General features: G+C 37.5%; 46 protein-coding genes and 1 pseudogene (2 of these 47 cut by a window edge). 7 read left to right on the top strand and 40 right to left on the bottom strand.

Annotated features, from left to right (window positions below; all coding sequences use genetic code 11):
- The 20 genes from AC2TFD_RS02020 to AC2TFD_RS01925 all read right to left on the bottom strand — a co-directional run.
- Positions 1-188, bottom strand: partial view of an ABC transporter substrate-binding protein gene (locus AC2TFD_RS02020; RefSeq protein WP_484674853.1) — the 5' end (the start) only. Its footprint begins 877 nt before the window's first position; the window shows 188 of its 1,065 coding nt (coding positions 1-188); its start codon is at positions 186-188; its stop codon lies off the left edge, out of view.
- Positions 189-216: 28 nt separating this feature from the next.
- A complete protein-coding gene (locus AC2TFD_RS02015; RefSeq protein WP_484674852.1) occupies positions 217-1,257 on the bottom strand; it encodes an ABC transporter ATP-binding protein in 1,041 nt (346 codons plus the stop codon).
- A 42-nt stretch (positions 1,258-1,299) separates the two neighbouring features.
- Positions 1,300-2,079, bottom strand: a complete 780-nt coding sequence (locus AC2TFD_RS02010; protein ID WP_335510008.1) for an ABC transporter permease — start codon at positions 2,077-2,079, stop codon at positions 1,300-1,302.
- Positions 2,072-2,908, bottom strand: coding sequence for an ABC transporter permease (locus tag AC2TFD_RS02005; RefSeq protein ID WP_484674851.1), 837 nt, complete (start codon positions 2,906-2,908; stop codon positions 2,072-2,074). Before AC2TFD_RS02005 ends, AC2TFD_RS02010 begins: the two co-directional genes overlap by 8 nt.
- A 307-nt stretch (positions 2,909-3,215) precedes the next feature.
- Positions 3,216-8,093, bottom strand: a complete 4,878-nt coding sequence (locus tag AC2TFD_RS02000; protein ID WP_484674850.1) for an Ig-like domain-containing protein — start codon at positions 8,091-8,093, stop codon at positions 3,216-3,218.
- 15 nt (positions 8,094-8,108) lie between these two features.
- The gene (locus AC2TFD_RS01995) at positions 8,109-8,552 is read right to left on the bottom strand and encodes a hypothetical protein (protein ID WP_335510014.1); all 444 of its coding nucleotides are present in this window, start codon (positions 8,550-8,552) and stop codon (positions 8,109-8,111) included.
- Positions 8,553-8,567: 15 nt separating this feature from the next.
- Positions 8,568-10,511 (bottom strand): protein kinase domain-containing protein, encoded by a 1,944-nt coding sequence (locus AC2TFD_RS01990; protein WP_335569686.1) that lies wholly within the window; start codon positions 10,509-10,511, stop codon positions 8,568-8,570.
- Positions 10,512-10,529: 18 nt separating this feature from the next.
- On the bottom strand, positions 10,530-11,297 hold the full coding sequence (locus AC2TFD_RS01985) for a PP2C family protein-serine/threonine phosphatase (protein WP_335510017.1): 768 nt from the start codon (positions 11,295-11,297) through the stop codon (positions 10,530-10,532).
- Positions 11,298-11,505: 208 nt separating this feature from the next.
- Entirely contained in the window at positions 11,506-12,348 is an 843-nt protein-coding gene (locus AC2TFD_RS01980) for a DUF6382 and FHA domain-containing protein (protein ID WP_335510018.1), read from the bottom strand.
- Positions 12,349-12,462: 114 nt separating this feature from the next.
- Positions 12,463-12,765, bottom strand: a complete 303-nt coding sequence (locus AC2TFD_RS01975; protein ID WP_335510019.1) for a pore-forming ESAT-6 family protein — start codon at positions 12,763-12,765, stop codon at positions 12,463-12,465.
- Between the two features lie 34 nt (positions 12,766-12,799).
- Entirely contained in the window at positions 12,800-13,102 is a 303-nt protein-coding gene (locus AC2TFD_RS01970) for a WXG100 family type VII secretion target (RefSeq protein WP_335510021.1), read from the bottom strand.
- 47 nt (positions 13,103-13,149) lie between these two features.
- Entirely contained in the window at positions 13,150-13,401 is a 252-nt protein-coding gene (locus tag AC2TFD_RS01965) for a ubiquitin family protein (protein WP_335510023.1), read from the bottom strand.
- Positions 13,394-18,013 (bottom strand): type VII secretion protein EssC, encoded by a 4,620-nt coding sequence (gene essC / locus AC2TFD_RS01960; protein WP_484674849.1) that lies wholly within the window; start codon positions 18,011-18,013, stop codon positions 13,394-13,396. Before essC ends, AC2TFD_RS01965 begins: the two co-directional genes overlap by 8 nt.
- A gap of 265 nt (positions 18,014-18,278) precedes the next feature.
- Positions 18,279-19,082: a hypothetical protein gene (locus AC2TFD_RS01955; protein ID WP_484674848.1), complete on the bottom strand. Its 804-nt coding sequence runs from the start codon at positions 19,080-19,082 to the stop codon at positions 18,279-18,281.
- Positions 19,083-19,135: 53 nt separating this feature from the next.
- Entirely contained in the window at positions 19,136-19,471 is a 336-nt protein-coding gene (locus AC2TFD_RS01950) for a hypothetical protein (protein ID WP_335510028.1), read from the bottom strand.
- Positions 19,472-19,540: 69 nt separating this feature from the next.
- Positions 19,541-20,707 carry a hypothetical protein gene (locus AC2TFD_RS01945; protein WP_335510030.1) on the bottom strand — a complete coding sequence of 389 codons (1,167 nt, stop codon included), beginning with the start codon at positions 20,705-20,707 and terminating at the stop codon, positions 19,541-19,543.
- 32 nt (positions 20,708-20,739) lie between these two features.
- Positions 20,740-21,093, bottom strand: coding sequence for a hypothetical protein (locus AC2TFD_RS01940; protein ID WP_335510032.1), 354 nt, complete (start codon positions 21,091-21,093; stop codon positions 20,740-20,742).
- A gap of 363 nt (positions 21,094-21,456) precedes the next feature.
- Positions 21,457-22,794, bottom strand: coding sequence for a gluconate:H+ symporter (locus AC2TFD_RS01935; RefSeq protein WP_335510034.1), 1,338 nt, complete (start codon positions 22,792-22,794; stop codon positions 21,457-21,459).
- Between the two features lie 715 nt (positions 22,795-23,509).
- Positions 23,510-24,007 (bottom strand): prolyl-tRNA synthetase associated domain-containing protein, encoded by a 498-nt coding sequence (locus AC2TFD_RS01930; protein ID WP_484674847.1) that lies wholly within the window; start codon positions 24,005-24,007, stop codon positions 23,510-23,512.
- The gene (locus AC2TFD_RS01925; RefSeq protein ID WP_484674846.1) at positions 24,004-24,939 is read right to left on the bottom strand and encodes a DMT family transporter; all 936 of its coding nucleotides are present in this window, start codon (positions 24,937-24,939) and stop codon (positions 24,004-24,006) included. The genes AC2TFD_RS01930 and AC2TFD_RS01925 overlap by 4 nt, the downstream gene beginning before the upstream one ends.
- A 505-nt stretch (positions 24,940-25,444) precedes the next feature.
- On the opposite strand from AC2TFD_RS01925, the gene AC2TFD_RS01920 reads away from it, so the two are divergent.
- The gene (locus tag AC2TFD_RS01920) at positions 25,445-26,389 is read left to right on the top strand and encodes an L-lactate dehydrogenase (protein ID WP_335510042.1); all 945 of its coding nucleotides are present in this window, start codon (positions 25,445-25,447) and stop codon (positions 26,387-26,389) included.
- 176 nt (positions 26,390-26,565) lie between these two features.
- On the opposite strand, the gene AC2TFD_RS01915 is transcribed toward AC2TFD_RS01920, so the two are convergent.
- From AC2TFD_RS01915 to AC2TFD_RS01860, 12 genes and pseudogenes are all read right to left on the bottom strand, one after another.
- Entirely contained in the window at positions 26,566-26,922 is a 357-nt protein-coding gene (locus AC2TFD_RS01915) for a cupin domain-containing protein (RefSeq protein ID WP_335510044.1), read from the bottom strand.
- Positions 26,923-26,992: 70 nt separating this feature from the next.
- Positions 26,993-28,651: an L-lactate permease gene (locus tag AC2TFD_RS01910; protein WP_335510046.1), complete on the bottom strand. Its 1,659-nt coding sequence runs from the start codon at positions 28,649-28,651 to the stop codon at positions 26,993-26,995.
- Between the two features lie 134 nt (positions 28,652-28,785).
- Positions 28,786-29,778 (bottom strand): 2-hydroxyacid dehydrogenase family protein, encoded by a 993-nt coding sequence (locus AC2TFD_RS01905; protein ID WP_335510063.1) that lies wholly within the window; start codon positions 29,776-29,778, stop codon positions 28,786-28,788.
- Between the two features lie 189 nt (positions 29,779-29,967).
- Positions 29,968-30,115: pseudogene (locus AC2TFD_RS01900) on the bottom strand (IS110 family transposase); the annotation flags it as partial.
- Between the two features lie 665 nt (positions 30,116-30,780).
- Positions 30,781-32,043, bottom strand: a complete 1,263-nt coding sequence (locus AC2TFD_RS01895; RefSeq protein ID WP_335510047.1) for a glycoside hydrolase family 18 protein — start codon at positions 32,041-32,043, stop codon at positions 30,781-30,783.
- Between the two features lie 322 nt (positions 32,044-32,365).
- Positions 32,366-32,500, bottom strand: coding sequence for a hypothetical protein (locus AC2TFD_RS01890; RefSeq protein ID WP_335510049.1), 135 nt, complete (start codon positions 32,498-32,500; stop codon positions 32,366-32,368).
- 25 nt (positions 32,501-32,525) lie between these two features.
- Positions 32,526-33,977: an SLC13 family permease gene (locus AC2TFD_RS01885; protein ID WP_484674845.1), complete on the bottom strand. Its 1,452-nt coding sequence runs from the start codon at positions 33,975-33,977 to the stop codon at positions 32,526-32,528.
- Positions 33,974-35,161, bottom strand: a complete 1,188-nt coding sequence (locus tag AC2TFD_RS01880) for a glycerate kinase (RefSeq protein WP_335510053.1) — start codon at positions 35,159-35,161, stop codon at positions 33,974-33,976. The genes AC2TFD_RS01885 and AC2TFD_RS01880 overlap by 4 nt, the downstream gene beginning before the upstream one ends.
- 815 nt (positions 35,162-35,976) lie before the next feature.
- On the bottom strand, positions 35,977-37,365 hold the full coding sequence (locus AC2TFD_RS01875; RefSeq protein WP_335510055.1) for a GntP family permease: 1,389 nt from the start codon (positions 37,363-37,365) through the stop codon (positions 35,977-35,979).
- Positions 37,366-37,450: 85 nt separating this feature from the next.
- The gene (locus tag AC2TFD_RS01870; protein WP_335510057.1) at positions 37,451-38,491 is read right to left on the bottom strand and encodes a ketopantoate reductase family protein; all 1,041 of its coding nucleotides are present in this window, start codon (positions 38,489-38,491) and stop codon (positions 37,451-37,453) included.
- A gap of 41 nt (positions 38,492-38,532) precedes the next feature.
- A complete protein-coding gene (locus tag AC2TFD_RS01865) occupies positions 38,533-39,372 on the bottom strand; it encodes a 3-hydroxyacyl-CoA dehydrogenase family protein (RefSeq protein ID WP_335510059.1) in 840 nt (279 codons plus the stop codon).
- Between the two features lie 113 nt (positions 39,373-39,485).
- Positions 39,486-40,343 carry a beta-keto acid cleavage family enzyme gene (locus AC2TFD_RS01860; RefSeq protein ID WP_335510061.1) on the bottom strand — a complete coding sequence of 286 codons (858 nt, stop codon included), beginning with the start codon at positions 40,341-40,343 and terminating at the stop codon, positions 39,486-39,488.
- Between the two features lie 241 nt (positions 40,344-40,584).
- On the opposite strand from AC2TFD_RS01860, the gene AC2TFD_RS01855 reads away from it, so the two are divergent.
- On the top strand, positions 40,585-42,000 hold the full coding sequence (locus AC2TFD_RS01855; RefSeq protein ID WP_484674844.1) for a sigma-54 interaction domain-containing protein: 1,416 nt from the start codon (positions 40,585-40,587) through the stop codon (positions 41,998-42,000).
- Between the two features lie 178 nt (positions 42,001-42,178).
- Here AC2TFD_RS01855 and AC2TFD_RS01850 read toward each other — a convergent pair whose 3' ends face one another.
- The 4 genes from AC2TFD_RS01850 to AC2TFD_RS01835 form a co-directional block, all read right to left on the bottom strand.
- Entirely contained in the window at positions 42,179-42,772 is a 594-nt protein-coding gene (locus tag AC2TFD_RS01850) for a YdeI/OmpD-associated family protein (protein WP_335516984.1), read from the bottom strand.
- Positions 42,773-42,974: 202 nt separating this feature from the next.
- Positions 42,975-43,742, bottom strand: a complete 768-nt coding sequence (locus tag AC2TFD_RS01845; protein WP_335569671.1) for an ABC transporter ATP-binding protein — start codon at positions 43,740-43,742, stop codon at positions 42,975-42,977.
- Between the two features lie 153 nt (positions 43,743-43,895).
- Complete coding sequence (locus AC2TFD_RS01840) at positions 43,896-46,250, bottom strand: ABC transporter permease (protein ID WP_484674843.1); 2,355 nt, start codon at positions 46,248-46,250, stop codon at positions 43,896-43,898.
- 647 nt (positions 46,251-46,897) lie between these two features.
- Positions 46,898-48,130 carry a glycosyltransferase family 2 protein gene (locus AC2TFD_RS01835; RefSeq protein ID WP_335516993.1) on the bottom strand — a complete coding sequence of 411 codons (1,233 nt, stop codon included), beginning with the start codon at positions 48,128-48,130 and terminating at the stop codon, positions 46,898-46,900.
- A 312-nt stretch (positions 48,131-48,442) separates the two neighbouring features.
- Here AC2TFD_RS01835 and AC2TFD_RS01830 point away from each other — a divergent pair, with 312 nt between their 5' ends.
- The 3 genes from AC2TFD_RS01830 (at position 48,443) to AC2TFD_RS01820 (ending at position 51,542) form a co-directional block, all read left to right on the top strand.
- Entirely contained in the window at positions 48,443-49,099 is a 657-nt protein-coding gene (locus AC2TFD_RS01830; protein WP_335516996.1) for a PIG-L deacetylase family protein, read from the top strand.
- Between the two features lie 214 nt (positions 49,100-49,313).
- Positions 49,314-50,225, top strand: a complete 912-nt coding sequence (locus tag AC2TFD_RS01825) for an NAD-dependent epimerase/dehydratase family protein (RefSeq protein ID WP_335516999.1) — start codon at positions 49,314-49,316, stop codon at positions 50,223-50,225.
- Positions 50,226-50,324: 99 nt separating this feature from the next.
- Complete coding sequence (locus AC2TFD_RS01820) at positions 50,325-51,542, top strand: carboxylate--amine ligase (RefSeq protein WP_335517002.1); 1,218 nt, start codon at positions 50,325-50,327, stop codon at positions 51,540-51,542.
- Between the two features lie 255 nt (positions 51,543-51,797).
- Here AC2TFD_RS01820 and AC2TFD_RS01815 read toward each other — a convergent pair whose 3' ends face one another.
- Both AC2TFD_RS01815 and AC2TFD_RS01810 read right to left on the bottom strand, forming a co-directional pair.
- On the bottom strand, positions 51,798-52,421 hold the full coding sequence (locus AC2TFD_RS01815) for a substrate-binding domain-containing protein (protein ID WP_335517005.1): 624 nt from the start codon (positions 52,419-52,421) through the stop codon (positions 51,798-51,800).
- Positions 52,330-52,701 (bottom strand): LysR family transcriptional regulator, encoded by a 372-nt coding sequence (locus AC2TFD_RS01810; RefSeq protein ID WP_484674842.1) that lies wholly within the window; start codon positions 52,699-52,701, stop codon positions 52,330-52,332. The genes AC2TFD_RS01815 and AC2TFD_RS01810 overlap by 92 nt, the downstream gene beginning before the upstream one ends.
- A 211-nt stretch (positions 52,702-52,912) precedes the next feature.
- Here AC2TFD_RS01810 and AC2TFD_RS01805 point away from each other — a divergent pair, with 211 nt between their 5' ends.
- A complete protein-coding gene (locus AC2TFD_RS01805) occupies positions 52,913-54,187 on the top strand; it encodes an MFS transporter (RefSeq protein ID WP_335517011.1) in 1,275 nt (424 codons plus the stop codon).
- 129 nt (positions 54,188-54,316) lie between these two features.
- Here AC2TFD_RS01805 and AC2TFD_RS01800 read toward each other — a convergent pair whose 3' ends face one another.
- Entirely contained in the window at positions 54,317-55,252 is a 936-nt protein-coding gene (locus AC2TFD_RS01800) for a 3-hydroxyacyl-CoA dehydrogenase family protein (protein WP_335517014.1), read from the bottom strand.
- Between the two features lie 786 nt (positions 55,253-56,038).
- The gene (locus AC2TFD_RS01795; protein WP_335517018.1) at positions 56,039-57,076 is read right to left on the bottom strand and encodes a DUF3231 family protein; all 1,038 of its coding nucleotides are present in this window, start codon (positions 57,074-57,076) and stop codon (positions 56,039-56,041) included.
- A 357-nt stretch (positions 57,077-57,433) separates the two neighbouring features.
- Here AC2TFD_RS01795 and AC2TFD_RS01790 point away from each other — a divergent pair, with 357 nt between their 5' ends.
- On the top strand, positions 57,434-57,671 hold the beginning of the coding sequence (locus tag AC2TFD_RS01790) for a hypothetical protein (RefSeq protein ID WP_335517020.1). It continues 602 nt past the right edge of the window; only the first 238 of its 840 coding nucleotides appear in the window; the start codon lies at positions 57,434-57,436; the stop codon falls past the right edge of the window.

Here is a 57,671-nt window from a genome sequence, read left to right as displayed (position 1 = left end):
TTGTATTTTTCTTCAAATGGTTTGAAAACATCTTCTTGCATTTTATCTTCTTCCAAGCCAAATGTTGAAATGACCAATGTCTGAGGTTCCTTATTTGCAGATTTGTCATCTCCGCCGCCACCACCGCATGCAGCAAGGATACTAGCTGTTACGAAAGTTAAACTTACTAATCCTAATTTCTTCTTCATTTGTGTAATCCCCTTTTCTTAGATATCTTTAAACGATGATTAGCTTGTGAACTGGAATAGTTAATGATACTGCGTCACCGACTTGATAAACCACATCATCAGCTCTATTTGCGATTAAGGTACCAATGGAAGTTTCAACTTCATATTGATAAGACTTACCTAGGAAGGTACGAACTTTTATAATCCCTGACACCGAATTTTCAGTAAGATTGGCTGCCTTTGCTGTTATTTCGATATCATCTGGACGAATGGTTCCAGTTCCTTTTCCTGGTTCCCATTCACGATTACTTGTGAAAACTGTTCCATCAATAGCTTTATATTTCCAATCTTCTGTCGGTGTTAAATCAAAGAAGTTCTCAAACCCGATAAAACGAGCAACGAATTCCGTTTTTGGATTATTATAAATTTCTTCGGGTGTATCAAACTGTTCGATTACACCTTTATTCATAACAGCCACCTTGTCTGAAATCGAGAAACATTCCTCTTGATCATGTGTTACAAATACTGATGTAATCCCTAATTGGCTTTGAATTCGTTTAATTTCAATACGCATCGATAAACGCAATTTCGCATCCAGGTTACTTAAAGGTTCATCTAATAATAATAATTTCGGCTCGATCACTAAAGCGCGAGCTAAAGCCACTCGTTGTCTTTGTCCGCCTGAAAGCTGTTTGGGATAGCGGTCACTGAGCGCTTCTAAACCTGTAATCTCAAGAATATTTTTTACCTTTTTATCAATGCTATTCTTTTTTTCCTTGCGTAATTTTAATCCGAAAGCGACATTTTCCTTAATCGTAAGGTGAGGAAACAAAGCATAGCTTTGAAACACCATCCCAAATTCGCGTTTATGAACGGGAACCTTTGTTAAGTTTTGATTATCAACAAGAAACTCACCATCATTCGGCTCGATCAAGCCAGCAATGACCCGTAAAGTGGTTGTTTTCCCACAGCCAGATGGCCCTAATAAGGAAACCAATTCTCCCTTTTCAATCGATAAATTTAAATCTTTTAAGATATTGTTTTTGTTATCATAACTCACTCGAATATCTTTTAATTCAACATAGGACATAATGCTGTGTTACCCCCTTCGCTGTTAACCTCTTAGATGTTCCTATGAAATACTTGCTAATCCTAGTGTCTTCTCAATCACATACATTAGTACAATCGTACCAAGCATTAAAACAACGGATAATGCAGAAACAGATGGATCGTAGTTGTATTCGATATAATTCATTAAGCTAGTTGGCAGCATGGTTACACCTGGGCCGGATAAAAACTGCGAAACAGGTATATTATTGAAGGAATTAATGAATGCCAACATGAAAGAAGCAAAAATTCCTGAAGTAATGTTCGGTAATACTACTTTGATAAACGTTTGTAACTTTGTACAGCCTAACGTCCACGAAACCTCTTCAATTGAAAAATCTAACTGCTCAATGGTTGAACCAACCACTCGAATGACGTATGGTACAGAAATCAAGAAATGACCTAATAACAATCCTTGAATGATAGGAAATTGAAACTGAATTACAATAAATTGATACATAGAATATCCGACTACTAAACCCGGTACAATCGTTGGGGAAAGGAAAAAGCTCTTAATCCAATTTCGTCCAAACACCCTGTGACGTGCCAAAGAATAAGCAGCTGGAACTCCAATAACTAGCGCCAAGAGCGTTGCAATAAATGCTACTTGTAAACTTAGAAAAAAGCTGTCCATAAAGGATTCATTGTTAAATACCTTACTGTACCAGTCAAGAGTAAAACCTTGAATAGGAAATTGAATGGTTGAATTTGTTCCAAATGATGTCACGATGATAATGAACAATGGAACCAAAAGAAATGCAAAAACAAGGCCTGCAAAGATTTTTAAACTGATATTTTTACGCATTTGCCTCACCTCTTTTATCCATGCGACTTGCAATCCAGCTGAATAATTTCATCACAATTAAAGTGGCCACAATCATAATCAAGGCAATGACACTTGCACCTTGCCAGTTCCCTAATGCCGTTGCATTTTGATATAAGAAGGTAGCTAACATAATGTTTCGGTTTCCGCCTAATAATTGCGGGGTTGTATAGGCTGTCATACTTCCTGTGAAAACTAAAATACTGCCAACAATAATCCCCGGTATACTTAATGGCAATATCACCTTCACAAAAGCAATCAAGCGATTGGCGCCTAAAGTTTCTGCCGCCTCCATTATTTCAGAATCTATGTTCTCTAATATTCCCACTAACGTAATGACCATTAATGGTAAGAAGAGATATACAGAGCCAATGATGACGGCGAATTCTGTATAAAGTAAAGTAAGTGGTTTAGAAAGTAAACCAATATTCATTAAAGCATTGTTTAGTATTCCGTCTTGTCCCAATATCGTAATCCAAGCAAAACTCCGCACAACTGAATTTGTTAACAATGGGAACAATGTGATCGACATCAATAAGCCGCGCCATTTTTTTGGACTTTGGGAAATGTAGTAGGCTGTTGGAACTCCCAGCACTACACAAATCAGCGTGGCAATTAGTGAAACCTTAATCGTCCGCCAAAAGATACCAAAATTATACTCATCCAAGAAGAAGGAAGTATAATTTGACAAGGTGAAACCTCCATTAAAGAACGTCGGAAAAATCGTGGAAATCAGAGGTAACACCAAGAATAAAATCAAGAGAATCATTCCTGGAGCTAAGATGAGATAAGGGATTCTTCGCTGTGTCATTTCTGGCCTCACTTTCCAATTCAAAAAAGTAATATTTTTATGATTCCGGTTTAATCTATCTCTTACACTTTTAAGATTATAAAGAATAAAATGCTAGTTGGCAACCACAAATACGAATAATAATATCATATTTTATATTATTGTTCGCGAATTAACAGGTATTGCCACAAAAGAAACATAGTGACCATGAACAAGAAACACGTTTTTACGAAGGTTGGAAGATAGGCATAAAAAGTTCATTTTCCTAGAAACATAATAAAAAAAGGCTGTAAATGATATTCTTATCATTCACAGCCTTCCACTGACTTTATTCTTCAACTTCCACTATTTTCTTTCGTCTAACCAAAACAGTAATTCCGATGCCCATTATTCCGAATAGCCCAATTAACGAGCCTGCAAATAATGGTTTATTTTCATAAAACTTCACTAAAGCTGTCTTCTCGGCAATTTCAAACGGAATGACTGTAGTCATTTCATTTCCTGCTTCATCAAACGCCGTAACTTCAACTTGATATGAATTGATTTCTGAGAAGGTTGCCGTAAAGACGGAGACTCCATTCTCATCTGCAGTTTCATCAAAATTATACAGCTTGCCATTAACCATAATGGATTTGATCGTATCGCTTGGATTATCAAGGGTAATTGCTGCTTTAACAGAATCGTAGTATATCTCATTGCGCTTAATTCCATCGTAGATTACCTTTGGAGCCGTTTTATCAATCATAAACTCGACACTTAATTGCTGAATATTACCTGCTTTATCCTTAACTTCGAAGAACAACACATGTTTCCCCTCAGAAGTAATCGGATCGCCAAGATTATATTCTTTGCCGTCCAAGGTTAGAGCAATGATGTCATATTCGCTAAAATCCTCAATCAATAATTCAGGTATTAAATCTTTGTTAAAATACTCATTGGAAACAGGTTCTTTAAACTTGATGACCGGTGACGTTTTATCAATCGTAAAGACAATGGTTCTCGTACTGACATTGTTCGCTAAATCTGTCACGATCGCTTTGAAAACATAGTCTCTTTCCAACTCAAGTTTCGTCCCGTTTTTGTAAGGAGCACCGTTCAACGTTACAGATGTTCTGCTTGGATCTAAATGAATATCAGAATAGGTAACATTGGGTGACAAGTTCTCATTGAAGAATCCATCAAGTATGCCCGTAATCGCCAAAATTGGCTTTGTCGTATCCAAGGTAAACTTAATTTCCAATGTTGTTTCATTTCCTGCTTTATCCCGAGCCAAAACGTTAAAGTGATAAAGCATTTCCTTTGATGCAGTCGGAGCCGTTCTGCCGGCATCGGCACCGTTTAATGTTATAGAGACGATCGAATCATCTTTCTGATCTAGAGCAAATTCGGGTGTAAATATTTCGTTTATAAATTCACCGTCTTTAATAACCCTGCTTTGCCCTTTAAATTTAGGGGTGATGACTGGCTTCGTCTTATCAATCGTAAAACTCACTTGATGCGAAAAGCTATTTCCGGCTTTATCGGTTGCTTCTACCAGGACATGATAGTTTCCCTCTTCACTAAAATTGTGACTAAGCGTTGCGGTGTTGCCGCTGACTCCGAAGCTGCCGGTTTGATAACGGGCACCATCTCTTGTTACCGTTATTTTGTTCATGTCTAAGTTTACGTCACGAATGGTGACATTCACCCGCTTATCCTCATTATAATAAGCGTCTTGATTCACACCCGTAATTTCAATGGCAGGTTTTGTTTTATCAATCGTGAATGTACGGTTTACAGTCACAGGGCCATTGCCAGCCTTATCGGTTGACTTAACAAAGATGGAGTACAACCCATCTTCAGCAAAATTATGGCCAATGACAGAAAGCTGTTTTTGATTCGTGATAAATGCACCCAAATCATATGGCTTATTATCTTTTGTTACTGCCAGTTCAACTGTATTTGTTGAAAAATTCTTCTCATTAACAGATATTGTTACGTTTTTGTTCGCTGGGTTAAAGGAGTGATCTTCCACACCCTCGACGTTTACAACAGGCTTTGTTGAATCAACAATAAAACTTATCGGTCCATGGATGGTTTTTCGCTTTGCTTTATCACTGGATTCCAAAGTCACTGTATAGTTTCCTTCTTCTTTAAACGTATAGCTTAGTGCCCCTTCTGTAGGATAGCTTAATGCAATATCACCAATGCTATAAGGCTCCCCATCTTTTAACACGTTCAAGTTTGTATTAGAAATGTCGATGTTGGTATCTTTTACCCAAAATGATGCTGTTGTACTTTGGTAATTCCTATCACTCTCAATACCATCACTTGCTACTATCGGATTGATCGTATCGATGGTAAAGGTTACGGATTTTTCATCTGCAATGTTTCCGGCAGCGTCTTCCGCGATCACTGTGATGAAATACTCATAGTCATCCGTAAAATGGTAGGTAAGACTGGATATTTCAGCAAAGTTTCTCCACTCACCAATCCATATCGATTTACTTTCATTCGTAACTGTATTTTTTTCTATTACCTCGTATTGGACCTTGTTGTTTGCAAAATTATGTTCATTCACTACGATTGAAACTTTTTTGCTCTCAGCGTCGTATGAATGGTTTTTCACCACTTCGTTGGTTGTCACTTCGATAATATCAATCACAGGTTTAATCGTATCGACCGTGAACGATAACTTCATATCAGAGGCTTTGTTTCCAGCCTTGTCCTCTGCTGTTACTGTAATCTGATAATCTCCGTCTTCCGTAAAATTTAAAGCAAGTTCAGATTGTTCACCTGAATTCACAAACGTTTCTTCTTTTATACTTTCATCTTTCTGAACTGTAACGGTCACGTTGTTTGTTTCATGGTAGGTTTCGTTAACCCCGATGACAACCTCACCGTTTTTTACAAAATCACCTTCGTTCATCCCAGTGAACTCAATCTTTGGTGCAGTTCTATCGATGGTAAACTCTACTGTTTTCGAGCTCACTTTTCCAAATCTGTCTTCTGCGGTAACTTTAAGCTGATAAACACCTTCATCTGCAAAAGTCAGCTTCATTTCTCCTTTATACAGCCACTTGAAGTAATCATAGATGTCCCAGTCATTTGGCTTAATTTCAGTGACCTGATCACCATTTGTTCTTGTCATTTCAAGGGTTGTTTTCTTTTTATCAAACGTGAAGTCGTTGACGATGACCGTTACATCCACAGCTTCACTGTTGTAATGTTTCTGATGTTCAACCCCTTTAAAATGAATATCTGGGTTACCGGTATCAATCGTAATGGTTTTCGTTAGAACACTTTCATTGCCAGCTTTATCCTTAGAATCTACTGTAATTTCATAGACTCCATCTTCCTTCAATAAATGCTGTGCTGCAACGGTATTACCGTCTCGAACAAAAGGAGCGAACTCATACACTTCTCCATTTTTCTTTACACTAACGTTGTAAAACTCATGGTGCTTATCGGTTAGTGTTAGTTTTACTGTTTTCTCGCCATCTACTACTATTTCATCTTCTGCCAACACTGTACCATCCAGGGTAACAACTGCCATCGGATTGGTATTATCAATGGTAAAAGAAATGGATTTTGCTGGTGCAGCTTGTCCTAGTTTATCGGTTGAAGTGAGGGTAATCGTATATTTTCCCTCTGCCGTAAAGGTATGGTTTGCCACAGCCTTTGTGCCTGATACACCATTCAACTGAATACTTTCTGAATATGTCGCACCATCTTTCTCGACTATTAACGTTGTTTGCGTTAAATCAAGGGTTAAATCTTCAACCGATACCGTTACTTCTTTTCTACCTTTATCCGAGTTGTAAAATTCCCCTGCACTTACTCCAGTGATTTCCAATGTCGGCGCAGACTTATCAATAATAAACTTCAAATTTTTAACGGATGTATTCCCCGCTTTATCAGTGGCGCTTAATTCAAGTACATAGACACCTTCATTGGTGAAAGAATGTTTTTTATAGGCCTCTTCACCCTTATAGGTGATCACTTGGTTGCCAGTCGTTACCTTTAGTTCCGTATTACTTTGCTCAATATTCGTATCGGTCACGACAATCCCAGCTTCTTTGGATTCACTGTATTTGCCTTGATCGGTAACACCATTTATCTCCAGGGCCGGCGCTGTTTGATCAATCGTAAAACTGGTGACCCCTAAGTGATGTCCAGGATCAATATTTTGTCGGTCCTTTACGGTAACACTTACCTTATACTCCGCATCCTCTGTTAGGGTGAGGACTGCTGTTTTCCCTTTTCTTTCGAAACTTTTTACTTCCGTCGTCGTTATGCCATTTATCGTTTTCTCAATGGCTGCACTTGCTTCATAAATCAGAATGTCACTTTCAACTTTCAGTTCAACCTGTTTATAAAAACCACTATCGTTTTTATCTGTAATCGTTAATCTTGGGCCTTGTTTCACAATACCAAAGGTTACTTTTACCGGATCACTTTTATTTCCTGCTTTATCAGCGGCAACAATACTTACTTCATAAAACCCAGTATTATCAAAGGTTAGGAATGTTTCATTCTCATTCCAGAGAGGTGCTTGTGCTGGTTCATAGGGGATCCCATCTTTTAAAATTGAAATCGTATCCTTTCCAGGAGTAAAACTGCTTTCAGTTACTTTAATATTCATCGAGACTGGCTTGTTCGTAAAATCTCCGTCTCTAAATTTGCCTTTTTCGAACCAAGGAGTAACATTCACGATAGGTTTAACGGCATCTCGATTTATCGTAAAGGTGTTGATTGAAGCAGGGATATTCCATGAATTTTCTTCAGCAAATTCCACGTTTACATGTAAGCTTCCCTCGGGATGATCTGGTTGTAATGGGATGGTAATCAAATATTCACCAAAAAAACCTGACTCAGAATCCTTTATTTCCTCAATTTGGGCATTTTTGATTTCACTGCCCTGGTAATCAGCTTTAACAGTAAACGGTGCTTCTGCCGCTGTAACCATTTCACCTTGACTGTTATTTGCAAAGTCCTCCTTTAAATCTACCTTAAAGGTAATACTATCTTTATTCGTCACCCAGTCTGGCTGACCCATCGTTCCCATTTCCCACTTTTCTTCATTAAATACGATAAATCGCTTTGCTCCATCCAGCGAAAAAGCATTTGTGCTAAATACAAACACTGAAATGAGCAAAAGGCTAAGTGATAATATCCAGATGACCTTCCTTTTACTTTTGTACTTTCTAGCTATACTTTCTGCCATTCTACTAAACTCCCTTTAGATGATCGTGGTGGAATGAACAACGATCACATCTACCTCTTTTTTAAAATAATTTTCTTCCTCTAGTAATATTGAGGTTTCCTCCATATCGGCGCACAATGAGGTTGTTTCGTCCAAATCCACAGTTAACAAGGTGGTTTCTTCCATATATCCATCACCAAGTAAGGCCGTTTCTTCGATCTCACTGTTCATAAGCTCCGTCTCTTGACTAGCTGCCGCCTCGTTGGCATACTGCTTTTTTAACATGATTTCTTTTGTCAGCTTCTTTTCCTTTAATTCATCCTGGGCTTTTCGCTTTTTATGTAATCTTTTTCGAAGGCTTATACCCGTTAAGTCCTCGACCACTTGCGCAATGCCTATTTTGACGTAGAGAATGATGGAGATGATCAGGGTAATCACCGCCCCGGCCATTCCCCCATAAAGCATAATTTGGTACTCCATTTCTCCTTCCCCTTTCTAGTTAATACTAAGGTTATCAAACCTCCTTTTAAGCTTTTTAAAAGCTTCATCCTCTCCTGCTCCATCCAAGGTATTTGCTTGTTCATAAACCAGCTTCGCGGCTTGATAATTTCGACTGCCCTCAGCTTTACCTTGTTCAACATCTAGCAATAAATTTCCAAGTTTCACATAGGCATCGATACTTTTTGGGTAGTCCTTTATCGCCTTTTGGAATTGCTCCACAGCGCGGGCTGACTCACCCATTTCTTGATAAATCACACCGATTTTGACTAAAATTTCTTCTTCATTACCCGCATTTAAATCCGAAAGGTTCTGATAATGCTGTATTGCCTGCTCGAAATCTTTTTGAGCCGTCACTTTGTCTTTTGAATTAACACCTCTGCTATAGAAGGCTTGCGCTAATTTTTGTTCAAAATCCAATTCATATTTGACTAATAAGTTCTCATTTTCGATTAACCGGAGAACATCGTAGGCTTTTTCAACAATTTCAATGGCTTTTGTATTGGCGTCGGCAATTTGCCCTTTATACGAAATGTAAATATTCGCTAAAGAATTATAGTTATCGATTTTTTTTCGTTCATTTGGCAGCTGATCATTAAATTTTTCAAACTCTCGCAGATTTTCGGAGAACTTTTTATAGTCAATATTCATTGAAATCATCGTTGTCGCTAATGCTTCATAATACTGTACGTCTGGAATTTCTTCGGGATCAACTTGATGAAAATGCTTTAGGGCTTCCGAGTAGTTGCGTTTGATATCAAAATATGTCATCCCCATCTTAAAGCGGACCTCATTATTCTCATGGATATTTCCGTACTCATCCTCGATATAGGCTTCGACCTTTGCTAATCCCGTATCACTTTCATTACGGTTGTTATATAGATCTAGTAAATGGATGTAGGCCTCCGCTCGGCTTTTGTCGATTGTTGTGATTGCTTTTTCTAACATTTCAATTGCCTTCTTATCGTCGCCATCCATTAAATAAACCGAACTATCGTTGACAAAGCTCATATAATCCTGGAACTGCGTATTTTTCACGCCTTTATAGCCAAACACGGATGTTGTCGTAAAGGCGAGACACAAGACAACCGGAACCAGAAAGATCGAAAGTTTCTTACGCAGCTTATTTTTATATCCTGCTGTCAGCTTGTTAATATTTTCAAGGTCATACGATAGTTCACTGCAGCTTTGATAGCGGTTCGCAGGTTCCGATTGGGTCGCTTTGATAATAATGTGTTCAAGTCCTTCAGGAAGGGACGGATCCCAATGGCGGATTGGTTTAAGCTCAAATGGCGGTTCATTTAGACTCTTACCCGTGACAAGGTGATACAAGGTGACACCTAAGCTATAAATATCCGTGCGCGCATCTGTCTGCTTACCGGACATCTGCTCCGGCGCCGCATAGGATTTCGTTCCTAAATTCGTCGTATCGGTAGTACTCTCAGTCTTGAATTCCCTTGCAATCCCAAAGTCAATTAACTTAATTTTCCCTTCAGGGGTAAGCATAATATTATCTGGTTTCATATCCCGATAAATAATCGGGTACGGTTTCCTTGTATGTAAGTACTCTAATACCCCGCTCAGCTGTCTCGCCCAGTCGATTACCTGATTCGCCGAAATGGTCTTATCTCGTTTCAGCTTTTCTTTTAAGGATTCTCCTTCTATATAGTCCATCACCACATAGATATCGCCTTCTGATTCGATAATATCGTAGATTTTTGGCAGCGCTCCATGGTCGAGAACTTTGAGCATATTAGCTTCGACAATCAAGCTGTTGATCAAAAGTTCGTTATTACTAGACGCGCGTTTGCGAATATCCTTTACGACTAATGATTTGTTCAGTCTGTTATCCATCGCCAAATAGACGATACTCATTCCGCCGCGGCCAATTTCCTTCAGTATTTCATATCTTTCATCGATTACCGTCCCAATTTGTATCAAGTAAAACGCCCCCGCTGGTTACAAAACTTTTGCTGCTACAACCGAAATATTATCGACTTCTTTCCTCGCTTTTACTAACTCAACTAACTGTACAACTTTATCCTTTAATTGCTGATCGTTTTCAATGGTTTCTGGCTTGAGATTCAGCGCTAACTCTTCTTCCGTGATCTGATGGTAAAATCCATCCGAGCATAACATAAACACTGTGTTAGCTTGGACATCACCCGTGGAAAAATCCATTTCAATTTCCTTTGTTGCCCCGACACATTGCAGCAGCACATTTCGGCGCGGATCCATTTTTGCCTGCTCTTCTGTTATATTTCCACGTGCTACTTCCCTCGCTACCAATGTTTGATCCTTTGTAAGTTGGTTTGCAGAGTTCGAAATGTTGTATGCCCGGCTATCCCCGATATGAGCAAGATAATATTTATTGTGCACGATCAAAAGTGCAGTAAGGGTTGTCCCTAATTTCACGTTTGAAGTCTCTCCATAGTTGAGGATTTTCTCATTCAATTTGTTAATGCACTTTTCTAGTTCTGAATAAATTTCTTCCTCAATGTGCTCTGACTGCGAGAGTCTTGGCATTTCTGCCTCGAACCACTCTGCCATTCCTCTTATTACCGTGGCACTTGCCAGCTCACCGTGCGACAAGCCGCCCATCCCATCACAGACAATGAATAGGCCGACTGGACCTTTCGGAGTTTTGGCTGTCTTTAGTAACAAGGCATCTTGATTGGTCTTCTTTTTGATACCAACATCCGTATGGTGCGCCGTTAAAAATGCCATCAGCTAACCTCTCCTTTTTTAAGGCTCTTTTCTTAAAACTTTGTTGCTTTATGGAACAGAGTTTAATTATTATGCTAAGTTTACGCATCAATAGAATAATTCCAATAAGAAAAGAGCCTGCAAACTAAATTCTAAAACGCAAAATAACTATTTCCACGTTAAAATCGGCTTTAAGATTTTAACAACAATCTTTACGCGAACAGCCTTTTTAAAATAACTTGAAAACAAACTCCTGATTTGCCAGCTTTATTTGATCTTCGTGTTTAATTTTTATCTTTTCATTTGGTGACAGTTTGACTCCGTTAACATAGCTGCCGTTTCTGGAATGTTTGTCCATTAGAAAATATTCACCATCTGCCGTGATCAATTCTGCATGTATCCGCCCAACTACTTTATTCTTTGAAGCATAATCGGCTTGTTCAGGATCTCTTCCCAATTTAAAAACTTCTTTCGTTACGACAATTTTTGTACCGGCTTCTACATCTATAAGGAATGGTTTTTCCATACTTCTATTGTCTACCCCTAATGCTGTGGTACCTTCTTCATACTCGTCGTGTTCAGTAAATGCCCCTAAAACCGTCGTCCCTTCATCATCAGTAGCTGCCAATGCACGTGTGATGAATCCTGGACTATAAAAATTAGATTTCGGTTTTCTTGCATCTTTTCTCTGTTTGCGGCCGGTGGAAAACTCGATCAGTTTTTCTTGAAACTCCTGCAGCTGGAATGCCGGTGTACTCGCTAGATAATTATGAAGCTTGATAAAAAACTGTAGGTCGTCATTTTCATCATAGGTAGTAGAGGCAATCAATTCTTTTAAAAATTCACTCATTGATACCTTTTCAAAGACATTATCTTTTATGGGAAGATGCATAAATACTAATCTATTTGAAAAGTGATCAAGAAAAATATGTTTCTTGTCCAGCAGAATATTTTCGATATCTACACCCGTTTTCTTTAGTTCAGCTAAACTGTCGATGATGTTGACCAAATGTGTCATCAATTGTTTTTTCGTAAGCGTCCCTGAAAAAAGCTTCTCCAAATCTGTTTTCATCCTAATCGTCTCCATCTTTAGGGTTTCAACACTACCCGTTATTATTTGCTCCTGCATGGTGTTGTTCCTAACTCTCCTCTAAAAAGAGAGTTAGGAAAAATACAACCTGCATGCTTATTTAAATGCACTCGCGTTGTTGTTGATCGCTGATTCTGTAGAGTTATAAGAATTAACAGTCTGGTCTAAAAACTTTGCATAACTGTCAACAATTTCACGGAAGTTGTCAAACTTTGGTGTAAGACCATTGAATTTATTTCTAATCGTATTGGAGGCATCACTGTTCCAGGAATTTCCTAAAGCATTCATTTCTCTCTTCATTTCATCCAATCTTCCTGTTAATTGTTGGTTTAAATTACGGATTTGATTGGCTGTACTGCTAACCTCATTCAGAGATATTTTGATTCCTTCTACTGCCATGGTTACCACCTCACATTCAAATTATGAATCTATATTAGTTTGTTAAACGTTTTGCTCCATTAACGATTTCATTTTGAGTGTCACGATAAGTACGGGCACTTACCTTCAAGAATTCTGAGTATTGTTTCATTAAACTCGTCATTTGATTGAAATCATCCATAAATCCTTTAATCTGATTTACGTAAGCTAAGTTATCAGTACCTTGCCAAGCAGCCTGCATGCCTTCAACCTCGTTGAAAAGAGCTTTATAAACACGCTCATAATCAGCTGATTGCTGGTCAATCTTTGCTGCAGCAGTATCTAACTTTGCTGGATCAACTGTGATTGTTCTTGCCATCTTTATCACCTCCTTTAAAGTGCCGTCTGGGTCTATATAACGTCTGTTTAAAGAATCATCAACTGTGATCCATTTTTCAACCCAAGTTCTTCGATGGTTTTGTTGATATCAAATACATTTCCAGTAATTCGATCACAAAGAATTGTTTGCTCTGTTGCGGTGTAATGGCCTTGTGAAAGTTCTGAGATTGTAGTCGACAGCAGATAGACAACTTCATATACAGGACTTTTCAGAGGGATAAAGACATCATAACTGTTGTTTGAAGCCGGGTTATATACCTCGACTAAAATCTTATGCATATTGCATTGCCCCCTCTTCACTCGCCGCAGTGGTCAGGAGTTTTACTAGTTTTACTTTTCCTTTGTTCACCACATAGCCGAAGTCCTCAGCTAATTCGCCATACATGTCATTGGTAATTTTACTAATTTTGAGTGTATATTGATCAGCTATCCCATTTCCAACCCAAAGTGCTTCGCTCAGCGATACTTGTTTTTGAAACCAAGGTTCATATGTGTAGGAACTTAGTTTGTCAACGGCGTCGGAAATGATAATCGTTACGTTCAATCCATTGACTCGTTCTAAAAAGACCTTCAGTTTATCCTTTCCATCATCAGAGAGCTGTGCATTCAATTCTGTGAATGAATGGATGATACAGGTAATGTTTTCAAACACCGGTTCCGACTTACCTTCCGCAATCGCATCCTTTGTTGTGTTATTGCGGTACACCAATGTCTTAAATAAATAGACAATCATCTCTTCTAACGACTTTGGACCGGTCACATATTGATAGGTGCGGCCGTTGTCATACGCAAAGCTGTCATCAGCGTCGATAACAATTACTTCTCTGTTGTCTTTCATCGTGATGACTTCCGCAAGTCCCTGCATGAAAGTGGAGCATTCATCACCAGTATGCGAGGTTACAAGATGAACCGCAGATGCAGTAAAGTCAAAAGTTGCGAGATTCAGTGTGCTCTTCTCGATTCCAATCGGAATTCTGTTTGTCTGATTAAAGCGAATTTCATTCTGTAAGTAGTGGATGTCTACTTTATCTGGAAGAATCGGAATCCGTTTTGCTGAATTCTTATTCCATTTCTGCTGATAATCATGGCAATATCCGGTAACAAAGTTATACAAGTCCGATGCGTCTTTTGTAATTTGCGCAATTTGGAATTCGTAAACATTTTCAGTTTTGAAAATTCCTCTACCCTTATTTTTCGAAGGATAGACACCATCCACATTGCCCAACACACCAGAATATTCTGTTGTGTCATTCAACTGCAGGACATACATTTGCTTGAAGTTCTGCAGAAGCCGGTATCGGATTGCCCCCGTATTTAACGCTGTAACGATGAAATAAATTCCATATTTCGTTCCTTCTCGAGTTAAAAATGAAATAGATTCCTCATATTGTTCATACACCTCTGAAAATGCCGAGTAATTGTGAATCATCAGCACGATTGAAGGGACTTTTTCGTTTGACTGCTGATTGAAGGTTTTGAAGTCTCCTCCATAATTCGAGAATTGTTTCTTTCTCATTGCAATTTCATTCGTGAGCATTTTAAAGAGATTGTCGATTTTTTCTCCTTCATGTGACAGCATCACGTCTCCGACATGCGGGGACTCCCGGTACCAGCTTAACGTTTCCGAACCAAAGTCTAGTAAATAGAGATTTACTTCTTCAGGCGTATGTTCTTCCATCAAGGAATAGATAAGCGAGGTCAAGAATGTTGTTTTCCCGCTTCCAGCCACACCATAGACGACGGTATTTCCTTCTTGGCTGATTGGCAGCCTCAACACTACCTGGCGTTGATTTGCTGGATCATCATATTCGCCAATCACCGGATTCAGTTCAAACCCCTGCTGGCTCGTCGCACGATACTTCTCTTTTACTTCATCGATGTAGATGTCAGCCGGGATTGGATCTAACCATAGCTGTTTTACTTTAATATTTTCCTGGTCTGCAAGATTAGCTAAATATTTCGTGACCTCATCAATTTGACTCACTGGTTTTTTAACCGTATTTTTTCGTTTATCCAATCTAGCGGATTTCATCACACGTCCTAAATTGTCAATGACGGTAATTCCATCATCTTTTCTACTTTCCTTCTTTTCTGCTGGATAATACGGCGCCCCTGCCCAGGCAGATTGACCGAGTTCAAACAGTTCATTGTAGCCGACCTGCAAGTAGAAACGTCCTGTTTGTGTTAATTCGGCAGCATCCGGCCGTTTGATGACTTCCATACTATCCGCCTTTTCTTGAACCTTCAGACTGATACGAAATTTACTGTTACTCCAAATTTGGTCATCGACAACCCCAGATGGCTTTTGTGTCGCTAAAATTAAATGGACACCCAAGCTTCTTCCAATCCGTGCGGCACTGACAAGCTGGTCCATAAATTCCGGCTGTTGCGTTTTTAATTCGGCAAACTCATCGGAAATCATGAATAAATGCTGTAATGGCTCTGAAACTGCACCTTCACGGTATAACTTTTGGTACTTATAAATATCGATATTGCTTTCATTTAACACTCTGCTTGTTTCGCTAAAAATAGCCTGACGCCGTTTTAGTTCGCTTTGAATACTAATGAGGGATCGTTTTACGGCCGCACCATCCAGGTTGGTAATCGTTCCTGCTAAATGCGGAAGGTTACGGAATGCGTTGGCCATCCCGCCGCCTTTATAATCGATTAAAATAAATGCAACTTCATCTGGGTGGTAGTTTACCGCTAATGACAAGATGAAGGTCATAATAAACTCACTCTTACCAGAACCCGTCATACCTGCGATCAATCCATGTGGTCCGTGGTATTTTTCATGAAGGTCAAGTCTGAAGGGCTCTCCCGTCTGGTTAACACCAATCTGCGTTTCAATACTCTGAGTCGGATTATTTTCGTTCCATCGTGTCGGCGCATTTAAATGTTCCACTTTTCCAACGCCAAACATTTCTAAAAAAGTGATCATATCAGGAAGCGTGTAGGCCTTCACAGACGAAGCCAGCTGGATGTTGGCCAACTCTACAGCAATGGGTTCCTCCTCCTGCTGTAAAAAAATATCAGCAGTAAAGTTTTGATACTTTCCGGAGATATCGTCCTTGTCATAAATTTTGCTTGTTTTATCACTCAGCTCAACGACATTTGTGCATTCTTTTGGCAGCATTTCCAAACTGTCATATAAGGTAATCAAGCTGAAGCCAATCTCTTTCTTTTCTTTTAAAAGTAAATTCACCATTTCAGCTTTTCCTGCTAGCTCTTTGCTCATCGAAAATACAACATAATGCTGTTTAACATCCGCTTCTTTACTGTCAGCCATTGCAGCTCGATGTGCTATTTCTTTTTCAAAATAGGCGGAAAGCTCCTTTATTTCATTCGCGTCAGTGGCAATAAATCGGACACTCCTGCCCTCATCCCAGACATGCGGCAGCCACTTAACGAACTTCCAGGACTCTTGCTCATCTCTATCGTAAATAAACACGAACTTTAATTCATCGTAACTATGTAAGGCAGCTAATTGAAAAATAATCCCCTTAACAAACTCGACAACGGTCTCCCTCTTTCCGATAAACCCACTAATACGCTCTTCTATAAGGGATATGGTGACAGGCACCTGTCTTATGATTTGAGGAGATTCTACCCATTGATACAACTCATCTAAGAGATTGTCATCCTCGAGCGTGAATTTCTTTTCAGGGTATTTAATTTCTGCATTTAACGGCACATCACCTAGACCGACTCTTATTGTAAGAAAGTCATTTTGTCCTAGTGTCCGTTCCCATAAATTACGTTCGCGGTTCCGAATTCTTTTCAAGCACAGGTAAAGGGGAATATGATTTTCATGCAAGATTTCACTCTGATACTTGCATTCGTCCGCCACCACCTGTTTCATCTCTTCTATGTAGCTGCTATATTTTTCCTGGCGTATTTTCTCCTGTGCAATCCTTCTCTTCTTCTCATATCTTTTTGTTAGAATCGGCCAAAGAATCATACCAATCATCATGCTTAGCGACATCACAAGTGTTGGCATAGCGTACATAATGTCCCCATTTGTCCTCATCACATTTTGGACCGCAAATATTCCTGTAAACAGTGACGCCATCCCCATCGTAATCGACGGCCCCAACATGAGCATTAACGGTGTTTCATCGGCATTATTTTGCTGCGGCGGCGGGTCAATTTTGATTGTCTTTCGCTCAATATCCCGCTTGAATCTTGGAGATCGATAAAACAATTCATCCTGCTCTTCTTCAGTCTTAAAATCATCGAGACCATCGTCCTCTTTTACAATTGGCTGGTCAGCAACAAAAGGTTTAAAGGCATTTCGATCTAAAAACACTAATTGATGAGGATTATTTAACGAAAGCAATCTCCCATTGTAAATAATCCGTAAGCCCATAATGGATATGACATCGCCAACAGCGAGCACTTTTTCCTTAATTCTTTCACCGTTGACATATGTACCATTTGAACTGTTGTGATCCTGGATTATCGCTTGACCCTTCGCGTCATACTCAATGGAGCAGTGTGAACTGGATACCAATTTGTCGGTAAAACAAATATCGTTATCCTTAGCCCTGCCGATCTTAATGACATCCGCTGATACCATATGTCTAGTAAACTCGTTTCGGCCTTCACTTGCCGGTTCTGCATATAATAGCGCAGATGAATCTTGATCACGGTAAACGGTATACGTCATAAAAGGCTCTACTGGGACCTTTCCGACTTTTTCACCAGCAGCGCCCTTCAGATAGACATACCTATTTGATTTCACAAACCACTTACCGTTTTCTGCTTCAACTGCCATTAAATCAATCGTATTACCATCTTTATCAACACTGGTGAGAATGTATCTCCCGGTTATTTTTTCAGGTAAAACAAGATTAAATGCTTTACCTCTATCAAACAGCGTTACTATCAAAACGATTCTCTCCCTATTACTAGCTATATAGCTCCAGTAGAAACAATTTCCTATATTTGTTATTATAAAGCAATTTTCTAAAGGGTCCGTCATACTTTAGACACAATTTGCCCAAATCCATTCCCGTTCACAGAATGACTGGTATAGCGCCATTCTAGACTTTTATTCCTAGTGCTTATGCAAAAAGGTATAAGAATAAAGAACCATGAATAGTTTTTTTACCATAAAAAAATCCACATGAGAATGCTCATATGGATTTACCTTACTAACTATTCACGCCTGAGGCCTCATAACCAACACCGTTTAACAAGTCACACCACTGCTCAAATGTATTTAATGCAACCTTGACGGGTGCAATCGGATGATCGGTGTATTCTACCACCCAAATCCCTCTTTCAGAAGGAAGAAAGAAGACAATATTTTCAAGAATTGGGTCTCTTTCAATACTTGGATTGTGGAACATTGAAATATTATAAAGAGACCAGTTCTGTGACTCTAAATCATCAAGGAATATCCGGAAGCTCTGCTCTTCTTCAAGTGAAAAACTGCTTAATTTCCTAACCTTCCCTGCGTTACGGTGTTCACTCAGTAAATCAAATGCCTGATCGGTGAGTTGGAACATCTGGGCTCTTTCAAAACCCACTTCCGAAAAAGAATAATAGTTTCGTATTACACTTGAAATATCTGCACCTTTGATATAGGCGAATTCATGGATAATGTCCCGATCAATGATATGAGTCATCCATGTATCGTTATCAATCTGGTGAATCATTAGAATGTTCGATTGCCCTTTATTTGAGCAGCGAATCATCCATTTCGATTCGACATAGCCTTTAATAAAGTGCTGAACCTCATCCTTTAATGGAATTTCACCCTTCAATTCTCTTTCGTCATCCCAGAGCTGCTTAAGGATTAATTGGTGAGTAGTCACCTCCATAATCGCTTCCCACTCTTTTTGGCCCTTTTCTCCAACGGATGCCTCCGCAATCCCTTTTGCAACACCAGGATATCCACTTAGAGTTACTAAAAGCGCTAGTTCCGCTGATGTACAAGTCATGATATAATCCATTTATTTCACGTTCCTTTTCGTTATAAAGCCTTTTTGTATTATAGAAAGAGTGATTATAGAAAAATTGCCCGAAGTAGACTTTTAAGCACATAATAAACAATAACTGAGGCAAAAAATTGCACAACAATAGAAATTAACATATAGAACTTTCTTTTTAAAAAAGAGTATTTTGAAAATTTCTTGTTCAGATAAGGTCCTATACCAAAAAAAGCATTAATCACATACGTAAACGTCTTTTGAAATACCGTTTTTGGATTTTCATAAACACCTGCTTCGTAAACATCAAGCACGATCCTTCCGAGTAGAAACACCAAGATACTGAAAATTACTTGGACACTCAGATAATAGGATAATAAGCCTTGAATCAGTTCCATCGTTTCTAAATTCATGTTTCATCCTTATCCTTTATTAAGAGATTTACTGAAAATATAAAAGTTCCTCATCATTACAAAACGTTTTTAGTTGAACCAGCTTCCAACGGATTTAAAGGTGTTATTAATCCCTGCACCTAAATCCTTTATTCCTTCTTCAATTGCTCCTCCGAATTTTTCACCAACATCTTTAATCTGATCCCCATAGACTATACTTCCAACTCCACCGGCAAGGGCACCAACAGCTCCACCAACTACGATTCCTACAGGTCCACCCAGACTGCCAATCAGTGCACCGGCTTTAGCTCCTGCGCTAATCGCGATAATATCTGCGGTAATTCCAGCAGCTGCACGTCCGGTTTTTTCACCAATGGTCTTATTTGCATTATCAGGGTCAACAAACTCTGCACCGTTTGCAGCGAGTGAAATTACCCAGCCAGCCACCGGGACCTTCTTTGCCACTTTGGTCAATCCTTTGGCATCAAATATGTGTTCGGCAATTTCCTTTGTACCAGTTGTTATTCGTTTTTGGAATGTATTAGATAAGGTATCCCCTTTTAACTGATTCAAATTCTTTGGAAAACCAGCAGCATGCTTTAATATAGCTGAAGGGTTATCATAAGAAGCTGCCAACTTATGAAGTTTTTTTACGATAGGGTTGGAAGGGCTCGATTTTGAAAAATTGTAAATGGCACGAGCCAGCTTTGAGTCATATCTTCCTCTACCTCTGCTCTTCCAGGTTGAATGAGCTCCTACTGTAAATTTATAATCACCCTTAATTTTCTTCCAAAACTTTGGCTTACCGCCTATGTAATTAATTTTAAGCTTCCGCGAAATCGCAGTACTAAGTGCAATTGTGAAAAGTTGTGTGCCAACTAAGGCGGCATCCCCAACACTTAGCTTTCCATTTATGTAGTCGAAGACATCCAAAATACTCGCAATTGTTGATTTCTTTGATTCTAGATTTAAAGCTGATTCCGATTTTTTCGTCAGTTCAGTCTCTGTCTGACAATACTTATCCATGGATTGTGCAATAAAGCGATTCAAATCTCTCAATTTCGTCTCTAATTGATGAGATGAGGTTATGGCAGCATTGAATCTGGAACGTAAATTCCCCCGATTCATGATTTCATGATCAATAGAATGCTTAAGAGCACTTAACCCATCACTAACCTCAGATACTTTTTGCGCCATAGGACCAATACTGGCACTAGTCTGTTTAATATATTCTGTTTGAATTTTTATGGGCGGCAATTTTTTGCACCTCCTATATGTACAGTATTAATTTACTTTACAGTGGCATTCGCCTTTTGTGCTGCTTCTGCCTTTGCCTTAGCTTCAGCTTCTGCCTTCGCTTCAGCCTCCGCTTTTGCTCTTGATTCAGCTTCCTCTTGACGCTGAATTTGCTGTGCAGCCGCGAGAACATCCGATCCGATTGAATCTAGTTTCGTAGATAGAGCAGCAATTTCTCGGTTTATATTATCGATTGTTAGGTTGATATAGATCATTTCTTGTGCGTTCCAGCCATTGTTGAGATTCCCTTTTACCCTATTTAAGCTATTTTTTACCTCAAGAAGTTTTGAAGAATAATCATTGATTTTATTTGCCTGCGAAGCGGCTAAATTAACGTTAATACTCACTTCATCACCTGCTTTTTACGAAATTGCCACGGTTGCCGTGGGGACGGTTCTTGTGGTCTATACTTAAGCTAGTTATTGCCACAAGAACCGTCCCCCTGGTCCCCTGGTCGATTCCCTCTAATTTCCTATTTATTATAAAAGCTATTTATTTATTATTCTATAAAAAAGAAAAAATTGGTTATTTCGTACCGTACGTCCACCAGAATTTATAAAAAATAACGTCTGAAGACCTAGGTGTTTTCCATTGCCCCGGCTCGAGCACCTTCTGTATGTGACACTGTGATAAAAAAAGAGGCTTCCCAAGAGTTCAAAGAACTGATGGAAAACCTCTATGCTTGGGAACTTATGCAGATCCTTTTATTATTACATAAATATATCCAATATCAACACAACTCCAAGACCTACTACAGAGGATGTGAATAATAATAATCCCCACGTCTTCAATGTTTCTTTAATCGTTAAATTAAAATACTCTTTAAATAACCAAAAGGATGCATCATTAACATGTGTTATGGTATTACTTCCAGCTGCAGTCGCTAGTACCATTAAAACAGGGTTTACATCAAAAGTATCCATTAATGGGCCAACAATACCTGCTGCAGTAATTGCGGACACAACTCCTTGGCCGGTTGCAATACGGATTAAAGCTGTAATAAACCATGCCATAATTAATGGTGAGATACTTGAATTTTGCATCATGCCGGCAATATAATCACCAACACCCGCTTGAATAATGATTTCTTTAAACGCACCGCCGGCACCAACAATAAAGATAATCATGGCGATTCCCTTTATCGCACCAGAGAAGGAATCCATCACATCATTCATTGAACGTCCAACACGAATACCGAAAACATAAATAGAAATCAATACTGCGATTAATAAGCTGACTTCTGCACTTCCTACAAAGTTTAAAATCTGGTAGAAAGTCGTACCTTCTTCAATGAACATGTTGACAATTGTTGCAACCGTGATTACGATAGCTGGAATTAAAGGTACAATTAAACTTGTCCAGAATCCAGGCATTTCTTCATCTGTAAATTCCTTTGGTTTTGCCATTAACGGTGGAATAGGATGATCCAAATTTTTCATTAATCTCGGGAAAATAATTCCCCCTACAAGTACAGCTGGAATAAAGACAATAATTCCAACAATATACACCATACCCATGTCTGCTCCATATGCTTCAACCAATGCAGTTGGACCTGGCTGCGGCGGGAAGTAACTATGTGCTAAAGTAGTCGCTGCAACCATTGTGATCCCAAGTTTTAAGTATGGAACCTTCGCTTCAATTGCAATACTAATAACAAGTGGTGCTAGGATAATAAACGCTACTTCATAGAATACTGAAATCCCAAAGATTGCACCAATGATAATCAGTGCCCACTCTACTTTTTTTACTCCAAATTTATTAAGTAATGTTGAAGCAATTCGTTGAGCAGCCCCTGAGTCTACCATCAACTTACCAATTATGGCGCCAAATCCAATAATGAGTGCTAATTTCCCTAATGTACTGCCTAAACCTGCTTTGATTGTATCAAGTAAGTCTAATGGCCCCATTCCATTTAAAAAACCAACTACAATAGCTGAAATTAGTAATGCAACGAAGCTGTTTAACTTCCATTTCATGTTCAAGAAAAGCAGTAAAGCAACTCCGATGATTACTGATATAATTGGCATATTTTCAATTATCCAATTCATGCTGTAAATCCTCCTAAACTTTATAAATAAAGTGTTTTCAATCTTTAGCAAAAAAGTTCCTTTGATTGATTAGAAGTCTAAAACTACTAATGCAATAAACAACTTTTGCTAATTAATTAGTTTAGTAAACAAATAAATCAACTTGATAAGAATATCATCCCCTTTATTCATTCGTCAACAACATTTTGTAAGCGTTTATCGATAATAAGGGGGTTAAAACGCTAAAAAAAAAAAGGCTTCCCAAAAGTTTAAAGAACTCATGGAAAGTCTCTTTTTTAGTTTGAATAAGAAAATATTACCTTCTTATCTCTAAGTGTTTTTTCTAGTTTTTTCAACTTTTTAATTGATTCTTCTGATGACCGTTTTCCAATTTCAATGACCAACGCCTCTATTAACGCAATTGTAGGTACAACTGAAAATTGTTCTTTACTAACTTCTACTTTCAGTTTTGCGGACGCATAGGAAAGAATGGGACAAGCCAGGTACCTAGAATATTGATAGAACTTGCTTTTTCAATGAGGCCAATGACTATTTCAAAGTTTTCCATTATATCCGTTAAAATTGATTTCTCTTGAGTCTATTATATCTTATATTCATGGTAATCAACCAATTCAAAAAGGGGGCCTTTTGAGCTGCCCCCCTGGTATGATAAGGTTAATTCATTACTCTGATTATCCTAGTTTTTTTATAGCTTCTGGCAGGCAGATCAGAAATATTAAAAGTTAATAATGGAAACTGGATTATTGACATAATCAAGGTATCTTCTAAACTCTTGGATTGAAAGGTTAACTGTTGCTGTGTTTACATTGGGATGAAAGTTAATGGTGTCTTTCTCAAGCAAATCACTGTCTACTACAACCTGGACATGGTTAGTACAATCGTTGATCAATCCAAAAGCGCCGACTGATCCAGGATACACGTTTAAATATTTATTCAGTCTTTCCGCTGAACCAAAGCTTAATGGAGTACTGCCAATAAGCTTTGATAAACGTTTCAAATCAACATCCTTCTCTTCTGATACAATCACTAAATAATGTTGATCCCCTTTTCGATTTCGTAAAAATAAATTTTTCGTATGACCGCCGGAAATCGTAATATCCAATTGACGAACTTCTTCCACTGTGAAAACAGCTCCATGTTCATACCTGGTAAAGGAAATATCTAGTTTTTCTAAAACATCATATACACATTTTTCCTGCTCTAGTTGTATCATATTGTTCTTTTTTCCTCCTTCAAAATCGTATCAACAGGTTTTTTAGCCTTAGACCTTCCATCTGCGACAAGAATGGCTGAATACAAAACCAATGCGATTCCTATCACCTGCCATCCACGTAGATGTTCCCCTAGAAACAGCACTCCCGTTACTACGGCAATGATGGGTTCTATCGTTGCTAAAATCGAGGCCTTACTCGCTTCTAAATGCTTTAGTCCTGAAGTATACAAAAGAAAAGCTGCAACGGTTCCCACTAAAGCCAATAACAACGCTCCTGCCCAAACATCAGCATATTGAAATTGATTGGTTTTTTTTAAGATGTCACTTGTCAGTAGCATGAATATACTCGTATATAGAAAAGTGTATGTAGTAATCGTCAATGCAGAATATCGCTTTGTGATAGGTTTACAGAAAATACTGTACAACGCATAACAAAATCCAGATAAAATCCCCATTAACAAGGTTTTCATCTGTATCCCTTCTTGGCCAAGTGGCAGCAAGCCTACAACAAATGTACACCCTGTAATCGCTAGAGCCAGTGCCCAGCCTTTACGAATCGTCAGGGATTCTTTTAAAAAAAGCCGTGACAGGATGGTTACAAACAGTGGACCTGTATATAAAAGTGTTACGGCAAGGGACAAACTCGATTGAGAAAACACTTCGAAATAAAAAAAGTTAAAGAAAGCGATACTAAATATTCCTGCACATGCGAAAAAAATATGATCCTTTAATCTGGTCCGTAACTGATTCCGATAAAATATTGACATAACTAGAATCAAGATAACAAAGGTAAAAATACCCCGAATCGCAACTACGTCCCAAGCGGTGAAGCCGCGGGCATACAATGGAGTAATAAATAAACCAATAAGCCCCCAACATACCGCACCCGCTATTGTCATGATATAAACTCTTAAACTTGTTTGTTTTTTCAATTTATGCACCTCATAATTCCAAAAAGGGTATGATACCGATTAAGTACTTCGCCATAAACCGGGGCAAACCCTTCATAGAGACTCACTTGTTTCTTGCTTTACCTGTAGAGCCTTTCGTCCTTATTGTGCAGTTGTTAATACCAATAGAAGAATATTCACGAGTCCGACATTCTTTTAAAACTTTAAATATATAATTTGCTCGAGTTCTATCGTATAATTATTAGTAGATATTTAATTGAATTTGTTATAAACATAGGTAAAAACCCTGATTTGGTAACCAACAATATATAGAAAAAACCGTTCTGTGACAGATGGACAAAGTACGGTTTTTTTTGATACCATTTGTGAAATTGTTCACAAACAATAGTGTCTTTCTTTTTTTTACACATAATACATACACCGAAAAACAACTGATAGTAGATTAGAATTGGGCTTTTGTTTAGATTTATCGGCTTAAATTCAACTCCAAAAGATGAGTTTTATATTAATAAGGGGGCTATAAATTATGCAATTCTCTAATAAAGTCGTTTTAATTGGTACAGGTTTAGTAGGATCAAGCTATGCTTTTGCGGCTATGCATCAGAATCTATGTGATGAGCTTGTTCTTGTAGATATGAATATAAATAAGGCGATAGCAGATGCTAAAGATTTAAATCATGGATTGGCATTTAACCAATATCACATGAATATTTCCTTTGGCACTTATGCTGACTGTAAAGATGCCGCACTTGTTGTTATTTGTGCAGGAGTGTCGCAAAAACCGGGCGAAACCCGTTTACAACTTGTTGATAAGAATATGAGTATTTTCAAATCAATTATTGATGAAGTAATGGCAGCCAGCTTTGATGGCATCTTTTTAGTAGCATCAAACCCGGTAGATATTTTAACTCATGCAACATGGAAGTTCTCTGGATTGCCAAAAGAAAGAGTCATTGGGTCAGGTACTGGTCTTGATTCTGCAAGATTCCGTTATTTAATCAGCCAAGAATTTAACGTGGAGCCTTCTATTGTTGATGCGTATATCATTGGCGAACATGGTGATTCTTCACTCGCCGTATGGAGCAATGTAAATATTGCAGGAATCCCTGTTGCTGACAAATTAACAGCAGGCGCAAAAGAAAATATCTATGTACAAGTTCGCAACGCTGCTTATGAAGTTATTAATGCAAAGGGTGCAACATATTTTGGAATCGCAACAGTGTTAGCTAGAATTACAAAAGCAATCCTAAAAAATGAAAATGTTATTTTACCAACAGGCGCTATTCTTGCTGGAGAATACGGTTACTATGATGTTTGTATTGGTTCTCCAACAGTTATTAATCGTTCCGGTAGAGCAATGACAATTGAACTAGAATTAAGTCCAGTTGAAAAAGCACTATTAGATGAATCTGTAAAAGAAATAGAAGCGATTCAAGCTCCTTTCTGGAGGGAATCCTTTGTCACAATTTAATCGCTCAATAGTATTATTTAAATATACAAAAAAAGGTATAGTTCCTTCAAATCATTGAAGGTCTATACCTTTTTCTGCCTTTAAAATTGGGAGTACCTTTTCATCTGCCCCCCCAATTGGATAGTAATTTTTCTATGAACCTCTTAATAAGCACTTTTTTGTTATTTATAACAATATTAATAACGAATTACGTCCATCGGCATTGGTCCAGCTACGCCTACAAAGATAAATCTTTCGTTTCCCGTATTCTTCATTCCATGGTGTTGGTTTGGCTTTGAAATAATCATATCTCCTTTTGTGATTTCCACTTCTTCACCATTTCCTGGATAGAAGGTACCTGTTCCTTGAATACAAATCCAAAGATCATCTCCCGTTGAATGTGAATGTTTGAATACCTCTTGACCTGGCTCTAAGCACCATAGGCAGCCTGAAGTATGTTGTGTTTCATAGAAAGGTACTTTTTTCCCTTGTTCAGGATCGAATTGGGCTACTTCTTCAATTTTAAATAAACGATCTTTCATCATACTAGACATTTTTATTTTCCTCCTAAAAATTTGTGTGTTTTACACCCCTAAAACATTGTGAAATATTTCACATAAATAATTAAACTTTTGGCAATGTATAAGGGAATATATAAGCTTGAACTAAGGTAATAATGATAACAATTCCAAGTAACATTAATGAATACTTTATTGTTTTTCGGAAAATCTCACTTTCTTTACCTACTAATCCTACTGCTCCGGCTGCAACTGCAATCGATTGAGGAGAGATTAGTTTACCCATGATAGCTCCTGTATGATTTGCTGCAACAGTTAATAATGGATTCAACTCTAAATATGTCGCGGTAACTTGTTGCATTTTTCCAAAAAGTGCTGCGGAGTTCGTTACTGAACCTGTTAAGAACACACCTAACCAACCAATAATAGGTGAGAAGATAACAAATAATTCACCAGTCTCTATGAAAGCTAACCCTAGAGTAAAGGATAATCCAGAGTAGTTTGCTACATATGCAAATCCTAAAATAGCGGCAATTGAAACAAAAGTGAATTTAAGCTGATTAGCTGTTTGGCCCAAAACCTGAACAGCAGTACTTAGCTTAATACGTAAAACAAATAGTGTAATGATCGCTGTCAGCATAATAGCTGAACCTGCTGCCAAAATAAAGTCCCATTTATAACTAGCCGCATAAAGAGTAGGCTCCGCTACGATTGGTGCAGCCTTAAATACATTTCCTAAACCTGGCCAATTTTCTACCAAAGCAAACCATTTTAAATTAGTGATGGAGCCCTTAAATCCAGGTGTACTCCAAACGAACATAACCACCATCAAAATGATAAATGGAGACCACGCTACAACAATTTCCTTACCTGAATATTTTGGTGTTTTTGTAAAAGGAACATCAATTGTAGCTGCAACTTCCTGTTCATATTCAAAACGATAAATGGTTTTTGGCTTCCAAAATCTCAAGAAAACGGTTAAACTAATTAAAGATATAACTGCAGAGATGATACTTGGGAGTTCTGGTCCCACAAACTTTGTAATGATAAAATAAGGAATCGCAAAGCTAATACCTGTAACAAGTGCGGCTGGTAATACTTCCATTGTCTGCTTCCATCCAACCATTACTAACAGCATAAAGATTGGTACGATGATTGAAATAATGGTTACTTGACCACCAACAGCTTGAGTTATTTTCAGTACGTCTATTTCGGTAACAGTCGACAACATGATCGTAGGTGTTCCAACTGGGCCAAAAGGAACAGGCGGGACATTGGCTACTAAACATATGATGGCTGCTTTTAATGGATCAAATCCAAGTCCAATTAACATAGCAGCTGCAATTGCAACGGGGGCTCCTTGACCTGATACCCCTTCCAAAAACGCAGAAAAGCTAAAGGCAATTAATAGGGCTTGAATTCTTCTATCTTCTGAAAGAGATGAAATAGAAGCTTTAATAATATCAAATTTACCTGATTTTACTGTTAGGTTATATAAGAACACTGCCCCTAAAATAATCCAGCCAATTGGGAATAGCCCATTGGTAATTCCTAGTAAAGCGGCTGAAAGAGCTGTTGAAACTGGCATTTTATAAACTAAGATAACAATAATAATCGCTAATACTAAAGCAATAGTAGCAGCAGCATGACCCTTCATTCTTTTAATGGCTAATGCCCATATCAAGAAAAAGATTGGAATTGCCACAACAAAAGCAGTTAAGATAATATTGTCATTTAGGGCTGCATAATTATGAACCCACTCCATAGGTTTCATACCCCTTTACACATAATGTAGTTACAAAGGTTTGTAATCTTAAATTCTTCTTTGCTATTTTTTAATAAATGATCGTGAGGGGGAAATCCCCCCTCATTACTGCTAAAAGAAATGGTTAATAATCATTATGACAATACTAGTTCTTTCACTACTCCATTAACTACATAAGATGGTTCTTCACCATTTAATACTTTAACAACATTACCACAGGCCATTTCAGCCATTGCGTCGCGTGCCTCAAATGTTGCATTACCAATATGAGGAGTTAATACAACATTCTTTAATTTCATTAGACCTTCACCGATCTCAGGCTCAAACTCAAATACGTCAAGTGCTGCCCCTTCGATTACGTTTTCTTCTAGAGCCTTAATTAGTGCTGCTTCCTCAACAATTGGACCGCGAGCACAGTTAATTATGTAAGCAGTAGGTTTCATTAATTCAAATTCCTTCGTGCTAATCATATGTTCCATACTTGGATTGTAAGCACAGTTAATAGTGATAAAATCAGACTGTTTTAGTAATTCCTCTAATGATACATATGTTGCATTTAACTCGCTTTCAATTTCAGGACTGTGTTGTCTAATATCTGAGTATAAAACCTTCATTCCAAAACCAACAGCTCTTTTAGCAACAGCCTGACCAATTTGACCAAATCCGATAATACCTATTGTTTTCCCAGATACTTCACGGCCGCGGAAATATAACGGAGCCCAACCGTTGAAACCAGTGGTACGGCAAACTTCATCTCCTTCTACTACTCTTCTTGCTACTGCCAGCACAAGTGCTAATGTTAATTCTGCGGTAGCATTTGTTGAAGCTATAGGTGTGTTGGTTACAGGAATACCCTTCGTAGCTGCATATTTAAAATCAACATTATTAAAGCCTGCTCCATAGTTTGCAATGATTTTTAAATTTGGCGCTTGATCAATAACTTCTTGGCCAACAGAGGTAGAAAGTAAACTTATTAATGCATCTTTATCTTTTATACGCCCGATTAACTCATCTTGGGAGATTAATTGTTCCCCTGGAAACACTTCCACCTCGTGGTCCTTCATTAACAAATCTAAACCTTTTTGCGGTATTTCTCCTGCTACTAAAATCTTTGCCATTATAAGCACCTCTTTAATTAATTTCTTAGACATTAGTTTGTGAAATGTTTCACAAATATCTATAGGTTTATAGTAAACTTACATAATTGTTTTATCAATACAACTATTTTAAAATTCACCTAGTTGTCAAAATTATGCATTTGATTTTTACGAAAGTTGACACAAATTTTAGAAATATAGGAAAAGAGGAAGAAACTCTTCTATTTCTCTAAGAAACTTACTTAATATTCCCAATCCTTCTAGAGTATGAGGTACTTTAAAGCTTGTTTTATAAGGTTTTTTCTTACAGGAAAGCCTGTACCTGGCTTTCGCCTTTGGCCACATCCAGTCCAATAATAGGGTTCATTTTTTTATCCCCTCCAATAGTTATCTAAATTTGCCGGCAGCCCCTAGTCCTTCTTACAGTTTCATAGCTTCACTTGTTATACGGGATCGTTATCCCAACCAGCCAAATAATGTTTAAGCAAGTAGGGGGTGAACAGTTTATCTTATGGGATTCCCCCCAAGCCAAAGTTAAGGAAACCTACCGATACATACAAAAGGATGCCACCATATTTACTAAATCCTCTTCTCGACAATATTCTTGATACTAAAAAGGATTAAACACTGATTTGACAACATTTACAGCAATTCTAATCAATCGTTTGATTAGCGGAAATTTGTTCAATTAATCGTTTGATTGAATACTGTCTAAACCCTTTTAACAACCGAATTTTAGGCTATTTTCAAGAGAGTTAATTGTCGTAAAATAGTTTTTGTTGTGAGGAATTATCTTCAAAACTGATAATAGAAACATCAAAAATACATATTCTTACTAATATAGACAGGTTGTTTTACTAATTAATCGTTTAATTAAAAGTGCAGTAAACCCTCTTAAACAGCGTTTTAATCTGTTTTACGGAAAAAATTATTGTCGAAAATACTAGACAAGAGCCGTCTAACAGTCCCCATAGTTCCCAATTTTAAAAGCCTTGGATTGAAATAATCCAAGGCCCTCCTGATTTAATATTTTTACACCTTTATTATTGTAAAAAACTTTGTTATAAGCCAAGGACCTTGTGTGAATCCCAGTGTTAATTGCCATGCACCTAAGCCATCTAATCCATATTCATGAATAAGTAACATTTTAGCACCCATGCTTCTTACATCTTCAAACCAAACTTCATGTGTTAATCCCTGTTGATCTTTATAATGAAAAAAAGGTGACTCAAATTCAGTTGAATACTGTATCGGCGATTGGTACTTCATGGCTGTTTCAACAGCACTCTGATTTGAAATCGCTGGAGCAACTCTGCCTGGACTGTACGGAATGATCCAGTCATATCCATATAAGGGCATACCGATAATAATTTTTCGACGAGGAACATATTGTATCGCAAATTCAACGGTTCTTCTTACCTCAGTAATGGGAGCAACAGGCCCTGGCTCACTTCCTGCATGGTGCCAGTCATAAGCCATGATAAACATAAAGTCCACAACTGAACCGATTCCTCCGTAATCATACCCCTTAAGCCAAGGAACTTCTTCACTTGTTTTTGCAGGAAGCGCAATGGTTAGCGTGCGTCCTAATGGTCTCAAACGATCTCGTAATTCACGTAAAAAACCTGTAAAAAGATCCCTATCTCCAGCCAGAACACGCTCAAAGTCAATATTTACCCCTCCATATCCCCTATTGGTTACTAAATAGGAAATATTATTAACAAGGTTCGTTCTTGCAGCAGGATTGTTTAATACTTGATGAGCAAGTTCGGGACTAAAACCTTCAGGTGTTAAGTTCGTGACAGTCACAAGTGGTCTAACCCGATGATTCCAAGTTGTTTGAATAGCTGTCAAATCATTTAAGGTATTGGCAATATCTCCATTACTTGCAATGTGATAGTCAAAAATCGATATGGATGTACTATAAGGGGCAAAATCACTAATTAACGCACGGTCTAGCTCCGGACTTCGAACAACATAGAAGCTTAGTGTTGATGCACGATAATTTGATATATCAGGAATCGTAAGCCTCATTCTTGGTTGTAGTGCAGCCGGATTAACAGCCGGATTGGCAGCTGTTAGTTGATCTAAAGATAAGAAAGATTTTCTAGCAATCGCTGTAAATGTGTCCCCAGGTTGAACAATGTACGTATATAAAGGGATGAGCAAAGCCTGACCGGGAACAATATTGGACTGCACTAAACCATTCACACGGCGAATCTCATCTATAGAAATTCCATACCTGCTGCTAATCGTAAATAAGGAATCACCAGCTTGAACCTCATGAAAAAACATATTTGTCCCTCCACTTAAGGGTCAAAATTTCCCCCTCACTCAGGTTTTAAGGCCATATTGACTTTATAAAATTATCCAGTATTTCCTTTTATTTTATGAACCATATTTTTATGTAGAACACAATGATGGCTTGACTTTTTACTAGATCGACTTTCAAGAATAGTATGCTTATTAAAAAAGGATACAAAGGGCTCAATCATCACCTCTTTGTATCCTTTACTATTGTTAAAATTCTGGTTTCTCTAAATATTATTTTTGTTGTTTAACAAGTGTATCACGGTCAATTAGTTTTGGGGGTTCTTCCAGCCATGACTGCCGCCTTTTATAAAACTGTAGTTTGAATCCCTAAATGATCATCTTCTAACTTTATGTAATCAAAGGCCTTATCTGGCCACATGACTTTATGCCTCAAAACCCAAGCTTTTTCCTTATCAATTTTTGTAATCGTGGTTTCCATAGCCCCCTCCTTTGTTTCTTCTCCGTTATAGATACAGCCCCACCCATTGCCAATAGAAGAAATAAAATAGCATCATGATTAGTATATAAACTGGCATCATAATCGCACTAATCTTCAAAAGATCATTCGCGTCATAGGAGATTTCGCCTTCTTCATAAAAGAATAGTAATGCTTTGGAACTCACAGGTACGGTCACACAATAATTCATACCAATTAAACCTATAAAGACAACACTTGTAGGATTCAAACCAATGGTTTCACTAAATAATAATAGAATTGGTATAAAAACGATTGCGCGCGTTGTATGCGATGTAATATATAAATGACTTGTAACAGTTACCAAAAGGATAACGAAAACAATGAACCACTCAGGTGCTCCAACAAATGAAGATAGGAAATTCTGCATGGCTTCTTCAATCCATTGAACTACTCCTGTTTCGACTAACATATTGCCTAATGCAGTTGCGGCCGCAACAAATAGGATCAAATTCCAAGATACCGACTTAATCCCCTGTTTCCAAGTAATAATTCCGTAATTCGGCATCATGACGATCATTGCCCCTACCATGGTAATAAAAGCAATATCATAACCATGTATACCTTCTGTTATCCATCCAATAACTAAAAGAGAAAGTAGGATGATTGTCTTTTTTTCACTGTCACTCATTCCTTTTTGCAAATGGTTTGTTTCATTTACCGCAAAATCCTCGAGTTCGTCTATACTATCTTTCGGCCATAGGAGCCATTTGATGATTATATATGAAATAAATGTAATAACCAGTGTGAAGGGTAATGCCCAAATAAACCATTCAACAAAAGATATACTTTGATTAACTGTACTCTCTAGTAAACCAATACCAATTATATGTGAACCTGCCCCAATAAGTGCAGCGGAAGTACTCATTAATATAATAATCGGCGCTATTAGACCGAGAACACTTTTTTCTTTTTCCGTAAATTTTTTGCTAAGCTGATTGAGAATCGGCATAGCTAACGCAGCGCGTCCGGAAGTAGATGGAATGAAAAAAGCCGTTGAAAATAACACCGAGCATACCCCTAGCAGAAGTTTACTTTTCTTGCTCGCCTTACTTAAGATTAATAGAGTTAACCGGTTCGCTAAACCTGATTCCTTCACCGCCTCACCAATAATGAAAGAACCAACCATTAGCCAAACCACTTCCTCAGATAGTGATTGATAGAGCAAATCTGCCTCTGCACCATTCATTATGATAATAAACACAATCAGTGCTGTTGCAACAAAGCCTGCAGGAATTTTTGTTGCAACCCATAAGATCATCGCTGATAGAAAAGCAAATAGGGCAACCTTTGCTTTGTAATCTAGACCATCAATGAAAACAATCAGCAACAACAACAAAACATGTAAAGCAATCAGCACAAACGGTTTCGAGACAGGGGCTATAGTGCTTTTCAAACGTGAGTGCCTTTCGATTCTCCGCAGCTCCGTTCTTGTCATCATGATTGATAAACTCTCTCTTTAGCATACTTTCTTCTAGCAACTCGAAAACCAATTAAAATTTGTCTTAATACAGATTCCGTACTTTCCTCAATCCATTTTGGGGCTTTTATGATCGCTTTTTCTAACGTAGTTGGTCTTTGTATGATACTGCTATACGCATCAATTCCTGCTTCATAATTTAGTTTTGCTCCCTTTCCTATTGTGCCGGTAATCGCAATGACAGGAATATTATTTTTCTTTGCAATCCGGGCAACCTCAGCAGGAATCTTCCCGTTTGGTGTTTGGAAATCTAAACTGCCCTCTGCCGTAAATACTATATCTGCTGTTGAAATGGTTTCTTCTATATTAATGTAATTCATAATTATATCGAATCTTGGATGTAATACTGCATTTGTAAAGGCAACTAATCCAGTACCTAATCCTCCGGATGCACCACTGCCTGGTAATGAACGAACATCTACTCCTACTGCTTCTTGAATTAAAGCTGCATATCGTTCCAATGCAAAAGATAATTGTTCGACTTGTTCAGGCGTTGCTCCCTTTTGCGGCCCAAACACACGTGCTACACCCGTTTCTCCACATAAAACATTTTTCCAGTTACACGCTACATCAAAGGAAACATGCTGTAATCGCTTATCTAGATTCTTCATATCAATGGAATCCGCCTTTAGTAATCCTTCGCCGCCATTTATGAAAATTGGGCATTGATTTTTATCCATGAACCGGATTCCTAATGCTTGTGCCATACCAGCCCCGCCATCTGATGTTCCAGAATCTCCGCAGCCTATCAAAATATAATCTACACCTTCATCGAGTGCAGCTCGAATTAACTCCCCTACTCCATATGTTGTTGTTTTTAATGGGTTTCTTTGATTTCTTGGAACAAGTTTCAATCCAGCGACAGCTGCCATTTCTATTACTGCTGTACGTTTTCCATGCTCTTCAAAAATACCAAAATAGCTTTTTATCTTTTTCCCAACTGGTCCAGTTACTTTTTTATAAACTAGTTTTCCACCTTTTATGGCAACAATTGTCTTGGCAAAGCCTTCTCCGCCATCAATCATTGGGATGACTTCTAAATCGATAGACGGATCAAATCGTCTTACACCACGTTCCATCGCAACTCCTACATCCTCAGCATCCATACATTCTTTAAATCCAGATGGTACAATTACAATTTTCATATCAAATTACCTCCAAAATCCTTTAATACATTTGAATTTACGCTACTAAACTTAAAGGATATTAAGAGAAACATTATAATTTGATTAGAAAAAGGAATTATACCTGTTGCTGCGGCAGTGGTCCTGCTATGAAAACCACTTTTTCTGGTTTTTTAAAGGGATTTGGGCTTCATCGCCTTTATGAAGACCATTTTCTCCGGTTTTCCAAAGGAATTTGGGCTTCATCGCCCTTATGAAGATCACTTTCTCCGGTTTTCTAAAGGGATTTGGGCTTCATCGCCTTTATGAAGAACACTTTCTCCTGTTTTCTAAAGGGATTTGGGCTTCATCGCCTTTATGAAGAACACTTTCTCCTGTTTTCTAAAGGGATTTGGGCTTCATTGCCATATATAGAAACTCGTAAAAAATTTTGGCCTACCATTTTTACTAGAGCCTTTTCTCGACAATATTCTTCTTACTTAGGAGGATTAAACCCCAGCTTGACAGCCTTTAAAGCTATTCTAATCAATCGTTTAGTTAGTACCGATTTAACTAATTAATCGTTTGGTTAAATACTGTCTAAGCTCTTTTAACATACGGGCTTTGGGCTGTTTTCAGGAGCATTAATTGTCGTAAAATAGTTGTGGTTGTAGGGATAATCTTCATAACTGACAATAGAATCTAGAAAATGAAAAAAAGAGGCTTTCCGTAAGTTCGTTCAACTCTTGGAAAACCTCTACTATTTTTCATACAAGATTATTTTAAATATCGTGCTCATATGGGCGTGATTTAATCCCTTTAAATAAGGGTTTTAAAACTGAGAATAATCTATTAAACTATACAATTAATGACAGTATAATTGCCGTTCCAAATGCTACAAGTGCTTTCATGATGGTAATTACGAAAATGTCTCCATATGATTGGCGATGAGTGAGACCACAAATTGCAAGAATCGTTATCGTTGCACCACTATGAGGCAGTGAATCTAAGCCGCCTGCTGACATGGCCGCAACTCTGTGGAGAAATTCAGGATTAATCCCCATTGAATTAGCTAGTGTTAGATAATGTTCCCCCATCACTTCAAGGGCTATTGACATCCCGCCTGATGCTGAACCAACAAGGCCGGCCAGGACATTAACAGATATAGATTCAGATATTAATGGATGTGAAGAAACACCCAAAATCGCATCCCTGATTGTTCCAAATCCAGGTAAAGTTTTCACCACATTTCCAAACCCTACTTCTGACGCTACATTAAATACAGCTAATAATGAGCCGCTAGCAGCTATAGTCAGTCCAGATGTAAGCTTTGAGACTGTTAATGCCTTTATATTTATGAGTAAAGCGACTATGATTCCACATACTAGGGCTGCGATTAATGCCCATGTTGAGGTCAAACTACTCATATTTTCAACATTAAAGGATTCCTTTAACATTTCCGGAGTGTACCAGTTACTGACCGCCCAACCTGTTTTAGTAAATATAAAATTAAGTACTACGACAACTACCAGTGGGACAATAGCCATCCAAAAGTTCAGAGTTTTTTCGTCTGGATTAATGACAGGTTCATTTTTATGATCTTTCCCGTAGCCTTCTCCAGCTAAATTTGCTTTTTTTACTCTGCTTGACAACCAAAGATATCCAAGAGCAAAAATGAGTAACCCGCCAACTAACCCTGTAATTGGTGCCGCATAGGCATCCGTTCCAAAATAATTCGTCGGTATTATATTTTGAATTTGAGGTGTTCCAGGAAAAGCATCCATTGTATATGTAGCTCCGCCTAAGACTATCACTGCAGGAATTAATCTTTTTGGAATATTCGCCTCGCGGAAGACTGCAGCTGCAAAAGGGTATACTGCGAAAACTACTACAAATAGTGATACCCCTCCATATGTTAATATTGAACATGCAATTATTGTTGCAAGAAGCGCTCTTTTTGCCCCTACAATCTCCATAATTTTTTTAGCAATCGATGCAGTAGCCCCGTTTAATTCCATAAGCTTTCCGAAAACTGCACCTAATATAAATATAGGGAACCATGTTTTTATGTAGTTTGCTAGATTGGGCATATAAACTTCGGTATAACTAGGTAATAAAATCCCTCCTGATAAAGCAACTGCTAGTAAGGTTACAATGGGAGCAATGACTATGACGGGAAAACCACGATAAGCTAAAAATATAAGTAAACCTAACGAGATGAGAATCGCCATGATTTCAATAAACATTCCTACACCGTCCATCTTTGATATTTACATTACTTGAACAATGAGCAGGATTATTTCCTGCTCATTGCTACATCTATTTCATTAATTAGGCTTTTATATAATTGACACTCAATGAATTAAACTTGCTAATATTCTCCTCAAAATTTGGAAGCACCTTTGCCTCTTCTGATAGATTTACTAGTGTACAAACCATATCATTAAATGGAGTTGGGATATTTTTTTCTCTTCCCTTTTCGGAGACATATCCATTGATATAATCAATTTCCGTTTTTATACCTTTCTCTAAATCTTGCAACATACTCGCCTTGAGGTTTGCATGAGGCCCCCATACCTCCTCATAAAAAGCCATTTTCCCAGGAATATCTGATTGACTTTCCAACTCTAAATTCTCAAAGTCCTTCCCTTGCATTTCTACTAGTCGAATATGATGTGCTCGAGCTACCTTAATCGTTTCATCAGCGATATTTGCCAAACTTCTCATAGCATCTGCATTATATAGTACCTCTCCGAAAGTGCAGCCTAGCGCTGCAGACATCCCACTAAAAGTTGCATTCATTAATAACTTAGACCATTTCATCCCATTTATATTGGTTACAATTTCGCAATAACCTACAGTACCTAAAATATCTTTTAACGTATGAATTCTTTCGGTGATTTCTCCATTTAGTTCACCAATGTCAAAAGCATATTTCTTCACTACATCTAATTCTGTTGTCAACTCTGATACACCAGGCCCTATCCAAGTGGCCCCAAAGCCAACTACACCACCAACTGTTCTTTCCTTCCCAACAATGGTAGCAACACTTTCTTCAGGGATACCATTTTGCAAAGTACAAACTACACTATCTTGATGTAGAAAGGGAAGAATCGATTCCAAGGAACTCTTTGTATAAACTTGCTTTGTAAGTAAAAAGATTACATCATATTTACCAGATAATTCATTTGGGTGCTTTGCTTTTACAGGAATCGTCTCATCTAAAAAACCAGTTATCTTAGCTCCAATTTGATTTAAGGCATCGACATGTTCCTGATTGATGTCTATTAAATCAACATCATATCCCCCTTTTGTGATAAGTGCCCCGATAATTGTTCCAAGTGAACCTACTCCTAAAACGCCTATTTTCATAAAAAATCACCCCACGATTAATTTTTTGTCAATTGCAATACTTAATAAGTGTAAAATCCTTTTCCTGATTTTTTTCCGAGCCAGCCAGCTTCAACCATTCGTTTAAGTAAAGGACATGGACGATATTTTGAATCATTGAAACCTTCGTAAAGGCTCTCCATAATAAAAAGAAGAACATCTAATCCTATGTAATCAGATAGTTTTAATGGGCCAAGCGGATGATTCGCTCCCATTACCATCCCTTTGTCAATTTCTTCTGGATCATTTCCCTCCATGACCAGAAAAGCTGCTTCATTTAACATAGGGATAAGCAATCGATTAACAGTAAACCCTGGAAAATCTTTTGCGGCAATCGTAGTCTTTCCCAACCTCTCCCCTACTACCTGCAACTTTTCCATCGTTTCACTAGAAGTACTTGGAGAACAGACCAATTCTAGCAATTTCATAATTGGCACTGGACTAAAGAAATGCATGCCTACCACTTTATCAGGACGTTTCGTTACTCCTGCGATAGCAGAAATAGATAATGAAGAAGTATTGGTAGCAAAGATTGCATCTTTGTTAATCACCTGATCAAGTTTCCTGAAGAGGTCCTGCTTGAGGATTAATTTCTCTGGTACCGCCTCGATTACTAAATCGATGTGTTTTCCGTCTCCTAATTGTGTGGATCCGTGAAGATTTTCCCAGATTCCTTTCGCTTCTTCTTCCGTCCAAGTCCCTTTGTTTACCATTGAGGAAACTGTTTTTTCCATTAAAGCAAATCCACGTTGTAAATCTTCTTCCGATCTTTCTACAACCGTTACTTTATAACCTGCTTTGGCTGAAACAAGAGCAATGCCGCCTCCCATTAACCCAGAACCAACAACTAGTAAATTTTCCAATTTCCTTCGCACCTTTTCTCAAACCCTATGATAATTTTCCATACTCATTTTGTGTAGTAAACGCATACAAATTTATTTAAATGATTTTCTCTTTGTACTTATCATCAAAAGTACTAGTTTGGAAATTCTACAAACTTAGATTCATTTTTAGCCTTAGACTTATCTAATCCTAAAATTTTCCTTGCTTCATTTGGTGTAGCAATTTCTCGTCCTAATGTTCTAGATAAATTTACAATTCTCTCAACAAATTGAGCATTGGTCCTTGCCAATTCCCCTTTACGATAATAGACACTGTCTTCCATTCCAACCCGTACATGTCCTCCGGTAATGATGCTCATCGTATTGATCGCTAATTGATTTTTACTGGCTCCAAGTGCTGACCAAGTTGATCCTTCCGGAATACTTTCGGATAAAAATAATAAGTTCTTTGGTGTTGCCGCCATCCCACCTTGAATTCCTAATACGAATTGGAAATGAATTGGACCTTCAATGAGCCCCTTTTTCGCAATTCGTAATGTATTATCAATCATTCCGGCATCAAATATTTCAATCTCTGGTTTAATCTCGTATTTTTTTAATTTGGCAGCTAATTTTTCTAGAAAGTTAGGTGAATTAAGAAATACTTCAGATCCAAAGTTTGTGGAACCGGCATCAAATGTAGCCATTTCAGTTCTTAATTCACAAACTCGGAGTCTGTCCTCGTCATTCATAACGGCTGCACCTGCCGTAGTTAAATTGATAATAATATCACATTTATCTCTTATTCGATCAACAACCTCACGAAAAGTATCTAAATCAAGTGTTGGATTCCCATTTTTATCCCTTACATGAATATGTGCAATAGAAGCCCCTTCCTGCCAAGCCTCATAAACAGAATCTGCGATTTCCTTTGGTGCCAGAGGTACATAAGGTGTATGCTGCCTGGTTGTTTGGCCTCCCGTTGGGGCAACTGTAATGATTAATTTTTCCATTAAACTTCCTCCAATCTATTAGTAAATATTGTAATTATTAAAAATCTAAGGTTTTACATTTTAATATTTTGCAAGAATCATGCCAAACTAAAAACACATACGCTGCCATACAAATTCCAATTACCATTCATTTACGCATATGCAAATTTGCGCATATTTGATTATTTTTAATCATTATAATTTTCACTTTAAATTGTTTTTCTTTATAATAGATTTATAACCTTAAAGGATGTGTTCATCATTGTATAAAACACCTTTTTTTCGTAACATGGGTACGGAAGATCTTGTAAATTTATTAACGAGTATTTTCGATACATCTCACGATGGATTATATATTTGTGATAATAAGGGTTATACGCTTTTATATAATAGAGCATTTTTGGATATCTCAGGAATTTCTATAGATACCATGAATCAATATAGCACGATTGAATTACATCAAATGGGTGTTGTACCTATTTCATGTGCAGGTGTAGCAATCAAAACCAAACAACCTTACAGCACGATCATCGATTATTACAATGGAAAAAAGGGAATTGTTACAGCTACTCCCTTTTATGATCAGTATGAAGAAATTTTATTTGTCGTCTCAAACGTACGAGATATTACAGAAATTAATAATTTGCAAAAAGAATTAGAAGAAACAAGACAGGAAAACTTGGCGTATCAGCACGAACTGCAGAAAATCCAAGGTGAGTTGAAAAATAATCAGCAATTTATTTATAGAAGTAAAAGTATGCATCAGATTATCTCTCTTGCATCACGATTTGCAAAAAATGATTCTCCTATTCTTTTATTAGGAGAATCCGGGGTAGGAAAAGATGTTCTCGCCAACTATATCCATAAAAAAAGTAACAAAAATGGGGAATTTGTAAAAATTAACTGTGGTGCTATTCCTGAACATCTACTGGAATCTGAATTATTCGGTTATGAAAAAGGGGCTTTTACAGGGGCTAATGCGAAAAAAGAAGGATTGTTTGAAATGGCCCATGAAGGCACCATTTTTCTTGATGAAATCGGTGATCTTCCCTATTCTCTGCAGGTTAAATTATTAAACGTGATACAGGATTCCAAAATTAGAAGACTGGGGGGAACCGAAACACGCGATGTTCATGTACGAATTATTGCTGCCACAAATTGCAATTTGGAGCAACTAGTAGAACAAAAAAAGTTTCGGCTGGATTTATTCTACAGACTAAACGTTTTATCTATTACGATTCCCCCATTAAGAGAAAGACGTGAGGATATATCAGTCCTTCTATTTTTCTATCTAAAAAAATTGAAAAAGAAATACAAAGAAGATAAAAAAATAGACACCCAAGTGCTAGACAAACTTATAGAATATGAATGGCCAGGAAACATTCGCGAATTAAAAAATATAATTGAACGGATGTATCATATGAGTGAATCTGAAAAAATTTCAATAAAGGAACTGCCGCCATCCATTCTAAATCCCAAAAGTATTCAAGGACAAAATAACGGATTAATTTCTGTATCTAATACAACTTTGCCTCTTAAAGAGGCTGTCGCTGAATTCGAAAAAGAGTATATTGCCAATGTGCTGTCAAAGACACCCACAATGCAGGATTGTGCAAATATTCTTGGGGTAAACATCTCTACTCTTGTAAGAAAAAAAAGAAATCTATTGATAAAGTAAATGAAAGGCTACATAGAAGATTATATTTTCTCATGGTAAAACACCGTACTTTTGAACTGTACGGTGTTTTTTCACGGTTATTTACTGATAACTTAAGAGATCTATCTATCTAATATGAATGCATCTTTCTTTTAGCCAAATCATGAGCATTTCCATTAGCAATCCTTATACTCATAACTTAATCATTTAAACCCTTTCCATTGAGGATTTGCTGCATATGCTTTTCAATCCTTAACTCTCGTGTTTTGGATTGTTTAGGTTGTGAAAAATGAAGAATGTATGCTTTTTGCCGTCCCGGCGTCAACCCTTCAAAGGCAGTTTTTAAGGAAGGGATTTCATCGAATTTATTTAGAAGTTCTTCAGGAATGACGTATTCTGCGGTCTTTTTAAAATTTACTTTCAATCCGGCTTTTTCCACTTCAATAGCCTCATAAATAAAAGTTTTCATGATGGCTTCCATTTCCACTATTTCTTGTACACTGGTGAACCGAATCTGGCCTTGTGCCTGTGAATTCTCCCCGGGTTTGATTAAAATTCCATTGGGATCATTTAGTAACGCACCCTTAAAAAACATAAGCGCACAGTATTCTTTAAATCCTTGTATGATAACGATGTTACTTTTCTGAAACGTGTAACAAGGCAGTTTCCACTTTAATTCTTCGGTCAGCTCACAGTCAAGAACGATACTTCTCAACTTCTCATATTCTGCTTTCCACTTTTTAGCTTTATTTATAAATTCATCAACTTTAGGATTCATTGTATTATTTATCATCGGAATACCTCACTTAAATTCTCCCTACAATCCATTATGACCAGGATAGTTATGAATCATTCTGTCCTATTCAACGGAACAAGTTCATATGATCGCCAATATAGAAGAAAAGGCCTCCTACCAATTCTGTGAACGGATGAGTGGCCTTCTCTAGTCAGTTATTATCTTTGATTTAAAAAGCCACGGTGACGGCAAAAATTTTTTAGAATCCATTTTCCACTAACCACTTCATAATGCTTTCCTCTCTTTCCTTACTATCGCCATGCTCGGCATCGTATTTACACATTTTCTTCTGTGCTACTATGTTTCCATCTATCATATACAATACTCTTTCGGTTTTTGCTGCCACCTTTGTATCATGTGTAACGAGCATGATGGTTGTCCCTTTTTGATTAATCTCTGCAAGAATGGCCATAATCTCTTCTGTCGATTTGGAATCTAATGCTCCGGTTGGTTCATCACCAAATATGATATCTGGATCATTTATCAGTGCTCTGCAGATGCCGACTCTCTGTAGCTGCCCACCAGAGCCTTGAGTGATAGTATTATCTGCAAGCTTTTCAATCCCTGTCATTTCCAGCAATTTTTTTGCTTTTTGATATACCGCATTTTTATCCGTATTTTTTGATACAAGAGCAGGGAACATTACATTGTCAATCAATGACAGATTCTTTAATAGATTAATATCCTGAAAGATAAATCCCATATGATTCAGTCGGATCTTCGCCAGTTCTTCTTCTTTGAGTCTGTCAATTTCATGGCCTTTAAATGTCACACTGCCAGAAGTCATTCGATCCATACCGCTTACATTATACAGCAGCGTTGACTTCCCGCTTCCGGATGGCCCCATGACCGATACGAATTCCCCTTCTTCTATCTCCAAATTTATATCTTTTAAGATATGAAGCTCATTATCCTTTCCTAATCCTACTTTTTTGTTCAAACTTCTTGCTTCTAATATATTGCTCAAGTATATCCCTCCAATGTCATCTATTTAACTCAAAGTCTATATCTCGGAATGTCGGATTTTTCAGGAATCTGCATTCTTTACATTGGCGCCTTCACGCAGGAGACTTCTTCCACCTTCGCAGATTCTCCTCCTGCCTTGACCTTTTCAGAAGTTCTAACTTCTTAAAACTACCGATAAATCATCTTCTGCTGTTACCTTACAGCACACAGAAATAGTAAATCCGACGACTAAAATGAGTGCTAACGGACATAGCAGCCAAGTCTGCCATGCAACATTAACTAATTCAATTTTTGCGGCTCCCATAGAAGACATTGCCATACTTACAAGAAATTCCCCAAGATAATTAGAAGCCAGTACTCCAACTACGATTCCTAATATCAGTACCATCATAGTCCCTGCCATATATTGATGTTTAATATTTTTAGAAGTTAATCCCATACTTCGCATGATTGCAATCTGAGACATATCCTTTGATAATAACATCCGAAGGAATAATGCAGTGATCAACACTGCAATGATTACTGCTATTGCGATTCCTCCTATAACAATCAGCCTCATCTGATCAATGATATTTCCAAGAGTCTGTCCGGTATATTCTTTGATATCACTTACCTGCGCAGAATCGTAAGCATTCTGGTAGTATTCCATTTTCAAGCGCATGTCAACACCCGGAGCCAGATCCATGCTCACAATATACCAAAGAACGGCCTCTTCATTTACCCCAAGACTCGTATGAGCTTTTGCTGTTTTCCCCCCATTTGTAATATCCTGATAAATACCCGTCACTGATAAAGTCTGTTCTTCCCCGCCAACCCTGACGGTTACTTCATCTCCTACTTTCTTGTTTAATCCGTCTTTTGCGGCATTTGCAAATGAAAGCGAGATTTCTCCTTCACCCTCCGGTGCTCTGCCTTCCAGATATTTTAATGGAAATACGGAAAAATCTCCGATTTCAATATTAATATAGTCCCAGGTACCTTCCTCGTTTTTGACCTGGTAGGAGCTTGTGATATAGGCTGTAAACTTTTCAATATCATTATCCGTTTTCAACTCTTCCTGCAGTTTTTTAAAATCTTCTGTAATACTATCGGTTCTTCGAAGATCGATTCTCATGTCGGATTTTCCTATTCCCATATAGGTAGAAAATTCAGGTGAATTCATGGTGTTATAAATATTTAAGGGGAGTATAACTATAAACGTACATACTATAAAAATAACAAACAGCAGCCTGTATAGCTTGAATCGTTTCCAAACATCTCTCAGCCCCATGTAAATATTGGTGCTGAAAAATTTGTTCCTTCGCAGCGGAAAACTGTATTTTCGATTCTTTCCACTCTCCATAGAATCTTTCCGTAAAGCTTCCACCGCAGAAATCTGATCGATTTTTTTCAGTACTTGCTGGCAATACATCACAATCATGCTATATATAAGTAATGGAGCTATAAGCGATAGTACATATTTTAAGCCTCCTGATAAATCGGAAGAAATATAAAGTCTCATATGACCGTTTAACAGATTTACCGCTGCAAAAGACATGAGATAACCGATTATACCGGCTGCTACTGAGATGGCTCTATATTTGTTAAGATAGACCTTTTTTATATCTTTTTTAGATATCCCCATTGCTTTCATAACACCGATTTCTCTAATATCTTCATCAATCGTTGCCAAAAAGGTCAGTCTGATACAGAGCGAAGCAATCACAATAAGCAGAAGACTAATAAATATAATGACAACCGCAACTGCCATATCTGACATGGCATTAAACATCATAAATACCTTTCCTTCTATTATAGGACCATTTGCCGGAAGACCTGCTTCGATATAGGCAGTCTGAACAGCAGCAGATTCCCCGTTTTCATGCAGCTTGAATTCAATCAGATATTCCAGTTCCCCATCCTGCATTTCAAGCATTTCATCATAGTCATTCTGATTTATCACAAACCGTTTCGAAGAAGTAAGGGAAGAGTTCATCTCAAAATCTCTTGCATAATCTGAAATGACAAACTCTTTCTCATACCCGCCGCTTTTCACCGTAATCGTATCACCTATTTTTAAGTCATGTTGTTCCATGAAATAGATGGGAACGGCAACGAAACCTTCCTTTACATCCAGCTTTTCATTATCCAAATCCAATATAAAATCAAATCTCTTATTCTGTACAACAAATGAAATATCCTGAATCGTTCCAGCCATCGTTTGATTTTGGCCAAAATGAATATTGCTTCCATCCATATTCTGAAGAACCATCGTCTCCTGCATCGCTATATGGTCACGGTAGTGTTCTGTGAATTGGTCGATATCTGCCTGGTCATAATCTCCGGCATGCATCACCGTAATGTCAGCAGGTACGGCGCTCTCCTGAAGTTCGGACATCGCCTGAATCAGATTGGAAATGTTATTAATGGCACTGGCTGCTAAAATTACTGCCATCGTGATAAATACAAATACTGTCATCGTTACAATTTTGTTCCTGATGAAATCATTCATTACAATTTTATAAAACAAAATTTTTCCTCCTCCCTGCATTGATAATATTTTTTCAATTTTATCCTTGTCTCTATCAATCTTCTTACATGCTCGTTTCTTAGTAGACTTGACTAAATGACCATTGAACGTCCTAAAGTAAGCATACAAAACGATACTTTTTAAATTAACCTGCTAGAGCCTAATTATTTTCTAAGCCTGCAGCCCTATTTAACAAGCAGAAGACACTATAACCATACCAATAAATGCCCTAGTTAAAATCACTAAAATTGTAAATTTTTTGTAATTTAATCAGAAGTTTTAAATTATCGTTGTTGTTGTATTGTTGTTTTGGGATAAAAGAGGAAAGCTGACTTGACCACAAAAAGTTCTTTTAGCATTAAGCATAAGGAACTTTTATGGGCCTTTTTTATTTCCTTTTTATTCAAAGTAAAATGACATATTGGAGGAATTAGAAATGGAAAAAACGTATATGAACATGATGATGCCCATCTATCAAAAATCTTGTTAGCAAAATTTTTACAACAAAAACCACTCCCTCATTTTTAGGAAGTGGTTTTTGCTATTGATATAAATTATTTACATGACTACTTCACAAGTTGTACAAGGCTAGCCAGAAAATATTTCTGGTTGACCATTTTTATATCGATATATAGCTGCCACCATCTCTAGGTCGTACTCAGTTTATCGAACAACCATACAAGATGATTGTATTTACCATAGGATTTTATTTGATCTTTCTCTGCTAGGATGCGTTCCATGGCAGCCGGATCATTGCCGAATTCGGTATTTTGAATTAGGTTAACAGGGGGCCGGTTTTCTGCAAAATTGATACGAATTTGATGAAGTAAGGTTATGATGGCGCGGTTAAATTCATGAAACTCATTGGGAAAGCATGCGGTAAGGGATTGATGTTCTAAAACAATCTTTTCCATGAGTTCATAATCCGTCGGTTGAATAGAGTGCAGAGCTCTAATGCATACATCAAAAACCAGGTGCTTTTGTTCAAACAACAGACGATTTCTGTGCATATCATCCTCCATTGTTGGCAGCGGTGGATGTTCTTGATGGTACGATTCTAAATCATGTTCGATAATAAAGTTAGCATTTGCCTTATATAATCTATATGCAAATTCAGCATCCTCTGGTCCCCACCCTTTGAAATTCTCCTCGTAACCGCCGACTTGCTCCATAAAACTTCTTTTAATAGAAAGAAAACCTAAACAAGCCATCCAACGCAATGGGCTGCTATCAGAATGTTCGTGTTCCCTAAGGTATTTTAATAAATGACCAGCATAACTCTTGTATTTTGTGATCGAGCGTAATTTTTTAATATCGTCAATATCCTCCCTCTTAATCACTTGTTGGGGTTCTTGTAAATGCCTAATATAATTCGTTAGGGTATCAAGTGCCAGTTCCTGCGACACCACCTCTTTAAGGCGTTGATTGAGGAGGGATTTTTCTTTTCTCCATTTATAAATCGCTTTGATTTGATTATCAGTAAAATCCGGGAATAAAAAAGTATACACACGGCCGCGCTTGCTTCCTGCAATAACAACGGCTTTCTCCTGAGTTAGATGATGCTGATAGTTAAGGGCAACATAGTTAGGGGGAACAATCGTTTCTGCATCGAAAAGGATAATAATCTCTCCCCTCGCATGCCTAAGTCCGATATTTCTTGAAGCAGCAACCCCAACATTGGTGCTATTGCGAATATATTGAAAATGGTAGGGAGGACGGTACTCCTTAATTTTGGGGGTCTGGTCGGTAGAAGCATCATCAATCAATATCACTTCCATTTTAGATAAATCAAAGTTCTGTTTCTCCAACGCATAAAGGCTAAGCAGATTAAGGGGATAGCGGTTATATGAAGGCATTATGATTGTAACTTCAATTTCCATGTATTTCTCATTCCTCCTGGAGAGCCTATAGGCTTCCTTTGATGTTGAATCAGGGTTGTAATCACCTAAGGGTAATGATCACAAAAGGCAAGTTAGGCTTACTTGTATTCCATTACCCCTTCCACTAGAGTATATTATGCTTGTCAAAAAAAGTTTCTCGGATGTTCAACTAAATGTAGCCTATTTATTCTTTAATTAACACATTTTTTACACATTTTTTACACATTTTCAACAAAATGCCCCGTTCCTCTTTTAGTTATTTTCATATCTTGTCTATATACGAGAATAATATTTTTTGGGGGCGAGGGATTTATGAATAAAAATGTACTAGTAATCGCTGCACATCCCGACGATGAAATTCTAGGATGCGGCGGGACAATAAAAAAATTAATAAATCAGGGATATGAAGTTACGACTGTTATAGCCGTCAAGGGACGAAAGGAAGAAGAGCAACACATTAAGCAGTGTATTTTAAAGGCAAATGAGAACCTAGGGGTTAAAAATGTAATCTTTTGGGAATATCCTAATCTTTTATTGGAAAAAGTCCCTCTTGTTGAAGTCAATAAACAAATTGAAGATCTGCTAATCAAAAATGAGCCATCCATGATTTTTACACATCATTATGGGGATATCAACCGTGATCACCAAATACTATTTCAAGCGGTATTAACAGCAGCGCGGCCGCTTCCTGGTAAAAGGCCGGTTGAAATCCTTTGTTTTGAAACGGTTTCTTCTAGTGAATGGAGTCAACATACAAATGATAAAGAATTTAAACCAAATTATTTTGTTGATATATCCGACACCATAGATGAAAAGATTGAGTCACTTAAGGCTTATGATGTTGAGATGCGACCGTTTCCACATCCACGTTCGTATGATGGAGTAAAATATTTAGCACGTGTAAGAGGAATGACAGTAGGAGCGGAATATGCAGAGTCTTTCGAAATTATTAGGAGGGTTTGGAAATGATGAAGAGGAAATGAACGATCTACCTTCACAACAGATCAATTTCCTCCTCACATAGGTTTATTGTTCATGATTTTCTTTTATTTCATCAAAAACAAAGAGATGGGGAGATGAGAATGGATAAAGAGTTTACTGGAGAAAAAGTAGAGGCTCTTTTTACAATGATGAGAAAGAAGCTATGGTCTTTCTCTGATAGTCAAAAAGGGTGTGAGAACCTGTGAAGATTCTCGTTACAGGGGGAGCTGGATTCATTGGTTCTCATGTTGTCGATTTATTATCTCAAACCGGTCATGAACCGTTTATAGTAGATAATTTCCTCACGGGTCAAAGGGAATTTGTTCCACCAAATATCCGGCTATATGAAGTTGACATCACATCTTCACAAATATCAGATGTATTTAAAAAGGAAAAACCAGATGTTGTCATCCATCTCGCAGCTCAAGTGGATGTTTCCCGCTCCATAAAAGATCCTGTATGGGATGCACATCAAAATATTCTTGGTACGATTCGCTTACTGACCTGCTGCCATAAGTACAACGTGAAAAAATTTATTTTTTCCTCGTCTTGTGCTGTATACGGTGAAAAAGATGATATAAGCATTAAGGAGACATCCCCCATTCAGCCTCTATCTTATTATGGTATTTCGAAATTTTCTTCAGAAATGTATGTCCAAGCCTTTAATAGCCTACATCAAGTCCCATTCACCATTCTAAGGTATGCCAATGTTTATGGTCCTCGCCAATCCTCAAAAGGTGAGGGAGGAGTCATATCGATATTTTTCAAGAAAGTAATTAAGGACAAATCTCCATTTATTTTTGGAGATGGAGAACAGACCAGAGATTTCGTGTATGTAAAAGATGTTGCTTTGGCTAATGTATTAGCCATTAATAACGGTGCAAATGAAATCTTTAATATTGGCAGTAATACTAAAACAAGCATTAACGACCTCTACAAGATGATTACAACAATTGCTAAAGATATTCCAGCTGTCTACAAGCCTGCACGGGAGGGAGATATCCGGTATAGTCAATTGGATAATACTAAAGCTGCATCTATTTTAGGCTGGCAGCCTTCCTTTGATTTGCAAGCCGGGTTAAGCGAAACTTTTAAATACTATAAACCAAAATAAGATCATGCAAAGGAATATGCACATAAACATTTGACAACAGAAAGAATGGTAACGAAGATTCTTGAAGTCTTCAAATCTTTTTAAAGGAAGGGGAGTATCATGAATCATGATACCGCAGCTGTTGTTTTAGATTTAAGCGCAAATGGAATTGGCATCATCCGCAGTTTACGACGACGAGGAATACCTATCTATGCTTTTGATACGGAAAGGAAGTACAAAATTGGGAAAACTCGTTATGCAACTTGTGGTATTTGTCCCGATCCTAAAACGGGAGAGTCGGATTTACTTGCGCTACTCATACAATTTAGCGAGCGCTTGCCAAAGAAGCCGGCTCTCTTTGCAGGATCGGACGAGTTTGTATATTTCATCTCAAAGCACCGTAATGAGCTTTTAAATTACTATCATTTTCTCCTGCCTGACCATGATTTAATTGAGGCTGTATTGGATAAACGGTTAACAGCAAAATTGGCGGAAAAACATCAAATCCCAAGTCCAAAAACTTTCATTGTCAACAATGAAGCTGAACTTGATCAACATATTCATAATATGAGCTTTCCCTGTATCTTAAAGCCAGTATTTGGCCATGAGTTCCGTAAAAAATTAAGCAAAAAGGCGATCATAATGGAAAATGCTGACCAACTTAGAAAGGAGTTTCCTTTCTATCAGCAATTTGGTGAACTACTGCTACAGGAATTGATTCCGGGTAAAGAGGAACGAATATATCAGGTAGGCACATTATTTGATGATAACTTACAATTAATAGGCTTATTTATGGGACAAAAGTTAAATCAATTTCCTGCTTATTTCGGAGCTGGTGCGCTGGTAAAAAGCGTTAGAGATGAAGAGGTTATTGAAAGGGGAGTATCCTTTTTAAAAGCACTTGGCTTTAAAGGACTTTCAGTGGCAGAGTTTAAACGGGATCCGCGCGACGGTCAGTTAAAGTTTATTGAAATCAATGCAAGAACGTGGCTGTGGCACAGCTTATCAGGTCGCTGCGGAGTTGATTTATCCTATTTATATTATTTATTGCTCACAAAACAAAATCCAGAACCAATACTTACGCAGACAGAAGGAATTAAATGGATTTATCTTGTTCGCCACTATTTATCCTCAAGAGAAAAAAGAAAAAAAGGGGACCTGACTGGGAGTCAATGGTTAAGAAATTTGAAAGGTAAAAAAGAATATGCACTTTTTGCCTGGGATGACCCGCTCCCATTTTTCCGCAGTGCGTTCTCACACCTTATCAATTCATGGAAAAATAGCAGACAGATTAAAAAGATGGAAACTAAATTAACTCAAAAAGATGATAAAGTTTAAGTGTGACTATGCTCATATGACCGCCAATATGGAAGAAAAGGCCACCCACCAGTTCAGTAAACTGATGAAAGACCTTCTCCAATGGTCGGTTATTTTTTTATGCGGACAATTTCGCGGACAAGCCTTTTAATCAACGATTCGAAACCTTGATAAAATAGGGTTTTAAATCCCTAATTACATCATGCCGCCCGTAAGGTGAGAGTGTGTAATATCTTTAACCATGTGTGCTAAAAGTGCGGTGAATATATGTGGAGGCTACTTGCTGAAGAGATTGTGAAGGTTTCTACTTAAACTGCTTTTGTTGAACAAGAATAAATAAGAAAAATCCCTGATACCTGTATATGTGTAAACGACTTGAGAGTATATCTGTTTTAAATCAGCCTCGCAAGGAATAATTTTTAACTTTCCTTCCTTGATCTCATCCTGTACAGCCATTAAAGGTAAATAAGCAATACCAAGCCCGCTCATTACAGAACGCTTTATCGCCTCAATACTCCAAAGTTCCATGATGTTTGAAGGTACAATCCCTCTCTCACGTAGGAACTCTTCAAATATTCTTCGATAACTTCCTTCTTTCTCGTTCGTAATTAAACACTCGCTAAGCTTCTGATTTTCGTAACTTTTAGGTAAACTATTCAGGGGACAATCAGGACTTCCAACGAGAACAATCGGTTCGTTCCTTAACGGATGGATGACTAAATCTGAATCCTCAAACTGTGGTAACATGACAAACGCAACATCTGCACTACCATCAACGATTGCTCTCTTGTTATCTCCGCAAGAGGCATTACTTAAGCGGATGCTTACATTTGGAAAGTTCTTTCGATATTCTATTAATATTGGTTCTAGGCGGTAGACTGTTAGAGAAAGGAGCCGCAATCTTTAACGTCCCTCTAATATCCTTTTCATCACTAGTAATGCTTTCGATTTTTCCATAAGTATCTAAAATTTCCTGTGTATAGGGTAACAGCTTCTTACCAATTTCAGTAAATTCCACCTTTCGACCCAGCCGATCAAACAGAGGTGCGCCTAAATACTCTTCAAGCGCCTGAATATGAGAAGTCACCGTGGATTGAGAGTAACCTAAATGTTCTGCAGCTTGTGTAAAGCTGCCCATTTCAATGACCTTATTAAACGTTACAAAATGGCGTATTTCCATCATTTCACCCACTTTTATCTTTTCTCATGTCTATAGTATCAAAAAAATCAATGGATAACTTCATAAACTTCAATTTTACTAATAATTAGTTGCCGGTTAATATTAAGAAAAAGAATGCAGGAGGGACGGTTCTCATGGTCCCATTAAAGGTTAGTGTCATAACCAAAGCCATTAGAACCGTCCCCCTGGTTCAAACGGAGGGAGTCTAGTTTTGAAACATATACACTATAGCTGGTTTATTCTTGCCATAACATTTTTCTCCATTATTGTAGCTGGTATTGCCATGTCATCATCGGGGGTTTTCATAGACCCTTTCGAAAAAGAATTTGGCTGGGATCGATCTGTTATTGCACTCGCTTTTGCCATTAGTCTTTTTTTATATGGTATATCAGGCCCGTTCATGGCAGCATTATTAGAAGTGATTGGGTTAAAAAAAATGATGCTCATGTCAATGACAACTTTGCTGGCCGGTATCATACTAACCTTCATTATGAACCAGTCATGGCAGTTAATTATTATTTGGGGCGTTATTATTGGACTGGGGGCGAGTCTTTTTTTAACGGTAGTAAGTCCATATGTGGCGAATCATTGGTTTGTCAAAAGAAGAGGACTCGCTGTAGGAATATTAACGGCAAGTACAGCAACAGGTCAGTTAATTCTACTTCCTGTCTTAGCCGCTATGATAGAAAATGAATCTTGGCGCACAGCAATGGGTTTAATTATGATCCTTAGTATCATTATGATTATCATAATCTTTTTATTTATGAAAAACACACCAAAGGATGCTGGTGTTCTTCCCTATGGACTTGATCAAGAAATACAAGAGAGCAAGGAAAGTCGGAAGGAAAATCCTATTGTTATAGCCTTCAAAGGTCTATTCCAAGCTGTAAAAGTGAAAGAATTTTGGTTGTTAGCTGGTAGTTTCTTTATTTGTGGTCTTTCAACAAACGGGTTAATTGGTACACATTTTGTTTCTTTCTGTATTAGTTTTGGAATCCCTTTAGTTACAGCGGCTTCGTTTCTTTCGTTTATGGGAATCTTTAATCTAGTAGGAACCACTCTATCCGGATGGCTGTCCGATCGTTTCGATAATCGCTGGCTTTTATTTTGGTATTACGGTTTAAGAGGGGCTTCTCTTGTATTCCTTCCTTTTGCATTAAATGAAGGTTCCATTACGATGCTAATGATCTTTACTGTGTTTTACGGATTAGATTGGATTGCAACGGTTCCACCAACGATTAGTATCTCAAGACAAATCTTCGGCACGAAAAAAAGCGGGGTCGTTTATGGTTGGATTTTTGCATCTCATCAGGCAGGTGCTGCAGTAGCTGCTTTTGGTGGAGGTTTAATCTATAGATTTTTCAACACTTATACCTGGGCATTCTTCTTGGCAGGAGTTTTCTGTTTATTAGCAAGTTTTTTTGTCATTATTATAAAAAAACAACATTCAAATCAATTAACCAATGAAGGAATAATGACTTTATAACAATTCATAGAAAGCTAGAACTAACAAGACACAAAAAGGCAACACCCATTTGAGGTGACCCCCAATAATTAGATTTCACTTTAACTTTTGGGGTGCAGTACAATTGATTCGTTGCCTTCTTTTAAAGGTTTATGTGTTCTTTATTTTAGCTAATCGAACAAAACTTTCATCTCTTCGTTTGATCTTCTGTTGTACTTCTTCCTCGTCTGCATATGTAAATAACCCACTGCCTGTTTTGGTTCCTAGCTTTCCACTTTGAACTTTTTCCTCAACAAATGCTGGAACCTTTATCTCTTTTGATAATTCAGGAGCAAGATTTTCAACTACACTCTTCCAAATATCAAGTCCTCCAAAATCAGCGGTTTCTAATGGACCAATAAATGACCATCTGAATCCGGGACCATCTGTAATGGCTGAATCAATATCTTCTGCGGAAGCAATCCCTTCATCTAGTAAGTAAAAAGCCTCACGGACAAGTGCTGCTTGCAAGCGATTGGCAATAAAACCAGGGATATCTTTTTTCAAGACTACTGGTTTTTTCCCTATATTTTTCAGAACTTCTACAGTTCGATCAATAATTTCTTGTGCCGTATCAGGTCCCTTCACCACTTCCACTAACGGAACAATCTGTGCTGGATTAAAGAAGTGGGTGATAATTAATCGATCTTTCTTTTGAATCCCCTCTGATAATTGTCTTAGTGAAAATGTCGAAGTATTAGAGGCAATAACAGTATCATCTTCGATCAATTCTTCCAATTGTTTGAACAAGCTAAATTTAATCTCTAAATTCTCTGAAGCAGCTTCGGTAACAAAGGATGTATCCTTAACAGCAACTTCTAAATTCGTGGTTGTAAAAATCCGGGATAGAGCGCTTTCTTTATTCTTTTCACCAATAACTCCCTCTTGAATTAACATATCTAAATTCGCTGAAATTCTTTCGACCGCACTAGTTAAAAATTCAGCTTTTATATCATATAAAAAAACATCATATCCTGCCTGTGCATATAGTTGAGCAATTCCATGCCCCATTGTACCTGCACCTAAAACAGTAACCTTTTCACCCATCAGTACCCCACCTATTTCAGTATTTTATTAATCTATTATTTATTTTACTATAATTCTGTTAATTCCGTTAGGCTTAAAAGTAACCAAATAAATAACCACTCCCTTATTTTAATAGGAAGTGGTTATAACTATGATCAATTACTACTTCTAATCAAAGCCACCCTTTTTACTAGTCCTCCTCTCGACAAGTTCCGCCTAACAAATGAGGTTTAAACACAAGTTTGATAACATTTAAATCAATTCTAATCAATCGTTTAGTTAAAACTTATTCAACTAATTAATCGTTTGGTTAAATCACGGGGAAACCCTTTTGTGAGACGGACCTATGGCTGTTTTCATGTGTATTAATTATCGTATAAAATTTGTTATTGCTAGGTATTATCTATAAAACTGACTATAGAAACTAGAAAAATACACATTCTTACAAATTTATACACCTTGTGGTACTAATTAATCGTTTGGTTAAAAGTGCAGTAAATCCTTTTAAATTGAGCCTTTTAACGATTTTCAGAAGAATTTATTGTCGAGGAAAACCAGGCAAATAAGGTTACATAATAAAAATTGATAGTTACTCAAAAAAGTACCAGGCACCAACCAAGTTAGATGATGCCTGGCGCCAAACTTTTGAATTACTCTTGGCTAAATTAATAACAATATTGTCTGCTTTAAACCTAAACTAACGGACGAGGTTCAACTCTGGAAGCGGCGGTAATGGACTGCCTTCCATTCTAAACATTGAAACGACTTGCTCGTTTTTCTACAAAAACCGGCAATAATATAGAAAAATCATTTCTTTTCTTTTTGTTGTTTAACAAGTGCTTGACGGTCGATTAGTTTTGGGGGCTCTTCCAGCCATGCATGTTTAATCATTATGTTTGCACCATCTTCTGCATATAATGCAATTTGAGCGGCAAGGCGTACATATGTAGCGCTTAAATCCATTCTTTGGCTAGTACCAGCCGCAACACCATAATTTCCTATCCCAAGGGCAATCAAATAAGTAGTATGAAACATCATTAATTTATCTGAAAAGGGTGCAGTTGTACTATCCAAAACAAGGGCCTCCCACCCCATAGGTGCTGTAATGTCTTCGTTACTCAATATTGAACTAAATTTTTTTATATGCTTATTAGCAATTTCTTTTCCATCCAAAAAGAATTGTTTTACATCTTCATTTTTACACACTTGTGCAAAAGCCATCATCATTGCTTTCCCTAAAGCATTCGATTGGATACCAATAAAAAGATGTGTAATTTCAATTGCTGTTAGGGGGCGTTTATGACCTAAAAAATCAAATAGATACCTTTGTTTTTCTACAAAATCAACCTTATCTGACATCGGTATTTGCGGCGGTCTAATATATACGCCCTTTGATAACATAACCTTTCTTGCCCTATCGTGTAATTCAGAAACAGATATGAGTAAATTTCTAAAAAAATCACTTACATCTGAACGTGCCGAAACACCAATCGCCATACCAATACTTTCCATTGCAATTACCTCTAATTTTTGTAAGTACATAAGGATAAATGCGTCAGAAAACAATCTAGGTGCATTCAGATTTACATCTTCTTCAGTAAAACCAACTGGAATAGGATGATTCTCTTTTAAAAAAATATCCTTAATTATCGTAATGTCATTTTGTGCTATGCTTAAGGAATTTTCGATAAGCGGAAGGATCTCTTTATCTTTGCATGTATTTTTAAAATAACTCATCACACAAGTTGCTAAGGTATCGTTTACATATTGCGCCCAAAGAAAACCGATTTCCGAAGCTGTTAAAGGGATATCGTCATGTTCGGACACCTTTTTATCTTCAATCATTTAATCCTTTCCTCCTATCACTATTTTTATAAATCCCTTCGGTAAAGCCTTATAGAGTTTGTATCATTATTTAATGAAAGCTCAACTCCTATTTGATTCTATCAGGTAATATTCCCTCTATTTAATAAAACTATCGATGAGTTTCCGACTACATGCAATAATTTTTGAGCATGGGGACGAATAAAGTTTTTTCAATGGATTGCATAGAAAAAAGCATCTATTCACAAAAGTAACATAAATCAACCAATTAAACGTTTATGAAAACGATATACTATGAGTAGTAGTCCCAGTAAAATCCTCCATTAACCCCTCTTTTCTAATCCGAAAAACAATTCACTATGGAAGCAGGTTGATTGAATGAAGAACAACAACAATACGAAGAATATTTTAGAAGAGAAAGAACCGCAAGTGAAAGTATTAATGAAGCACTTTGAAAATCCAAAAGAACGGGAAAATATTTTAAAAAATATGAAGTTAAGCGCTGAATTTAACATGAGGCATCGAGGACACTTCTTATTTTATGGAAAGGATTTAATTGACTATAAACTTGAACGCCCCCACGACAAAAACCGCAATGAGTTTCTCCGTATCTTAT

It is taken from the genome of Neobacillus sp. plas4, assembly GCF_057221695.1.
Note: the sequence above shows the minus strand (reverse complement) of the source record. Positions and strands in the feature narration are given on the sequence as shown.

Excerpts from the sequence above, each read along its gene's own strand:
- AC2TFD_RS02015 (WP_484674852.1), bottom strand. The coding sequence starts at position 1,257 with ATGTCCTATGTTGAATTAAAAGATATTCGAGTGAGTTATGATAACAAA.
- AC2TFD_RS02010 (WP_335510008.1), bottom strand. The coding sequence starts at position 2,079 with ATGCGTAAAAATATCAGTTTAAAAATCTTTGCAGGCCTTGTTTTTGCA.
- AC2TFD_RS02005 (WP_484674851.1), bottom strand. The coding sequence starts at position 2,908 with ATGACACAGCGAAGAATCCCTTATCTCATCTTAGCTCCAGGAATGATT.
- AC2TFD_RS02000 (WP_484674850.1), bottom strand. The coding sequence starts at position 8,093 with ATGGCAGAAAGTATAGCTAGAAAGTACAAAAGTAAAAGGAAGGTCATC.
- AC2TFD_RS01995 (WP_335510014.1), bottom strand. The coding sequence starts at position 8,552 with ATGGAGTACCAAATTATGCTTTATGGGGGAATGGCCGGGGCGGTGATT.
- AC2TFD_RS01985 (WP_335510017.1), bottom strand. The coding sequence starts at position 11,297 with ATGGCATTTTTAACGGCGCACCATACGGATGTTGGTATCAAAAAGAAG.
- AC2TFD_RS01980 (WP_335510018.1), bottom strand. The coding sequence starts at position 12,348 with ATGAAAACAGATTTGGAGAAGCTTTTTTCAGGGACGCTTACGAAAAAA.
- AC2TFD_RS01975 (WP_335510019.1), bottom strand. The coding sequence starts at position 12,765 with ATGGCAGTAGAAGGAATCAAAATATCTCTGAATGAGGTTAGCAGTACA.
- AC2TFD_RS01970 (WP_335510021.1), bottom strand. The coding sequence starts at position 13,102 with ATGGCAAGAACAATCACAGTTGATCCAGCAAAGTTAGATACTGCTGCA.
- AC2TFD_RS01965 (WP_335510023.1), bottom strand. The coding sequence starts at position 13,401 with ATGCATAAGATTTTAGTCGAGGTATATAACCCGGCTTCAAACAACAGT.
- AC2TFD_RS01955 (WP_484674848.1), bottom strand. The coding sequence starts at position 19,082 with ATGGATTATATCATGACTTGTACATCAGCGGAACTAGCGCTTTTAGTA.
- AC2TFD_RS01950 (WP_335510028.1), bottom strand. The coding sequence starts at position 19,471 with ATGAATTTAGAAACGATGGAACTGATTCAAGGCTTATTATCCTATTAT.
- AC2TFD_RS01935 (WP_335510034.1), bottom strand. The coding sequence starts at position 22,794 with ATGAATTGGATAATTGAAAATATGCCAATTATATCAGTAATCATCGGA.
- AC2TFD_RS01930 (WP_484674847.1), bottom strand. The coding sequence starts at position 24,007 with ATGATACAACTAGAGCAGGAAAAATGTGTATATGATGTTTTAGAAAAA.
- AC2TFD_RS01920 (WP_335510042.1), top strand. The coding sequence starts at position 25,445 with ATGCAATTCTCTAATAAAGTCGTTTTAATTGGTACAGGTTTAGTAGGA.
- AC2TFD_RS01915 (WP_335510044.1), bottom strand. The coding sequence starts at position 26,922 with ATGTCTAGTATGATGAAAGATCGTTTATTTAAAATTGAAGAAGTAGCC.
- AC2TFD_RS01910 (WP_335510046.1), bottom strand. The coding sequence starts at position 28,651 with ATGGAGTGGGTTCATAATTATGCAGCCCTAAATGACAATATTATCTTA.
- AC2TFD_RS01895 (WP_335510047.1), bottom strand. The coding sequence starts at position 32,043 with ATGTTTTTTCATGAGGTTCAAGCTGGTGATTCCTTATTTACGATTAGC.
- AC2TFD_RS01890 (WP_335510049.1), bottom strand. The coding sequence starts at position 32,500 with ATGGAAACCACGATTACAAAAATTGATAAGGAAAAAGCTTGGGTTTTG.
- AC2TFD_RS01885 (WP_484674845.1), bottom strand. The coding sequence starts at position 33,977 with ATGATGACAAGAACGGAGCTGCGGAGAATCGAAAGGCACTCACGTTTG.
- AC2TFD_RS01880 (WP_335510053.1), bottom strand. The coding sequence starts at position 35,161 with ATGAAAATTGTAATTGTACCATCTGGATTTAAAGAATGTATGGATGCT.
- AC2TFD_RS01875 (WP_335510055.1), bottom strand. The coding sequence starts at position 37,365 with ATGTTTATTGAAATCATGGCGATTCTCATCTCGTTAGGTTTACTTATA.
- AC2TFD_RS01870 (WP_335510057.1), bottom strand. The coding sequence starts at position 38,491 with ATGAAAATAGGCGTTTTAGGAGTAGGTTCACTTGGAACAATTATCGGG.
- AC2TFD_RS01860 (WP_335510061.1), bottom strand. The coding sequence starts at position 40,343 with ATGGAAAAATTAATCATTACAGTTGCCCCAACGGGAGGCCAAACAACC.
- AC2TFD_RS01850 (WP_335516984.1), bottom strand. The coding sequence starts at position 42,772 with ATGATAAATAATACAATGAATCCTAAAGTTGATGAATTTATAAATAAA.
- AC2TFD_RS01835 (WP_335516993.1), bottom strand. The coding sequence starts at position 48,130 with ATGGAAATTGAAGTTACAATCATAATGCCTTCATATAACCGCTATCCC.
- AC2TFD_RS01830 (WP_335516996.1), top strand. The coding sequence starts at position 48,443 with ATGAATAAAAATGTACTAGTAATCGCTGCACATCCCGACGATGAAATT.
- AC2TFD_RS01820 (WP_335517002.1), top strand. The coding sequence starts at position 50,325 with ATGAATCATGATACCGCAGCTGTTGTTTTAGATTTAAGCGCAAATGGA.
- AC2TFD_RS01810 (WP_484674842.1), bottom strand. The coding sequence starts at position 52,701 with ATGGAAATACGCCATTTTGTAACGTTTAATAAGGTCATTGAAATGGGC.
- AC2TFD_RS01800 (WP_335517014.1), bottom strand. The coding sequence starts at position 55,252 with ATGGGTGAAAAGGTTACTGTTTTAGGTGCAGGTACAATGGGGCATGGA.
- AC2TFD_RS01795 (WP_335517018.1), bottom strand. The coding sequence starts at position 57,076 with ATGATTGAAGATAAAAAGGTGTCCGAACATGACGATATCCCTTTAACA.